This is a genomic window from Candidatus Dormiibacterota bacterium, from assembly GCA_036495095.1.
Taxonomy (GTDB): domain Bacteria; phylum Chloroflexota; class Dormibacteria; order Aeolococcales; family Aeolococcaceae; genus CF-96.
Genome location: DASXNK010000106.1, coordinates 1 through 54,916 on the forward strand (window position 1 = coordinate 1; position 54,916 = coordinate 54,916).

At 73.7% G+C, this 54,916-nt stretch carries 62 protein-coding genes and 1 pseudogene; 30 read left to right on the forward strand and 33 right to left on the reverse strand.

The window, feature by feature from the left end; all coding sequences use genetic code 11:
- The first annotated feature begins 107 nt into the window (after positions 1-107).
- Complete coding sequence (locus tag VGL20_10875; protein ID HEY2704182.1) at positions 108-473, forward strand: hypothetical protein; 366 nt, start codon at positions 108-110, stop codon at positions 471-473.
- 63 nt (positions 474-536) lie between these two features.
- Here the strand turns inward: VGL20_10875 and VGL20_10880 are convergent, their stop codons facing one another.
- Positions 537-1,571 carry an ATP-dependent 6-phosphofructokinase gene (locus VGL20_10880; protein ID HEY2704183.1) on the reverse strand — a complete coding sequence of 345 codons (1,035 nt, stop codon included), beginning with the start codon at positions 1,569-1,571 and terminating at the stop codon, positions 537-539.
- Between the two features lie 99 nt (positions 1,572-1,670).
- On the reverse strand, positions 1,671-2,906 hold the full coding sequence (locus VGL20_10885; protein HEY2704184.1) for a hypothetical protein: 1,236 nt from the start codon (positions 2,904-2,906) through the stop codon (positions 1,671-1,673).
- Positions 2,907-3,021: 115 nt separating this feature from the next.
- Here VGL20_10885 and VGL20_10890 point away from each other — a divergent pair, with 115 nt between their 5' ends.
- Entirely contained in the window at positions 3,022-4,053 is a 1,032-nt protein-coding gene (locus VGL20_10890) for a cation diffusion facilitator family transporter (GenBank protein ID HEY2704185.1), read from the forward strand.
- Here the strand turns inward: VGL20_10890 and VGL20_10895 are convergent.
- The 3 genes from VGL20_10895 to glpX all read right to left on the reverse strand — a co-directional run bounded on the left by VGL20_10895 (position 4,050) and on the right by glpX (position 6,940).
- Positions 4,050-4,388, reverse strand: coding sequence for an HU family DNA-binding protein (locus VGL20_10895; GenBank protein ID HEY2704186.1), 339 nt, complete (start codon positions 4,386-4,388; stop codon positions 4,050-4,052). The genes VGL20_10890 and VGL20_10895 overlap by 4 nt on opposite strands.
- Positions 4,389-4,481: 93 nt before the next feature.
- Positions 4,482-5,909, reverse strand: a complete 1,428-nt coding sequence (locus tag VGL20_10900; protein ID HEY2704187.1) for a gluconeogenesis factor YvcK family protein — start codon at positions 5,907-5,909, stop codon at positions 4,482-4,484.
- A 2-nt stretch (positions 5,910-5,911) separates the two neighbouring features.
- Positions 5,912-6,940 carry a class II fructose-bisphosphatase gene (glpX, locus tag VGL20_10905; protein HEY2704188.1) on the reverse strand — a complete coding sequence of 343 codons (1,029 nt, stop codon included), beginning with the start codon at positions 6,938-6,940 and terminating at the stop codon, positions 5,912-5,914.
- Positions 6,941-7,034: 94 nt separating this feature from the next.
- Here glpX and VGL20_10910 point away from each other — a divergent pair, with 94 nt between their 5' ends.
- The 5 genes from VGL20_10910 (at position 7,035) to VGL20_10930 (ending at position 11,949) form a co-directional block, all read left to right on the forward strand.
- Positions 7,035-7,652 (forward strand): hypothetical protein, encoded by a 618-nt coding sequence (locus VGL20_10910; GenBank protein ID HEY2704189.1) that lies wholly within the window; start codon positions 7,035-7,037, stop codon positions 7,650-7,652.
- 73 nt (positions 7,653-7,725) lie between these two features.
- Positions 7,726-8,571, forward strand: coding sequence for a hypothetical protein (locus VGL20_10915; protein HEY2704190.1), 846 nt, complete (start codon positions 7,726-7,728; stop codon positions 8,569-8,571).
- A gap of 13 nt (positions 8,572-8,584) precedes the next feature.
- Complete coding sequence (locus VGL20_10920) at positions 8,585-9,124, forward strand: hypothetical protein (GenBank protein HEY2704191.1); 540 nt, start codon at positions 8,585-8,587, stop codon at positions 9,122-9,124.
- A 162-nt stretch (positions 9,125-9,286) separates the two neighbouring features.
- Positions 9,287-10,534: a CBS domain-containing protein gene (locus VGL20_10925; protein ID HEY2704192.1), complete on the forward strand. Its 1,248-nt coding sequence runs from the start codon at positions 9,287-9,289 to the stop codon at positions 10,532-10,534.
- A gap of 71 nt (positions 10,535-10,605) precedes the next feature.
- Complete coding sequence (locus VGL20_10930; protein HEY2704193.1) at positions 10,606-11,949, forward strand: Nramp family divalent metal transporter; 1,344 nt, start codon at positions 10,606-10,608, stop codon at positions 11,947-11,949.
- Here the strand turns inward: VGL20_10930 and VGL20_10935 are convergent.
- The 7 genes from VGL20_10935 to VGL20_10965 are packed head-to-tail and all read right to left on the reverse strand — an operon-like array spanning position 11,936 to position 17,188.
- On the reverse strand, positions 11,936-12,829 hold the full coding sequence (locus VGL20_10935) for a PfkB family carbohydrate kinase (protein ID HEY2704194.1): 894 nt from the start codon (positions 12,827-12,829) through the stop codon (positions 11,936-11,938). The two genes, VGL20_10930 and VGL20_10935, sit on opposite strands and share 14 nt — an antisense overlap.
- 16 nt (positions 12,830-12,845) lie before the next feature.
- Complete coding sequence (locus VGL20_10940) at positions 12,846-13,271, reverse strand: hypothetical protein (protein HEY2704195.1); 426 nt, start codon at positions 13,269-13,271, stop codon at positions 12,846-12,848.
- 50 nt (positions 13,272-13,321) lie between these two features.
- On the reverse strand, positions 13,322-13,954 hold the full coding sequence (locus VGL20_10945) for a hypothetical protein (GenBank protein HEY2704196.1): 633 nt from the start codon (positions 13,952-13,954) through the stop codon (positions 13,322-13,324).
- Between the two features lie 55 nt (positions 13,955-14,009).
- Positions 14,010-14,327 carry a hypothetical protein gene (locus tag VGL20_10950; protein ID HEY2704197.1) on the reverse strand — a complete coding sequence of 106 codons (318 nt, stop codon included), beginning with the start codon at positions 14,325-14,327 and terminating at the stop codon, positions 14,010-14,012.
- A complete protein-coding gene (locus tag VGL20_10955) occupies positions 14,311-15,078 on the reverse strand; it encodes a ParA family protein (protein HEY2704198.1) in 768 nt (255 codons plus the stop codon). Before VGL20_10955 ends, VGL20_10950 begins: the two co-directional genes overlap by 17 nt.
- Before the next feature lie 3 nt (positions 15,079-15,081).
- On the reverse strand, positions 15,082-15,573 hold the full coding sequence (locus tag VGL20_10960) for a hypothetical protein (GenBank protein HEY2704199.1): 492 nt from the start codon (positions 15,571-15,573) through the stop codon (positions 15,082-15,084).
- On the reverse strand, positions 15,566-17,188 hold the full coding sequence (locus VGL20_10965; GenBank protein ID HEY2704200.1) for a glycerol-3-phosphate dehydrogenase/oxidase: 1,623 nt from the start codon (positions 17,186-17,188) through the stop codon (positions 15,566-15,568). The genes VGL20_10960 and VGL20_10965 overlap by 8 nt, the downstream gene beginning before the upstream one ends.
- A gap of 80 nt (positions 17,189-17,268) precedes the next feature.
- Here VGL20_10965 and VGL20_10970 point away from each other — a divergent pair, with 80 nt between their 5' ends.
- Positions 17,269-17,646: a response regulator gene (locus VGL20_10970; GenBank protein ID HEY2704201.1), complete on the forward strand. Its 378-nt coding sequence runs from the start codon at positions 17,269-17,271 to the stop codon at positions 17,644-17,646.
- Positions 17,647-17,654: 8 nt separating this feature from the next.
- Here the strand turns inward: VGL20_10970 and VGL20_10975 are convergent, their stop codons facing one another.
- On the reverse strand, positions 17,655-18,188 hold the full coding sequence (locus VGL20_10975; protein ID HEY2704202.1) for a hypothetical protein: 534 nt from the start codon (positions 18,186-18,188) through the stop codon (positions 17,655-17,657).
- Positions 18,189-18,208: 20 nt separating this feature from the next.
- Between VGL20_10975 and VGL20_10980 the strand changes: the two genes are divergently transcribed.
- The 11 genes from VGL20_10980 to VGL20_11030 all read left to right on the forward strand — a co-directional run bounded on the left by VGL20_10980 (position 18,209) and on the right by VGL20_11030 (position 27,465).
- A complete protein-coding gene (locus VGL20_10980; GenBank protein HEY2704203.1) occupies positions 18,209-19,291 on the forward strand; it encodes an isocitrate/isopropylmalate family dehydrogenase in 1,083 nt (360 codons plus the stop codon).
- Positions 19,292-19,367: 76 nt separating this feature from the next.
- Entirely contained in the window at positions 19,368-19,676 is a 309-nt protein-coding gene (locus VGL20_10985) for a hypothetical protein (GenBank protein ID HEY2704204.1), read from the forward strand.
- Between the two features lie 33 nt (positions 19,677-19,709).
- Positions 19,710-20,876, forward strand: coding sequence for a cysteine desulfurase family protein (locus tag VGL20_10990; GenBank protein HEY2704205.1), 1,167 nt, complete (start codon positions 19,710-19,712; stop codon positions 20,874-20,876).
- A 27-nt stretch (positions 20,877-20,903) separates the two neighbouring features.
- Positions 20,904-21,434, forward strand: a complete 531-nt coding sequence (locus tag VGL20_10995) for an RrF2 family transcriptional regulator (protein HEY2704206.1) — start codon at positions 20,904-20,906, stop codon at positions 21,432-21,434.
- Positions 21,427-22,215 carry a Fe-S cluster assembly ATPase SufC gene (gene sufC, locus VGL20_11000; protein ID HEY2704207.1) on the forward strand — a complete coding sequence of 263 codons (789 nt, stop codon included), beginning with the start codon at positions 21,427-21,429 and terminating at the stop codon, positions 22,213-22,215. Before VGL20_10995 ends, sufC begins: the two co-directional genes overlap by 8 nt.
- Positions 22,215-23,615, forward strand: a complete 1,401-nt coding sequence (sufB, locus tag VGL20_11005) for a Fe-S cluster assembly protein SufB (GenBank protein ID HEY2704208.1) — start codon at positions 22,215-22,217, stop codon at positions 23,613-23,615. Before sufC ends, sufB begins: the two co-directional genes overlap by 1 nt.
- A 49-nt stretch (positions 23,616-23,664) precedes the next feature.
- Positions 23,665-25,014 carry a Fe-S cluster assembly protein SufD gene (sufD, locus tag VGL20_11010; protein ID HEY2704209.1) on the forward strand — a complete coding sequence of 450 codons (1,350 nt, stop codon included), beginning with the start codon at positions 23,665-23,667 and terminating at the stop codon, positions 25,012-25,014.
- Positions 25,011-25,343: a bifunctional 3-phenylpropionate/cinnamic acid dioxygenase ferredoxin subunit gene (locus VGL20_11015; GenBank protein HEY2704210.1), complete on the forward strand. Its 333-nt coding sequence runs from the start codon at positions 25,011-25,013 to the stop codon at positions 25,341-25,343. Before sufD ends, VGL20_11015 begins: the two co-directional genes overlap by 4 nt.
- Positions 25,340-26,632 carry a cysteine desulfurase gene (locus VGL20_11020; GenBank protein HEY2704211.1) on the forward strand — a complete coding sequence of 431 codons (1,293 nt, stop codon included), beginning with the start codon at positions 25,340-25,342 and terminating at the stop codon, positions 26,630-26,632. Before VGL20_11015 ends, VGL20_11020 begins: the two co-directional genes overlap by 4 nt.
- A gap of 9 nt (positions 26,633-26,641) precedes the next feature.
- The gene (locus tag VGL20_11025; GenBank protein ID HEY2704212.1) at positions 26,642-27,112 is read left to right on the forward strand and encodes an SUF system NifU family Fe-S cluster assembly protein; all 471 of its coding nucleotides are present in this window, start codon (positions 26,642-26,644) and stop codon (positions 27,110-27,112) included.
- The gene (locus tag VGL20_11030; protein HEY2704213.1) at positions 27,109-27,465 is read left to right on the forward strand and encodes a metal-sulfur cluster assembly factor; all 357 of its coding nucleotides are present in this window, start codon (positions 27,109-27,111) and stop codon (positions 27,463-27,465) included. Before VGL20_11025 ends, VGL20_11030 begins: the two co-directional genes overlap by 4 nt.
- A gap of 4 nt (positions 27,466-27,469) precedes the next feature.
- On the opposite strand, the gene VGL20_11035 is transcribed toward VGL20_11030, so the two are convergent.
- Positions 27,470-28,006, reverse strand: a complete 537-nt coding sequence (locus VGL20_11035; GenBank protein HEY2704214.1) for a ferritin-like domain-containing protein — start codon at positions 28,004-28,006, stop codon at positions 27,470-27,472.
- Positions 28,003-28,554, reverse strand: coding sequence for a DUF4439 domain-containing protein (locus VGL20_11040; GenBank protein ID HEY2704215.1), 552 nt, complete (start codon positions 28,552-28,554; stop codon positions 28,003-28,005). Before VGL20_11040 ends, VGL20_11035 begins: the two co-directional genes overlap by 4 nt.
- Positions 28,555-28,708: 154 nt before the next feature.
- Here VGL20_11040 and VGL20_11045 point away from each other — a divergent pair, with 154 nt between their 5' ends.
- The 3 genes from VGL20_11045 to VGL20_11055 are packed head-to-tail and all read left to right on the forward strand — an operon-like array spanning position 28,709 to position 30,389.
- The gene (locus VGL20_11045; protein ID HEY2704216.1) at positions 28,709-29,212 is read left to right on the forward strand and encodes a sigma-70 family RNA polymerase sigma factor; all 504 of its coding nucleotides are present in this window, start codon (positions 28,709-28,711) and stop codon (positions 29,210-29,212) included.
- Positions 29,209-29,970, forward strand: coding sequence for an anti-sigma factor (locus VGL20_11050; GenBank protein ID HEY2704217.1), 762 nt, complete (start codon positions 29,209-29,211; stop codon positions 29,968-29,970). Before VGL20_11045 ends, VGL20_11050 begins: the two co-directional genes overlap by 4 nt.
- A 44-nt stretch (positions 29,971-30,014) precedes the next feature.
- Positions 30,015-30,389 (forward strand): DUF2203 domain-containing protein, encoded by a 375-nt coding sequence (locus VGL20_11055; GenBank protein ID HEY2704218.1) that lies wholly within the window; start codon positions 30,015-30,017, stop codon positions 30,387-30,389.
- 8 nt (positions 30,390-30,397) lie between these two features.
- On the opposite strand, the gene VGL20_11060 is transcribed toward VGL20_11055, so the two are convergent.
- From VGL20_11060 to VGL20_11075, 4 genes are all read right to left on the reverse strand, one after another.
- Positions 30,398-30,706, reverse strand: coding sequence for a hypothetical protein (locus VGL20_11060; protein ID HEY2704219.1), 309 nt, complete (start codon positions 30,704-30,706; stop codon positions 30,398-30,400).
- A gap of 27 nt (positions 30,707-30,733) precedes the next feature.
- Positions 30,734-32,044, reverse strand: a complete 1,311-nt coding sequence (gene lysA, locus VGL20_11065) for a diaminopimelate decarboxylase (protein HEY2704220.1) — start codon at positions 32,042-32,044, stop codon at positions 30,734-30,736.
- Positions 32,045-32,385: 341 nt separating this feature from the next.
- Entirely contained in the window at positions 32,386-33,018 is a 633-nt protein-coding gene (locus tag VGL20_11070; GenBank protein HEY2704221.1) for a hypothetical protein, read from the reverse strand.
- A 47-nt stretch (positions 33,019-33,065) separates the two neighbouring features.
- Positions 33,066-34,145: a peptidoglycan bridge formation glycyltransferase FemA/FemB family protein gene (locus tag VGL20_11075; protein HEY2704222.1), complete on the reverse strand. Its 1,080-nt coding sequence runs from the start codon at positions 34,143-34,145 to the stop codon at positions 33,066-33,068.
- A 69-nt stretch (positions 34,146-34,214) separates the two neighbouring features.
- Here VGL20_11075 and VGL20_11080 point away from each other — a divergent pair, with 69 nt between their 5' ends.
- Complete coding sequence (locus tag VGL20_11080) at positions 34,215-35,186, forward strand: CPBP family intramembrane glutamic endopeptidase (protein ID HEY2704223.1); 972 nt, start codon at positions 34,215-34,217, stop codon at positions 35,184-35,186.
- A 75-nt stretch (positions 35,187-35,261) separates the two neighbouring features.
- Here the strand turns inward: VGL20_11080 and VGL20_11085 are convergent.
- Positions 35,262-35,555, reverse strand: a pseudogene (locus VGL20_11085) (hypothetical protein).
- Between the two features lie 270 nt (positions 35,556-35,825).
- Between VGL20_11085 and VGL20_11090 the strand changes: the two are divergent.
- From VGL20_11090 to lepB, 3 genes are all read left to right on the forward strand, one after another.
- Positions 35,826-36,644 (forward strand): AAA family ATPase, encoded by an 819-nt coding sequence (locus VGL20_11090; protein ID HEY2704224.1) that lies wholly within the window; start codon positions 35,826-35,828, stop codon positions 36,642-36,644.
- Complete coding sequence (locus VGL20_11095) at positions 36,641-37,591, forward strand: ParB/RepB/Spo0J family partition protein (GenBank protein HEY2704225.1); 951 nt, start codon at positions 36,641-36,643, stop codon at positions 37,589-37,591. The genes VGL20_11090 and VGL20_11095 overlap by 4 nt, the downstream gene beginning before the upstream one ends.
- Positions 37,592-37,697: 106 nt before the next feature.
- Positions 37,698-38,465, forward strand: coding sequence for a signal peptidase I (lepB, locus tag VGL20_11100; GenBank protein ID HEY2704226.1), 768 nt, complete (start codon positions 37,698-37,700; stop codon positions 38,463-38,465).
- Here lepB and ndk read toward each other — a convergent pair.
- The 8 genes from ndk to rpmH form a co-directional block, all read right to left on the reverse strand.
- Positions 38,462-38,923: a nucleoside-diphosphate kinase gene (ndk, locus tag VGL20_11105; protein HEY2704227.1), complete on the reverse strand. Its 462-nt coding sequence runs from the start codon at positions 38,921-38,923 to the stop codon at positions 38,462-38,464. The genes lepB and ndk overlap by 4 nt on opposite strands.
- On the reverse strand, positions 38,920-40,203 hold the full coding sequence (locus VGL20_11110; GenBank protein HEY2704228.1) for a pitrilysin family protein: 1,284 nt from the start codon (positions 40,201-40,203) through the stop codon (positions 38,920-38,922). The genes ndk and VGL20_11110 overlap by 4 nt, the downstream gene beginning before the upstream one ends.
- 53 nt (positions 40,204-40,256) lie before the next feature.
- Positions 40,257-40,760: a hypothetical protein gene (locus VGL20_11115; protein HEY2704229.1), complete on the reverse strand. Its 504-nt coding sequence runs from the start codon at positions 40,758-40,760 to the stop codon at positions 40,257-40,259.
- 101 nt (positions 40,761-40,861) lie between these two features.
- Complete coding sequence (gene jag, locus VGL20_11120) at positions 40,862-41,740, reverse strand: RNA-binding cell elongation regulator Jag/EloR (protein HEY2704230.1); 879 nt, start codon at positions 41,738-41,740, stop codon at positions 40,862-40,864.
- Positions 41,741-41,783: 43 nt separating this feature from the next.
- A complete protein-coding gene (locus VGL20_11125) occupies positions 41,784-42,836 on the reverse strand; it encodes a YidC/Oxa1 family membrane protein insertase (protein ID HEY2704231.1) in 1,053 nt (350 codons plus the stop codon).
- Positions 42,833-43,102: a membrane protein insertion efficiency factor YidD gene (gene yidD, locus VGL20_11130; protein ID HEY2704232.1), complete on the reverse strand. Its 270-nt coding sequence runs from the start codon at positions 43,100-43,102 to the stop codon at positions 42,833-42,835. Before yidD ends, VGL20_11125 begins: the two co-directional genes overlap by 4 nt.
- A complete protein-coding gene (gene rnpA / locus VGL20_11135; GenBank protein HEY2704233.1) occupies positions 43,099-43,575 on the reverse strand; it encodes a ribonuclease P protein component in 477 nt (158 codons plus the stop codon). The genes yidD and rnpA overlap by 4 nt, the downstream gene beginning before the upstream one ends.
- A gap of 8 nt (positions 43,576-43,583) precedes the next feature.
- A complete protein-coding gene (gene rpmH / locus VGL20_11140; protein ID HEY2704234.1) occupies positions 43,584-43,730 on the reverse strand; it encodes a 50S ribosomal protein L34 in 147 nt (48 codons plus the stop codon).
- Between the two features lie 477 nt (positions 43,731-44,207).
- On the opposite strand from rpmH, the gene dnaA reads away from it, so the two are divergent.
- Positions 44,208-45,566 (forward strand): chromosomal replication initiator protein DnaA, encoded by a 1,359-nt coding sequence (gene dnaA / locus VGL20_11145; GenBank protein ID HEY2704235.1) that lies wholly within the window; start codon positions 44,208-44,210, stop codon positions 45,564-45,566.
- A 222-nt stretch (positions 45,567-45,788) separates the two neighbouring features.
- Positions 45,789-46,949 (forward strand): DNA polymerase III subunit beta, encoded by a 1,161-nt coding sequence (dnaN, locus tag VGL20_11150; protein HEY2704236.1) that lies wholly within the window; start codon positions 45,789-45,791, stop codon positions 46,947-46,949.
- 15 nt (positions 46,950-46,964) lie between these two features.
- On the opposite strand, the gene VGL20_11155 is transcribed toward dnaN, so the two are convergent.
- From VGL20_11155 to VGL20_11165, 3 genes are read right to left on the reverse strand one after another with little or no spacing between them, the layout of a single operon-like run.
- Positions 46,965-47,309 carry a DUF721 domain-containing protein gene (locus VGL20_11155; protein ID HEY2704237.1) on the reverse strand — a complete coding sequence of 115 codons (345 nt, stop codon included), beginning with the start codon at positions 47,307-47,309 and terminating at the stop codon, positions 46,965-46,967.
- Positions 47,306-48,490, reverse strand: coding sequence for a DNA replication and repair protein RecF (gene recF / locus VGL20_11160; GenBank protein HEY2704238.1), 1,185 nt, complete (start codon positions 48,488-48,490; stop codon positions 47,306-47,308). The genes VGL20_11155 and recF overlap by 4 nt, the downstream gene beginning before the upstream one ends.
- Entirely contained in the window at positions 48,487-49,716 is a 1,230-nt protein-coding gene (locus VGL20_11165; protein HEY2704239.1) for a glycosyltransferase, read from the reverse strand. Before VGL20_11165 ends, recF begins: the two co-directional genes overlap by 4 nt.
- A gap of 91 nt (positions 49,717-49,807) precedes the next feature.
- On the opposite strand from VGL20_11165, the gene VGL20_11170 reads away from it, so the two are divergent.
- Together VGL20_11170 and VGL20_11175 are read left to right on the forward strand one after the other, a co-directional pair.
- The gene (locus VGL20_11170; GenBank protein HEY2704240.1) at positions 49,808-51,049 is read left to right on the forward strand and encodes a glycosyltransferase; all 1,242 of its coding nucleotides are present in this window, start codon (positions 49,808-49,810) and stop codon (positions 51,047-51,049) included.
- Positions 51,046-51,828: an HAD-IA family hydrolase gene (locus VGL20_11175; GenBank protein HEY2704241.1), complete on the forward strand. Its 783-nt coding sequence runs from the start codon at positions 51,046-51,048 to the stop codon at positions 51,826-51,828. The genes VGL20_11170 and VGL20_11175 overlap by 4 nt, the downstream gene beginning before the upstream one ends.
- Here VGL20_11175 and VGL20_11180 read toward each other — a convergent pair.
- Positions 51,825-53,627: an Ig-like domain-containing protein gene (locus VGL20_11180; protein ID HEY2704242.1), complete on the reverse strand. Its 1,803-nt coding sequence runs from the start codon at positions 53,625-53,627 to the stop codon at positions 51,825-51,827. The genes VGL20_11175 and VGL20_11180 overlap by 4 nt on opposite strands.
- Positions 53,579-54,787 carry a DUF4388 domain-containing protein gene (locus VGL20_11185; GenBank protein HEY2704243.1) on the reverse strand — a complete coding sequence of 403 codons (1,209 nt, stop codon included), beginning with the start codon at positions 54,785-54,787 and terminating at the stop codon, positions 53,579-53,581. Before VGL20_11185 ends, VGL20_11180 begins: the two co-directional genes overlap by 49 nt.
- Between the last annotated feature and the right edge of the window lie 129 nt (positions 54,788-54,916).

Genomic DNA, 54,916 nt, shown 5'->3' on the forward strand with positions numbered 1-54,916 from the left:
CCCGTCCATCTGCTGCTGGGAGCGACACGACGTGCATCCCGGCTCGCCGGGGGCCGAGAGCGGCCGGGATCCGACGCTGCGGGAGTTCGGGCGCTATCCTCCGGCCTGTGTGCCGGGTGTGTCTGAAGCGGCCGGAGATTCCGGATGAGCGTCACGGGCGCTGTGAGCAGTGCGCCAAGGCGGGGCGGATCGCCTACCGCCTTCGTCTGGGTCCTGCCCGCGGCGGTGCCGGGCTCGCCGTCAAGGCCGGTGAGCTGGCGCCGCGGCTGCTGCGTCAGCGCTTCCGCGAGCAGCTGGAGACGTACTCGGGCAATCCCGCGGTGAAGCCGCACCTCGGCCTCCATGAGATCGAGCTGGTCGCCGCCAAGGACCGCCTCGAGACCCTCCGCATCGCCAGCGACCTCAAGGACCACTCCGCCGAGGCGGTCGCAGCCCTCCGCGCCGCCGCCGAGCGCACCGACTCCGCCTGGTAGACGGCCCCGTGGCCGGCGGCCGCACCCGGCCGTATCCCGACGAGGGACGACGGAGGGAGCCCCTCAGCGGAACGCCTGCGTCATCTCGTAGAGCTCGCGGGGCACCAGGCGCTGCTCGGCGACGACGTCCGCGATGGGGGCGGTGTCGACCCGGCCGCAGCGCACCACCGGCATCTGACCGAAGGCCTTCTTCTCGGCGAGGTCGTGGGAGACGGTGCCGCAGCGCGTGGCCCAGATGCGGTCGAACGCGGTGGGGGTGCCGCCGCGCTGGATGTAGCTGGGGGCGACCCAGCGGGTCTCCTTGCCGGTGCGCTCCTCGATGGCCTCGGCGAGGCGCTCGGCGACGCCGCGCTTGGCGAGGCGGACGTGGCCGAAGGCGTCGCGCTCGCCGCCGGTCTCCTCGCGGCCGCCCAGCTCGGGCATCTCGGTGCCCTCGGCCGCGATGATCAGGCTGTGGCGCTTCCCCGCGGCCCAGCGCGCCTGCACGTGCTCGACCAGCTCGTCAAGGTGGGGTGGGAACTCGGGGATGATGATGAAGTCGGCGCCGCCGGCGATGCCGCCGTCCAGGGCCACCCAGCCGGTGTCACGGCCCATCACCTCCATCACCACGGCGCGGTGGTGGGAGGTGGCGGTGGTCCGCACCCGGTCGAGCGCCTCGGCGACGATGCTCGTCGCGGTGTCGAAGCCGATGCAGTACTCGGTGACCGAGAGATCGTTGTCCATCGTCTTGGGGCAGCCGACCACCGGGCCGCCCTCGGCGGCGAGCCGCCGGGCGACGCTGAGGGTGTCGTCGCCGCCGATCGCGACCAGCGCGTCGAGGCCGGCGCGCTCGATGTTGCGCAGGCAGGCCTCGACCCCGCCCTCCATCTTCATCGGGTTGGTGCGGGAGCTGCCGAGGATGGTTCCGCCGATGTTGAGGATGCCGTCGAAGGCGCTCGGCTCCATCTCGACCAGGTCGCCGTCACCCACAAGTCCCCTCCAGCCGTCGCGCACCTGCACCACGCTTCCGCCATTCGCATAGGTCAGGATGGCCACGGCACGGATGGCGGCGTTGAGGCCGGGAGCGTCACCCCCGCCGGTGAGAATGCCGACGCGCATGTTCTGACCTCCCGCCTGGTCGTTCCGAGTTGCCGGTCGCGGCGCAACGGTACCCGAAGCCGCTCGCGGTTGCGGCGGAATCCCCCCTGCGATCCCCCGTCAGCGGTGCTCGAAGAGCCGCCACAGCACCGGCGGTGGACCGAGTGGCGCCGCCGTCATCACCCGCCACCGCGCCAGCACCGCGGTGCCGGAGCGCGCCTCCAGCCGGGCCACGGTGTCGCCGGCGGCGAGCCGGTCGCCGAGCGGGAACGTCACCGCCACCAGGTCGACGCTGGAGCCGGGCCGGAGCGCCAGCGTATCGCCGTCGCCGGGCGCGAGCAGCAGCGCCGCGCCGTCGCCCCAGGGGGCCGCCACCCTCCCCTGGACGGCAGGGTCGAGGTCGGCCAGGCGCACCGCACGATACCCGGCGTAGCCGCTCTCCACCGCGCTGCGGGCGGCGCTCAGCGCCTCCGCGAGGTGCGGCTGGCCGAGCACGGCGCCGACCACGGTGACCGGCTCGGCGGCGTCGCCGAGGCTGCGCCGGGCGGCGAACAGCAGGCAGCCCCCCGCAGAGGGGGTCTCGCCGGTCTTGACTCCGAGCCAGCCCGGGACCGAGGTGAGCAGGCTGTCGAGGTTGTGGAGGGTGATGCCGCCGTCGAAGGGCGCCTCGGTGGTGGCCACGATCCGTGCCAGGGCGGGGACGCCGAGCGCCGCCCGGCCCAGCCGCACCAGGTCGGCGGCGGTGGAGACGGTGCGCGGGCTGAAGCCGCTGGGGTCGTCGAAGTGGGTCGAGGCCATGCCCAGGGTGGCGGCGAGGGCGTTGAGCCGGGTGACGAAGGCGTCGTGGCTGCCCGAGACCCAGCGGCCCAGGGTCTCGGCGAGGTTGTTCGCCGAGGGCAGCATCAGCCCGAGCAGCAGCCGGCGCTCGCTGAGCCGCTGGCCCGCGGTCACCGGCAGCGACGAGCCGTCGACGGCGAGCGCGTCGCGGAAGAGGGCGACGTCGTCCGCGGTCATGGTGAGCACCGGCCCCTCCTCCTCGGCGCCGAGGGGATGGGCGGTGAGCACCGCCAGGGCGGTCATCGTCTTGGCCACCGAGCCGATCGGGCGCACCACCTCGGCGCCCTGGGCCGCGAGCCGGGCGGGGCTGGCGCCGCCGGCCGCCGCCTCCACCACCAGGCTGCCGCCGGATGGGAGGGTGACCGGCGCCGGCGGGTCGCCGGCGACGGTCAGCGCGGTGGCGGCGAGGCGCACCTCCGCGCGGAGCGGGGGCACCGCCGCGGACAGCCGCCAGGACCCGGCCGCGACGGCGGCGGCGAGGGCGGCGGTGCCGAGGACGGCGGCGAGCGCGGGCCTCACGCGGGCGTGGCGCAGGGGTGGGGCTGGCTCACGGGGCGGAGGTGATCATGCCAAGCGCGGCGCCCCTGCCACGCGCGGCCCGGGCGCGGCGGCGCCCGGAACGTACGATGGCACCGTGGAGCAGAGCGGGCACGGCCACGATCATCGGGATCACGACGAGCACGGCCACGAGGACGCGCACCCGGACGCGGGCGGTCACGGCCACGTCCACGGCCGGCCGGCGGCCACCACCCCGGGCGCGCTGCGCACCCTGGGGATCGCCTCGGTGGGCCTCGCCCTGGTGTCCGCCTCGGAGCTGGTGGTGTCGGCGCTGTCGGGCAGCGCGGCGGTGCTCGCCGACGGCCTCCACAACCTCGGCGACGTGTTCACCACGGTCGCCCTGGCCGGCGCCTTCCTGCTCAGCAACCGGGCCCCCACCCGCCGTTTCCCCTACGGCTACCACCGCGGTGAGGACCTCGCCGGCGTCGTCGTCCTGCTCCTCATCCTCGCCAGCGCGATCGCGTCGGGGGTGACCTCGATCGAGCACCTCCTCCACCGCTCGCCCCTGTCCCATCCCGGGCTCGCCCTCGCCGCCGCGCTGGTCGGCTTCGCCGGCAACGAGGCGGTGGCGCGCTACAAGACGGTGATGGGGCGGCGGCTGCGCAGCATGTCGCTGGTGGCCGACGGCCAGCACTCCAGGATCGACGGGCTGGCCTCGCTGGGGGCGGCGGTGGGCGTGGCCGGGGCCTGGGCGGGGATGCCCGTGCTCGACCCCGTCGCCGGCCTGGTGCTCACCGCGGTGATCGCGGTGGTGGCCGTCGACACCGCCCGCAACGTCACCGCCCGGCTGCTCGACGAGGCCGACGCCTCGCTGCTGGCGACCATCGAGGAGGTTGCCGCGGCCGCCCCGGGGGTGGTCTCGGTGTCGGACGTCAGGGCCCGCTGGACCGGCCGGAAGATGCGCGCCGAGCTGGTGCTCGCGGTGCCCCCGGACGAGACCGTGTCACGGGCGCACGCCCTCGGCGAGCAGGTCCGCCACGAGCTGTTCCACCGGATCGAGGGGCTGGCCGAGGTGGTGGTCCACCTCGACCCCGCCGGCGACGCGGAGGCGCACCAGGAGGTGCGCCACCACGAGGCCGGCTCGGGCTCGGGCTCGGGCGCCGGCTAGGCCTTCTTCGCCTTCTTCTTGGCGGGGGCCTTGGCGGTCTCCCTGAGCGACGCCGCCAGCGTGGTGCTGGGCGTGAACCGCGCCACCCGGCGCGCCGCCACCTGGACGGTCTCACCGGTGCGCGGGTTGCGGCCCACCCGGGCCGCGCGCTGCGCGGTCTTGAAGGTGCCGAACCCGTGGATGCGCACCTCGTCACCGGTCGCGAGCGAGGTGGCGAGGGTGTCGAAGAACCACTTGACCTCGTCCCGGGCCGCCACCATCGACATCTCGCCGTCGTTGGAGCGCACCCAGTCGGCCAGCCGCTCGGCAAGCACGTCGCGCGTGATGACACTCATGTCCGATGTCTCCGATACTGATGGCACGGCGCGGAATTGTAAGCACCGCAACGCATTTTGGACAACTGTACCCCTCTTGGACGAGGGCTGTCGCTAGCGCCACACCCGCTTCATGATCACGCGGGCGAGCTTCTCCGGGTCGTGGTGCGTCGAGATCCGCGGCGAGACGACGTCGGCGAGGATGAAGTGGACCGGACGCCGTGACGCCTTCTCACGATCGAACGCGACCCGGGTGATGCCCGCCTCGACCGCCGAGGGGGGCAGGGGAAGGCCGTGGTTGCTGTTGCAGATCACGTAGTCGAAGAGATTGCCGCCGACGTGCTTCTCGATGGCGTCGAGGTGCTCGCTCACGGTGAAACCGGTGGTCTCCCCCGGCTGGGTGGCGACGTTGCACACGTACACCTTGACCGCCGGGGAGGCCCGCAGCGCCTCCACCAGCCCGTCCACCAGCAGGTTGGGGAGGATCGAGGTGTAGAGCGAGCCGGGGCCGACCACGATCAGCTCGGCGTCGAGGATGGCGAGCTCGGCCTCGGGGTTGATCTGGGGCGACGGCGGGTCGAGGAAGACCCGGTCGATCGGCCCGGCGCCCTGGGGGATGCGCGACTCGCCGATGCGGATCTCGCCGCCCGCGTTGGCACACAGGACCACGTCCTGGAGGGTGCTCGGCATGATCTGGCCACGCACGCGCAGAACCCGTCCCGAGGCCTGGAGGGCGTGCTCGAAGTCGCCGGTGATCTCGGCCATCGCCATGATGAAGAGGTTGCCGAAGGAGTGGCCGCTCAGCGACCCCTCGCCGGTGAAGCGGTGGGAGAAGAGGCTGGTCATCAGCGGCTCGGTCTCCGCCAGGGCGGTGAGGCACTGGCGGAAGTCGCCCGGGGGCAGCACCTGGTACTCGGTGCGGAGCCGGCCGCTGGAGCCGCCGTCGTCGGCGACGGTGACGATCGCGGAGATGTTCCCGGTGTACTTCTTGATGCCGCGGAGCATCGAGCTCATCCCGGTGCCCCCGCCGATGGCCACCAGCCGCGGCCCCTTGGCGAGCAGGCGGTGGGTGTAGATCTGCTCGACCACGCCGCTGCCGCCCGACGACGCCAGCGGGAGGAAGGGGCCGAGGATCGACCGGCCCAGCCGGTAGAACGCGAAGCCGGCCACGCTGACGCCGAGCCCGAGGAAGAGCACCGCCCGTGCCCAGCGGGGCATGAACTGCAGGGTGAGCGGGCCGACGAAGCGGGGGAAGGCGAAGGTGGTGTAGGCGTCCTTGAGCGCGTAGCCGAAGGCCAGGCTGAGCAGCACGATGGCGGCGAAGAGCAGCAGCAGCCAGCGCTTGACGTTCAGCCCGGGGGTGAACCACCGCACCATCCCCTCGGGCCGGAGAGGAGGGGAGTCGGGCATCGGGGGTCGATTGTCCCACGACGCCGCCTCGGGCTCCGCGGCCGAGGGGGCGGGCTCGCCGGCCGGGGCGGCCCCGCTGACGGGCGGCTCCTCCGGGCGCTCCGGGGCGGGCACGGCGAGGCGCGCGCGCATGCTCAGAGGCCGGCCCCGGCGGGGGCGATGGGCGCGCGGGCCCGGAGGCGGGCGATGTCGTGGGTGGCCTCGATGTACCGCACCGTGCCCGAATACGAGCGCATCACCACGCTGTGGGTGCTGACCACGCCTCGACCGGCGAAGCGCACCCCCTGGAGGAGCTCGCCGTCGGTCACCCCGGTCGCCGCGAAGAACACGTTCTCGCCTCCGCACAGATCGTCGAGAGTCAGAACGCCGGTGTCCTTGCCCTCGGCACGCATCACCGCGCGCTCGCCCTCGTCACGCGGCGCCAGCCGGCCCTGCATGCCTCCGCCCACCGCCTTGACCGCGCAGGCGGCGAGCACCCCCTCGGGGGCGCCGCCGATGCCCCAGAGGACGTCGATGCCGGTGCGGTGCTCCATCGCCGCCCACAGCCCGGCGGCGATGTCGCCGTCGGGGATCAGCTTCACCCGCGCCCCGGCGGCGCGGATCTCGCGCAGCAGGCGCTGGTGGCGGGGGCGGTTGAGGACCACCACGGTCAGGTCCTCGACGTCGCGGCCCTCGGCCCGGGCGATCCGCTTCAGGTTGTTGGCCACGGTGTCGGTGATGTCGATGACCTTGTGCGCGCGGGGCCCGACGATCAGCTTCTCCATGTAGTAGCAGTGGGTGTGGAAGAGCGCGCCGCGCTCCGCCAGCGCCACCGTGGAGACCGCTCCGGGGAGGCCCCCGGCCACCAGCCGGGCACTGTCGATGGGGTCGACGGCGACGTCCACGGTGGGCGGGTTGCCGTTGCCCACGTTCTCCCCGATGTAGAGCATCGGGTTGTCGTCCTTCTCGCCCTCGCCGATCACCACCACCCCGTCCATGTCGACGTAGCCGAGGCTGCGTCGCATCGCGTCCACGGCGGCCTGCTCGGCCTCGTCGAGGAGGTCGCGGCCCATGAACCGCGAGGCGGCGATCGCCGCCCCCTCGGTGACCCGCACCAGCTCGAGCGCGAGGTTGCGGTCGATCGGGGTGCCGATGTCGCGGCGCTGGCGGGCTCTCGGCGGCATGGCAGCGGGATGATACGCGGAATCGGTGGCATCCCCGTCACGCCTCGGCTGCCCCCGGGCACTCCCCGCCGGGGAGCGCAGAATCACTCCGACGATGAGTCCCGATCTCTGCAGGCTCCACTATCGCGAGGCGGTCACCGGCTGCGCGGCCTGCGGGCGCGGGGTCTGCGCGAGCTGCCGGAGCGAGGCCGGCCTCTGCCCCCTCTGCGCCCGGCGGATCGAGGACGAGGCGGTGCTCGCCCGGGAGCGCCGCCGCTCGCGGATCGCGCTGCGCCGCGCCGGCATCGCCCTCCACGCCGAGCCGGGTGACCCGGTGGTCCTCCGCGAGGGACGGTTCCGGCTGCTGGTGCCGGTGCTCGGCGGGGGCGCCACCGCCGTCGTGGCCGCCGCCGTGTGCGCCGAGCTGGAGCGGCGCCTGGGGGTCGACGCCGCCCTCGCCGCGCTGCTCTGCGCCGCCGTGGTCGGGGTCAGCGTGCGCCTCGCCCTCGGCGGGGTCTCGCGCACCGCGGGGGTGATCGCCGCCGCGCTCTGCGTCACCGCGGCGCTGGCGGGGCGCTGGTGGGCGGGGGCGTACGTCGAGGGCGGCGGCGCCGGGGTGGGGCTGCGCAGCCTCTCCGACTGGGTGATCTCCCACGGTGCTCTGGTGCCGGCCCTCTACGCGGCCGCCGCGGTGCTCGCATACGGTGCCGCCGCGGGGCACCGGGCTGTCTGAGTTGGCTCCGGCTGCTAGCATGCCGGTTCCGGGGAGGGCAACCGCCCATCCCGCGACAACAGGGACACCTTCGATGGCCGACGACATCCTCGACCGGGTGCGCAGCTTCGCAACCCGCGGTGACGAGCAGCCGGCGGAGGAGGCCGCCGAGGAGCCGGCCGGCACCGAGACGCCCGAGACGGCAGCCGAGCAAGGAGCGCAGCAGGAGATGGCGATGAGCGATGCCCAGGCGGGCCCCGGGGTCCAGGAGGGCGGCGCCGCCCCCACCACCGGCCGCGGAGGCGGCGCGCTGGGCCCGGCGGGGATCATCCGGGCCTGCCCCATCCCGTCCGGAGCGGTGATCTTCGGCGAGCTCACCTCCGCCTTCGTCGACGGGAGCCGCCTGGTCCGCTTCCTCGCCGAGCGCCGCCACACCGGCGCGGTCGTCGACGCCGGCCGCACCCGGGTGCAGGTCGCCCTCCTCCACGAGGGCGCCGCGGTCGGGCTGGTGGCGGTCGGCGACGGGGCCACCCGCCGGGTCGACACCCTGTCCCTCTCCGCCCCGGGGTCGGCGGACGAGCATCAGCTCACCGTGCTCACCTACCGGCCGGAGATCACCCTGGCGCTGGCCCAGCTGATCAACATGCCGGAGCGCTTCGATCGGATGCACGGCTCCTTCGTCGACCTCCCCGCGCTGCTCTCGTTCCTGCGCCGGGAGCGGGCCAACGGCGCGGTGCGGGTCACCACCGGCGAGGACGCGGGGGTCATCCTGCTGCGCGCCGGCGAGGTGCTCGGTGGCTACACCCGGCACCTGCCCGAGCTGGACGACGAGGAGGTCGTGTTCCCGCTCGCCAAGGCCGCCGACGCCGAGGTCGACGTGTGTGTCGGTGCGCTGTCGCTGCCACCCCCCTCGATCCCGGTGGCGTCCATCCTCGGCTGATCCGGGAACCCGGGTGCCGCCGCTCCGGCTCCTCATCGCGCTGGCGACCGCGCTGCTGGCGCTGCTCGCCGCCTGCGGTGGCAGTCCCGCGGGCGGTCCCGGCAGTCACGACAGTCCCGAGGGCGCGGTGCGCGGCTTCCTCGGCGCGGTGGCGGCCAACGACGTCAACGAGGCGCTCAACTGGATCCCGCCGGCGCAGCGCACCCAGGCGTCGAACCTCCTCAACGGCAGGGAGGGGGTGAAGGTGTCCTTCCGGGTGGAGCACGTCGAGGTCGGCGCCGCCACCGTCGACCGCGACCATCCCGACCAGGCGATGGTCCCGGTCAAGGGCCAGGCGTCGGCCTGCGTCAACGGCGGCTCCGGCGACCTCGCCTCGCTGAACACCTGTTTCCCCTTCTCGAAGTTCGCCCAGACGGCGGGGTCCGACCAGGTCTCCTGCGTGCGCATCGGCGGCCAGTGGTACGTCGACATCGGCTCCGGCAGCGACGCCCCCGCCCCCGAGCCCTCGCCGTCCCCGACCCCCGCGGGCGGGTCCCCCAGCCCGCACGGCTGAGCGCGCCGCGACACCGGCGTCAGGGCGGCGCCGAGCGAACGTGACGCGTCCCGAAGTGGGCGAGGCGTACCATTGACCCTCCGGTCGCACCCCGCGGGGAGGCGCGGGTCGCTGTCGCGGAGGTTGTCGTGAGCCTGTCGGAGCCACCATGGCGTCGCTGCGTTGATCTTTCTCAGCGACTTCCTGCGCGCCGACGTGGTCGACGTCCATCAGAGGACCGTCGGCAAGGTCCGTGACCTGATCGTGCGCATGGGCGATCCGTACCCCACGGTCATCGCCCTCGCGGTGCGCGGTCACTCGGCCCCGGCGACCATCGACTGGAGCGTGGTCCGCGCCTGGGAGAACCGCGAGATCAGCCTCGGCGTCGGCGCCGCCGACCTCAGGGAGCACGAGCCCGTGCCCGAGGAGGTCTGGCTGAGCCGCGACATCCTCGACAAGCAGATCGTCGACACCGACGGCCGCCGGGTGGTGCGGGTCAACGACCTCCAGCTCCAGCAGAGCAACGGCTCGGTGCTGCTGGTGGGGGTGGACATCGGCACCCGCGGACTGCTCCGCCGGCTCAACGCCGAGCACGTGGGCCGGCGGCTGCGCCGACTCGCCGGCGGCGACCTCCCCCAGCGGCTGATCAGCTGGGACGCGGTCGACACGCTGCACAGCGACGAGCGCTCGGTGAAGCTGCGCATCAGCCACCGCAAGCTCTCGAAGATGCATCCCGCCGACATCGCCGAGATCGTCGGCCAGCTCGGCGGCCGCGACCGGGAGGCGATCTTCGCCAGCCTCGACGACGAGATCGCCGCCGACACCCTCGAGGAGTCGTCCGACGAGGTGCAGGCGCAGATCCTCGCCCGGCTCGACGACGAGCGCGCCGCCGACATCCTCGAGGCGATGTCGCCGGACGAGGCCGCCGACCTGCTCGCCGACCTCCCCGAGGAACGCCGCGAGCAGCTGATCGCCAAGATGGAGGCCGAGGAGGCCGAGGACGTCGAGGAGCTGCTCGCCTACGGTGAGGACACCGCCGGCGGCCTGATGACCACCGAGTACGTGGCCATCCCCGCCAGCCTCACCGCGGCCGAGGCGATCGACCGCCTCCGCGAGCTCGAACCCGACGCCGAGTCGATCTACTACGTGTACGTGATCGACGACGACGAGCGGCTGCTCGGGGTGCTGAGCCTCCGCGACCTCATCGTCGCCAAGCCGGCGACCCCGATCGCCGACCTGATGATCAAGCGGGTCATCGCCGTGCCCCTCGACGCCCGGCCTGAGGACGTGGCCGCGGTGATCGCCAAGTACAACCTCCTCGCCGTCCCGGTTGTGGACGACGACGACCGTATCCAGGGGATCGTCACCATCGACGACGCCCTCGACACGGTCATGCCCGCCGGGCTGAAGCGGAGGGCCAGGGCGCTGTGACCACCCCGCGGATTCCGCACCCGGCCACGGCGAATTCGCGGGGGCCCCGGTGGTGAGCCGGCGGCGGTGCGATGAAGACGCCCCCTCAGACCGCCGCCCTGCGCCGCAAGGCCGAGGAGGCGATCGCGGCGCGCCGTGAGCGCCGGTCCGCCCATCCCCGCCGCTTCGCCGGGGCGCGCAAGTACCTGGCGATCATCGGCCCCGGCCTGATCGTCGCCAATGCCGGCAACGACGCCGGCGGCATCTTCACCTACAGCAACACCGGGTCCAAGTACGGCCTCAACCTGCTCTGGACCTTCCTGCCCATCCTGCTCGCGCTGATCGTCACCCAGGAGATGGTGGCCCGGCTCGGCTGCGTGACCGGCAAGGGGCTGATGGACCTGATCCGCGAACGCTTCGGGGTGCGCTGGACGCTCTTCGCCTCGGTGGTGGTGATCGTCGCCAACGGCGGCACCGTGCTCGCCGAGTTCGCCGGCATCGGGGGCGCGCTGGGCCTGCTCGGCGTGCCCCTGCCCGTCGCCGTGCTGAGCGCGGCGCTGATGATCGGGGTGCTGGTGCTGCGCGCCAACCGCCGGCTGGTGGAACGGGTGTTCCTGGCGATGGGGCTGACCTTCGTCAGCTACATCGTCACCGCATTCATGGTGCCCCACAGCTGGGCCGAGGTCGCCCACGCACTGGTGGTCCCCACCCTCTCCCATCCGCCGATCCGCCCCGGCGCCACCTCCTACACCACCGACGTCATCACCCTGATCGGCACCACCATCACGCCCTACATGCAGCTCTTCCTGCAGTCGTCGATCGTCGACAAGGGCACCTCGGAGAAGGAGCTGGGCTACGCCCGCGCCGACGTGATCAGCGGGTCGGCGTTCGCGGTGATGGTGGCGATCTTCATCGTCATCACCACCGCCTACACGCTCAACAGGGCGGGTTTCGCCGGGCAGGACCTGAGCAGCGCCACCGACGCCGCCCGCGCGCTCCAGCCCCTGGCCGGCGCCCACGCCACCCAGCTCTTCGCCATCGGCCTGCTCGGCGCCTCGCTGCTGGCGGCGGCGGTGCTGCCGCTGAGCACCGCCTTCGTCGTCTGCGAGGCCTTCGGGGCCGAGCGCAGCGTCCAGAGCCGCTTCGGCGAGGCGCCGCTCTTCTTCGGCCTCTTCATCCTGCTGCTCGCGACCGGTGCGATCACCGTGGCGCTGCTCGGACCCTCGTCGATCGCCGCGGTGGCGATCGGCACCCAGACCCTCGACGGCGTGCTGCTGCCGGTGCTGCTGGTGTTCATCCTCATCCTCGCCAACGACCGGCGGCTGCTCGGCCGCTACCGCAACGGGCCGGTCAACAACGCGATCGCCGGGGCGCTCACGGTGGTGCTCTCGGCGCTGACCGCCTACCTGGTGCTGACCACGCTCACCGGGCTGTAGGGGCGCCGTCCCGGGACACCGGGGGGTCGAGCAGTCCCTCGGGTCCGAAGCGGGAGATCGCCTGGGCGGCGCGGGCCAGCCCGGCGTCGAGGGCCTCGACGAGGTGGTCGAGCGGGTCCAGCTCGGCGCGGGCGCAGGCGCCGAGGAAGCCGCCCGCGAGGGCGTCGCCGGCGCCGGTGGGATCGACCACCGCGCCCACCGGGTGGGCGGCGCGCTCCACCACCTCGGTGGCGGTCACGCAGGCTGCTCCCAGCGGGCCCGCCTTCACCACCACCACCCGCAGCCGGCTCCGGCCGCAGAGCGCCGCCGCCGACTCCCGCCACTCGGCGGCGGGCCTGTCGCTGAGCGCGGCGAGCTCGGTCCGGTTGAGGAAGAGGACGTCGGCGCTCTCCGCCACCTTCACGACGCGGTCGCGCTCAGGGCCGCCGATGTACACGGTCATGCTGTCGGCGCCGACCACCCGCGCCCCCGACTGGGCGAGCGCCTCGAGCTGAGAGGCCGGCGGCATGCTCCCCAGGAAGAGCACCTCGGCGGCGGCGGCGATGCCGTCCAGCCGCGGTCGCCAGGAGGCGTACGCGCCCGCCTCGGCGTGCTCGCAGGCGGTCACCCAGCGCTCGAAGTCGTGAATGGCGCGCCAGCGGAAGGTGGGCTCGCCACTGACCTCGAGGCCGTCGAGGTCGACCCCCGCGCCGCCGGCGATCTCGCGCAGCCGGGCCTCGCCGTCACGGCCCACCACCCCGACGATGCGCACCGGTGCGAAGGGGGCGGCGGCGAGCGAGAAGTAGACCGCCGAGCCGCCCTGCAGATCGGTGGCGCGGCCCGCCGGGGTGGTGACGTCGTCGATGGTCACCGTCCCGGTCGCCGTGATCGCCCAGGCCACCCCTCCCGGTTCCGGCTCAGCCGGCGTCGGCAGGGCTGCCCGCGACCGAGCGCGCGGGGGAGGCGGGGGCGAAGAGGGGGATGATCCGCGCCGTCCGCGGCCGCCGCTCGTCGAGGCGGTGGCGGCAGATCTCCGCCTGGGCCGCGAAGAGCGCGTCGCTGGCGTGGTCGGGGCGCCGGCTCGAGCCCAGCCCGTCGCGGAGCGCCGGGTCGATCTCGCCGACGAAGCGCACCACCGAGGCCCACACCTGGCCGGGAAGGAGGGCGTATCCGCGCACCCGGCACTCCTCGACGAGGTCGAGGATGAGGTCGGACTCGCGCAGCCGGCTGTGCCAGCGCAGCTCGCGCTCGCGCCGGAACGACGCCAGCCGGCGGAGGTTCTCGAGCTCGGCCGCGGTCCGCGCGAGCGGGCCTGCGAAGCGGGACGCCGCGTGCTGGAGCATCGCCGCATTGTAGTACCCGACCCGCGCGGATCCCCCCCTGCCCGAACGCCTCAGCGCGCGGCCGCGGAGCGGGGGTAGCAGATCGAACGCCAGCCGTCGGGGGCGGCGACGAGGTGGACAGTTCGTGACAGCGTGGCCGCCCGCGCGGTGGACAGGCGCACCCGGTAGTCGACCTCCAGCTCGGCGACGTCGCGGTGGACGCAGCCGCCGTCCTCGTCGACCCACTCGGCGAGGTAGCGCACCTCGCGGACCAGCAGGCCGAGCAGGTTCCCGGCGGACGCCGCCTGCTCGGCGGCGAAGGCCTCGGCGGAGCCCCAGCGGTCCTGGCAGGCGGAGGCGAGCAGCGTGAAGGCGCCGTCGAAGTGGCCCTCGCGGAGCAGCTCGACGAACCGCTCCTCGGAGCCGGCGGGCCCCGCGCCGGGGGCGGTGCCGGCGTCGCGGCATCCCGGCGGCGGTGGCGGCGCGTCCCGGGCGGCGAGCATTGCGGCGACCTTGCGCCCCACCGACTCGCCCTCGGCGGCGCCGCCGGAGGCCTCGACCAGGGTGCTCGCCGTGCCCGTGGTCCGCGACCAGAAGGTGCGGGTCTGGGGGTCGACGAGGACGGTGTCGGGATCGGCGACCGGATCGGCGTCGACGAGAACCGGAAACGCCTCTCGCCAGCGGCGCAGCAGATCGGTCAGCACGGAAGCCGGGGAACCCGCATGCGGGTCCTAGGGTACCCCGCCCCGGCCCGGAGCGTCACCCGCCTCCGATCGCCAGCACCCGCTGCAGCTCGGCGGAGTCGACGGTGCCCGCGGCGAGGAGCACCTCGAGCTCCTCGCGGAGCTCGATCAGGCGGTCGACGGGGAGGTCGCCGAGCAGCGCCTCGAGCTGGTCGAGGCGGCGCAGCACCCCCTCGTCGACGCGCACCGGGGCGGCGGGCCGCCGGCGCGCCGGCCGGGCCGCCGGCTTCGGGGTCGCCGCCGCGGCCCGCTCGCGGGGCGCCCGCCGGGGCGCGGGAGCCGGCGGCCCGCCGAAGAGCGCGTCCGCGCTCGGCACCTCAATCCGTCGGGGCACGCCGCAGCACCTCCTCCGCCAGCTGCCGGTAGGCCCGGGCGCCGGGGGAGCGCCCATCGTACTCGAGGATGCTCACGCCCCCGGCGCTGGCCTCGGGGAAGCGCACCGAGGTGCGGACCACGGTGTCGAAGACGAGCCCGCCGAAGCGCTCGCGCACCCGGCTGAGCACCTCCTCGCTGTGCACCGCCCGCCCCCGCTGCATGGTGCCGAGGATGCCGCCGACCCGCAGGCCGGGGTTGAGGGTGGAGCGCACCGAGGCGACGGTCCCGAGCAGCGCCCGCATGCCCCCCAGGGCGAGGAAGTCGAGCTGCAGGGGAACCAGCACCTCGCCGGCGGCGGCGAGCGCGTTGACGGTGAGCATCCCCAGGGTCGGAGGGCAGTCGACCACCATCGCGTCGAAGCGGTGGTGGAGGGGCTGGAGCGCGGTGCGCAGCCGCAGCCCCCCGGCGGGTGCCGAGGCCAGCCCGGGCTCGACCTCGCCGAGCCGCGCCGAGCCGGTGAGCAGCCACACCCGGGGGCGGGGGCGGCGCAGCACCTCCTCCGCGGCGGCGGCGCCCTCGAGGCACTCGCCCAGCCCGGGGCCGCCCTCGTCCGGGAACGCGCCGCACATCACCGTCAGCGCGGCCTGGGGGTCGAGGTCGACGAGCAGCACCCGCAAACCGGTCTCGGCGAGCGCGAATCCGAGGTTCTGGGTGGTGGTGCTCTTGCCCACGCCGCCCTTCTGATTGGCGATGGCGATCACCCGGGACACCGGCTAGAGCACCGGTGGCGGCGTGGTCGGGAGGGGGGCGGGACGGCGGGGCGCCGGCGGCTCGACGCCGTCCCGCTCCAGCCGGTCGCGGACGAAGCCGCGCATCGCCTCGAGCGGGACGCCCATCGGGCAGACCGCGGCGCCCCTGCCCCAGTCGACGGCGTCGAGCGGGAGGTCGCGGGTCGCCCACAGCTCGGGGAGGCTGCGGGTGAGCTGCGAGGCGAGCCGCTCGGGCCGGACGTAGCCGGCCCGCGGGGTGGCGAGGCCACAGAGCCCGCAGCCGACACAGCGCCCGTGGGCGGCGAGCTGCGCGCGCTCGCCCGGGGTGACCGCGGTGATCCGGTCGGGGCCGTAGAGGGCCTCGAACCGGGCCAGGCCGGCGCCCGCCGAGCGGTGGATCACGAGCTCGGCGCCGCGGCGGGCCAGGTGGCGGCCGTACAGGGCGCCGAGGCGGCCGAGGGCGGTGGCGCGGCGCAGCCGCGGACGCTCAGACATCGCCCATCGCGCAGAGCGCCCCCCGGTACAGCTCCTCCTGGGCGAGCGCGGGCCCGCGGAGCACCGCGGGCCGGTCGCGCCAGCGGCTGTCGAGGAAGTCGCGCACCTCCTCCTCGGTGCGCCGCTGGCTCCATCCCCGCTCCTGGGCCATCACCCGGGCCGCCGGCCACGCGCAGCGCATCCCCAGGCAGGCGCCGCCGGTGCAGCGGGTGCGCCGGTAGAGGTCCTGGAGCCGCTCCACCTGCTCGTGGCGGACGGAGTGGCGCACCTCGGCGACGGTCACCGGCTCGCACTCGCAGAGCAGCGCCCGCCGCTCGTCGACGGGGGCGGCGGCGAGCAGGGCCTCGGCGCCGTCGCCGTGGCGGCCGGCGAGCCGTGCGGCCACCACGAGCGGCAGCCCGAAGCGGCCGGCGAGGCCGGGCACGTCCACCGGCGAGCCGCCCCCGGGGAGGGGCAGCAGGTGGGTGCGGCAGGCCACGGCCGGGCGCCCCAGCACGCGCAGGATCACGTCGACGGTGTCCTCGGCCATCTTCCGGAACATCGACATCTTGCCGCCGACGACGGTCACCAGTCCGGCCGCCCCCTCGGCGCGGTGGTCGACCACCCGATAGTCGCGGGTGAGGTCGTCCTCGTAGCGGTGCCACTGGTGGAGGGTGGGGCGGAGCGCGGCGTTGGCGTGGGCGATGCGGTGCTCGCGGATGGTCGGGAGGATGCGCTCGGTGGCCTGCAGGATGTACTCGATCTCGTCGCCGGTGACCTCGAGCTGCTCGGGATCGGCGTAGCAGTCGTCGTCGGTGGTGCCGAGGATGGTGGCGTTGGCGTGGGGCACCAGGAGCAGGCCGCGGCCGTCGACCGCCTCGAGGGCGAGCGCGACGTTGGTGATCCGCCGGTCGTAGACGAGGTGCACGCCCTTGGCGGGCCGCAGCCGCAGCCGCACCCCCGCCATCGCGCAGAGCTCGGACGCCCACGGGCCGGTGGCGTTGCAGACCGCCCGCGCCGCCACCGTCTCCTCGGCACCGCCCAGCCGCGAGCGCAGCCGCACCCCCTGCACCGCGCCGCCCTCGCGGCTCACCCCCACCACCTCGGTCCAGGTGCGCAGCTCGGCGCCGGCGTCGCGCGCGGAGAGCGCGTTGAGGGTGACCAGCCGGGTGGGGTCGACGCCCCACTCGTCCATGGTCAGCGCCCCCACCAGGTCGGGGGTGAGCCCGGGCTCGAGCCGGAGCGCCTGGTCCCGGGTGAGGCGCACGTGGGGCCGGCCCGCCTTGTACGGCTGGTAGCGGTCGTAGGCCTCGAGCCCGACCTCGGTGGTCTCCATGCCTCGCTTCGCGCCGGGGAGGACGGGGATGAGGAAGACCACCGGAAAGAGGAGGTGGGGCGCGATCCGCTGGATGTGCCCGCCGTCGACGCAGGAGAGCCGGGTCGTCTCCCAGTCGCGCTCCAGGTAGCGGATGCCCCCGTGGATCATCCCGCTGCTGCCCCAGGTGGTCCCCGAGGCGAGGTCGCGCTGCTCGACCAGGAGCACTCGCAGACCCCGGAGGGCGGCGTCCCGGGCCACGCCGGCCCCGGTGATGCCGCCCCCGACGACGACCACGTCGTAGGGCTTGGTGCCGGGCATGGGCGCATTGTGCCCGCCGCCCCCGCTTCGGCGGCTTCTCGTCAGCGCCCCGAACCCAGCCGCCTGGGTAGGATGCTGTGATGGAGAGCGTGCGCGGGGTGATCATCGTGGCCGAGGACGAGGGACGGGTGGCCCAGGTGGTCACCAGCCGCCTGGGCTCGGACGGCCACGAGGTCCACTGGGTCCGCACCGCCCGCGACGTGCGCACCGAGCTGCTGGAGCGGCCCTGCGACCTGCTCCTCCTCGACGTCAGCCTCGAGACCGACGGCCTGGAGCTGCTCCAGGCGCTGCGCTTCTCGCCCCAGGCGCCGCGGGGCGGCATCGTGATGCTCGCCGACCGCGAGGACATCAGCAGCCAGGAGCGGGCCCAGCAGCTCGGCGCCGCCGCGGTGCTCAGCAAGCCGCTCGACCCCGCCGGGCTCTCGGCGACGGTCCGCGACCTGCTGGAGTGCATGTAGCCCGCTGACTAGGACAGGGCGCGGAGGGCCACGAAGGCGACGCTGGTGGCCGCCCAGAAGGCGATCAGGCCGCCCACGTGGAGCGGCACCGGTCCGGGCTCCCTGTACCACGCCGCGATCCGCGGCCCGGTCATCGCCGTCACCGCGCAGAGGTCGATGAGCGCGAAGAGCGCCACCCCGAGGAGCGGCGGCAGATCGAGGCCGGCGTGGGCGGTGATCTCGTCGACGGCGACCGACACCACCGCCAGGGCCACGTCCATCAGCAGCAGGACGATCTGGGCGCGGCGCACCCAGGCGCGGCGGCGGGTGAGCAGGGTGCCGACCACGAAGAGGGCGGCGGCGAGCGACGCCGAGGCGAGCGCGGCGAGGACCTGCGACAGCACGGAGACGTGGACGGTCCTGCCGTGGACGATGACGTCGGCGCCGAAGGCGGTGATCGCCCCGAAGAGGGCGAGGATGCCCCGCACCATGTCCCAGGTATAGACGAGCAGCAGCGCGGTGGGGCGGCGCGCCGTCTCCTCCCCGGCGCTGCTGGTGGGCATCACCCCGCTAGGCTACCGGGGTGCCGTACACGATCGCCGTCCTCGAGGGCGACCAGACCGGGCAGGAGCTCCTCGAGGAGGCGCTCCGGGTCCTCGACCCGGCGGTGATCGGCGTCCAGCTCGAGCTGCAGCGCTTCGACCTCTCCCTGGAGAACCGGCGCCTCACCGAGAACCGGGTGGTGCTCGAGGCCGCCGCGGCGATGGTCGGTTGCGGCTACGGCATCAAGGCGGCCACGGTCACCCCGGAGAACCGCGGCGACGTCGGCAGCCCCAACGCCATCCTCCGCGAGCAGGTGGGCGGCCGGGTGATCGTGCGCACCGGCCGGCGCATCCCCGGGGTGGCGCCGCTCGGCGGGGTCAGCGCCCCCATCAGCGTGGTGCGGATGGCGGTGGACGACGCCTACGGCGCCACCGAGTGGCGCGAAGGCAGCGGCGTCGACGAGATCGCCTACCGGACCGAGCGGGTGACCCGGTCGACCTGCAGGATCGTCGCCGAGTTCGCCTTCCAGCAGGCGGAGCGCACCCGCGCGCGGGTGTTCGGCGGCCCCAAGTTCACGGTCTCGCCGGTCTACGAGGGGATGCTGAAGGAGGAGATGGACGCCGCCGCGCTGCGCCACCCCGAGACCGGCTACGAGCCCCAGCTGATCGACGCCACCTACGCGCTGCTGCTGTCCCAGGACGGCGATCCGCTGGTGATCCCCGCCCTCAACCGCGACGGCGACTGCCTCAGCGACTTCGTGCTCCAGCTCTTCGGCAGCATCGCCGGCGCGGAGTCGATCCTGCTCGGCTTCGAGGGCGACGGCACCACCCCGAAGGTGGTGATGACCGAGGCGCCCCACGGCACCGCGCCGGGGCTGCAGGGCCGCAACGTCGCCAACCCGATGGCGATGATCCTCGCCGGCGCCTCGCTGCTCGGCTTCATCCCCGACCGCCAGTGCCGCACCGCGTCGCGGGCCATCTACGAGGCGGTGTTCGAGACCGTCCGCGCCGGGGTGCGCACCAGCGACCTCGGCGGCCACGCGCTGACCGACGAGTTCACCGCCGCGGTCATCGACCGGGTGCACGGGAAGCTGGAGGTGTGGGACAGCCTCGGCGTCGAGTAGCCCCGTTCGGGCGGGGAGCGCGGCGGGATCCGCGCCTATACTCGGCCGACCAGCCACGCGCCAGCAGGGACCGCCGGTGGATATCCTCGCCGTCATCCGCGAACGCGCCGGGGAGTACGACTGCCCGGTGTGCCACCGGACGCTCGACGGCTGCGGGCTCAGCCTCGTCAAGGACGAGTCCCCCGTGTACACCGTGCAGGTGTCCTGCGCCCACTGCAGGGTGACGTTCGTGGTGGTGCTCCACGTGCGCCACGAGCGGCGGCGGCGGCGACCGCAGGCCCCGTCCCCGCCCCCGGCGCCGCCGATCGGCGCCGACGAGGTCCTCGACGTCCGCGAGCTGCTCCGCGGCCACACCGGCCCGCTCACCGAGCTGCTCCGCCGCTGACTCGCGATCCGGCGCCGCTCCTACACTGGCACCATGAGCGCGCCGGTCTATCTGGACCATGCGGCGACCACCCCGGTCGCCCCCGAGGTGCGCGCGGCGATGCTGCCCTTCCTCGGCGAGGTCTTCGGCAACCCCTCCTCGGCCCACGCCGCCGGCAGGGTGGCGCGCGAGGCGGTCGACGACGCCCGCGCCCGGGTGGCGGCGGCGCTCGGCTGTGCCCCCGCGGAGATCGTCTTCACCTCCGGCGGCAGCGAGGCCGACAACCTCGCCCTCCGGGGCGCCCTCGACCGCCACTCGTCCCGGGGCCGTCACCTCGTGGTCACCGCCATCGAGCACGACGCGGTGCTGAAGACCGCCGAGGAGCTGGCCGGCTGGGGCAGGTGCGAGATCACCGTGGTGCCCTGCGACCGCCACGGGGTCGTCGACCCCGAGGCGGTGGGCGACGCGGTCCGGACCGACACCGTGCTGGTCTCGGTGATGCTCGCCAACAACGAGGTCGGCACGGTGCAGGACGTGGCCGCCGCGGCCGAGGCGGCGCGGCGGCGCAACCCCGCCGTGCTGGTGCACACCGACGCGGTGCAGGCGCTGGGTCGGCTGCCCGTCGACGTGCGCGCGCTCGGCGTCGACCTCGCCTCGATCACCGCCCACAAGGTGTACGGGCCGAAGGGGGCGGGCGCCCTGTACGTGCGCCGGGGCGTCCCCATCGCCGCCCAGGTGAGCGGCGGCGGCCAGGAGCGCGCCCGCCGCAGCGGCACCGAGAACGTCGCCGCCATCGCCGGGCTGGCGGCGGCGGTCGACCTCGTCGAGGCCGAGCGCGAGCGCGAGATGCCCCGGCTTGCCCGGCTCTCGGAGCGCCTCGTCGAGGGCGTCCTCGAGGGCGTGGCCGACGCCGTGCTCACCGGCCGCGGCGCCCCCCGGCTGCCGAGCTTCGCGACCTTCGCCTTCGCCGGCCTCGAGACCGAGATGCTGCTCACCCTCCTCGACCGCCACGGGATCGAGGCCTCGGGGGGCTCGGCCTGCTCCAGCGGCGCGCAGATGCCGTCCCACGTGCTCCTGGCCATGGGCCTCCCCCCCGGAGTGGCCGGCGGAGCGCTCCGCTGCACCCTCGGCCGCGCCACCACCGAGGAGGAGGTCGACCTCGCCGCCCGCGAGATCGTCGCCGCGGTCGTCCGCTTGCGCTCCGCCGCCTCTGTCGTCTAGCAACCCCGGCGAGCTATAATCCTGACCATGGCGGTCGGAAATTCGCGCAATGCCTCCTTCTCGATGCGAGTCTCCTCCAAGGCCCACTACGGGCTGCGGATGATGACCGAGTTCGCGAAGGCGTACGGACAGGGTCCGCTCAGCCTCGCCGAGGTGGCCCGGGTCGAGCACCTGCCCCTCGCGTACCTCGAGCAGCTCGCCGGCCCGCTGCGGCGGGGCGGCCTGATCGAGGCCACCCGGGGGGCTCACGGCGGCTACGTCCTGTGCCACCGCCCCGAGGACATCACCGTCCTCGACGTCATCGCCCTCGTCGAGGGTGAGGTGGCCCCGGTGGAGTGCGTCGCCCACGGCTACGAGGCGGGCTGCTGCGTGCGCGAGACCGACTGCGCCTCCCGGACCCTCTGGCAGCGGCTCAAGCAGAGCGTCGACGCGGTGCTCAGCGGCACCACCCTCGCCGAGCTGGTGTGCGAGCGCGCGCCGGTCACGATGTTCATCCCGCTCGAGGACGTGCGCGACCACTCCTCGAGCGCCCACCTCCACGAGGCAGCTCATGTCTGACACCGCCCGGCTCGTCGTCGAAGGCCTGCGCGCCACCGTCGAGGGGAAGGAGATCCTCAACGGGGTCGACCTCGTCGTCCCCGCCGGCGAGATCCACGCGCTCATGGGGCCGAACGGCTCCGGCAAGAGCACGCTCGCCTACACCCTCATGGGCCATCCCAACTACGCGGTGACGGGCGGATCGGCCACCTTCGGCGGCACCGACCTCCTCCCCCTGGCGGCGGACGAGCGGGCCCGGCTCGGCATCTTCCTCTGCTTCCAGTACCCCACCTCCATCCCCGGCGTCTCGGTGGTCAACTTCCTTCGCGCCGCGCTCAAGGCGCAGGGCAAGGAGATGCCCGCCCGTGAGTTCCTGCGCACCCTCTCCACGGTGATGCGCGACCTCAACATCGACGAGAGCTTCCGGAGCCGGTACATCAACGACGGCTTCAGCGGCGGCGAGAAGAAGCGCATGGAGATCCTCCAGCTGGCGCTGCTGCGACCCAGGCTGGCGATCCTCGACGAGACCGACTCCGGGCTCGACGTCGACGCGCTGCGCACCGTGGCCGAGGGGGTCGGCAAGGTGGCCGGACCGGACATGGGCCTGCTGGTGATCACCCACTACCCACGCATCCTCGAGTACCTGCGTCCCGACGTGGTTCACGTGCTCCACCGGGGGCGCGTCGTCGTCTCCGGCGGCCACGACCTGGCCAGGCGCATCGAGAGCGACGGCTACGACCCCATCCTGGGTGCCGGCACCGCCGGTACGGCAGCTCGGAACCAGACGAAGGGAGCCCTCTGATGGCAGTCGAAGCACACGAGCTGACCAAGGACTACAAGTTCGGGTTCCACGACATCGACGTCTCCGTCTTCCGCTGCGAGAAGGGGCTGTCGGCGGAGGTCGTGGCCGCGATCAGCGCGCACAAGAACGAGCCCGAGTGGATGCTGAAGTTCCGCCTCAAGGCGCTCGCCCACTTCTACAAGCGGTCGATGCCCAGCTGGGGCGCCGACCTGAGCGGCATCGACTTCGACAACATCTACTACTACGTCAAGCCGACCGAGGAGCAGAGCCGGAGCTGGGACGACGTCCCCGACTCGATCCGGCAGACCTTCGACAAGCTCGGCATCCCGGAGGCGGAGCGCAAGTTCCTCGCCGGCGTGAGCGCCCAGTACGACTCCGAGGTGGTGTACCACAGCATCCGTGAGGACCTCGACAAGCTCGGCGTCCTCTTCGGAGACTGCGACACCGGCCTCCGCGAGCACCCGGAGATCTTCCGCAAGTACTTCGGCACCGTGATCCCCGCCAACGACAACAAGTTCGCGGCGCTGAACAGCGCGGTGTGGTCGGGCGGCTCGTTCGTCTACGTGCCCAAGGGGGTGCGCGTCGACATCCCGCTGCAGGCCTACTTCCGGATCAACTCCGACAACATGGGCCAGTTCGAGCGGACGCTGATCATCGCCGACGAGGGGTCGTACGTCCACTACATCGAGGGCTGCACGGCGCCGACGTACTCGAGCGACTCGCTGCACTCCGCGGTGGTCGAGATCATCGCCCACAAGGACGCCCACGTCCGCTACACGACGATCCAGAACTGGTCGAACAACGTGTACAACCTGGTCACCAAGCGGGCCGTCGCCTACGAGGGTGCCCGGGTCGAGTGGATCGACGGCAACCTGGGCAGCAAGGTGACGATGAAGTACCCGGCGATCTACCTCATGGGCGAGCACGCCCACGGGGAGGTGCTGTCCGCCGCCTTCGCGGGCGAGGGTCAGCACCAGGACGCCGGCTCGAAGTGCGTCCACGTCGCCTCCAACACCACCAGCAACGTGGTCTCCCGCTCGATCTCCAAGGACGGCGGCCGCACCTCGTACCGCGGCCACATCAAGGTCCACGAGAAGGCCACCGGGGTGAAGAGCAGCGTCCGCTGCGACGCCCTGCTGCTCGACGAGAACTCGCAGAGCGACACCTACCCGTACATGGACATCGACAGCCCGGACGTCACCATCGGCCACGAGGCCACGGTGAGCAAGATCGGCGACGAGCAGATCTTCTACCTGATGTCGCGCGGCCTCAGCGAGGGCGACGCCACTGCGCTCATCGTCAACGGCTTCTTCGAGCCGTTCGTCAAGGAGCTGCCGATGGAGTACGCGCTCGAGCTCAACCGTCTGCTGGCGGTGCAGATGGAGGGTTCGGTGGGATGACCGGGTTCACCCCATCCGTCCGCCGGGCTCGGAGGCGGTCGAAGGCCTGATGGCGACCCAGCTGCAGACCCCCGGGGCGATCGGCCCGGAGGCGGTCACGACACGTGTGGAGGCGGCCGGCCGCTGGCTGGCCGAGCGGCGCCGTGCCGCCTGGGACGCATACACCGCGCTCCCCATGCCCGACCGCAACAACGAGGACTACCGGCGCACCGACGTGTCCGGCCTGCGCCCCGACGAGTTCATCGCCGACCCGGGCGAGACCGGTCACGGCGCCGGCCTGCTGGCGACCCTGCGGGAGATGCGGGCGCAGATCGCGCCCGAGGCCGCCTTCGTGGCCACCACCCGCAACGGGGTGCGCGCCTGCGAGGGCACCGACCCGCTGCTCGCCCAGGGGGTGCTGGTGAGCTCCCTCGAGGAGGCCGCCGAGCGCGACGACGAGGCGGTGCGCCGGGCGCTCAGCCATGTCCCCGTCGACGGCACCAAGTTCACCGCGCTCTGGAATGCGCTCTGGCGCGGCGGCGTGTTCGTTCACGTTCCTGCGGGGGTCGAGGCGCGGGTGCCGGTGATCGCCGCCCACAGCGCCGCCGGTGAGCAGGCGGCGGTCTTCCCCGCCACCGTGGTGGTGCTCGAGGCGAACGCGTCGCTCACCCTGGTGGAGCTGCAGGCCTCGCCCGCTGCCCAGGGCACGATGCTCTCCGACGCGGTCACGGTGCTCCACCTCGGCGAGGGCGCGCGGCTCGACTACTGCCTGCTCCAGCGCTGGAGCGCCGCCACCTGGCACCTGGCCACCCACCGCGCGGTGCTCGAGCGCGACTCCCGGCTCCGCTTCTTCGCCGCCACCTTCGGGTCGCGGCTGCAGAAGGCCTACTGGGACGCGCTGCTCGAGGGCCCCGGCGCCGACGCCACCCTGACCGGGGTGTGCTTCGGAGGCGGCGACCAGCACCTCGACCACCAGTCGCTCCAGGCCCACCAGGCGCCGTCGACGCACAGCGACCTGCTCCTCAAGGTGGCGGTCCGCGACCGTGCCCAGAGCGTCTACGGCGGCCTCATCAGCGTCGACCGGGTGGCCCAGAAGACCGACGGGTACGTGCAGAACCGCAACCTCATGCTCTCCCGCGGAGCCAGGGCGTCGGGCATCCCCATGCTCGAGATCCAGGCCAACGACGTGCGCTGCAGCCACGGCGTGACCGCCGGGCACATCGACGACGACCAGCGCTTCTACTCCCACTCGCGGGGCATCGAGCCCGAGGCGGCCGACCGGATGATCGTCCGGGGTTTCATGCAGGACGCCCTCGACCGCTGCCCCCACCAGGGCTTCGCCGAGTTCGTCGGCGGGGTGCTCGACGAGGTCGTCGCCGGCCACTCCGCGGCCGGCGTCGAGGCGGAGGCGCAGGCGTGAGCGACTGGGTGACGGTGGGCGCCGCCGCGGACATCCCCCCGGGGCACGCGGCGCTGGTGGACATCGACGGCAACCCGGTGGCGGTGTTCAACGTCAACGGGCAGTTCTACGCGGTCGACGACACCTGCTCGCACGCCGAGGCGTCGCTGAGCGAGGGCGAGCTCGACCCCGAGGCCTGCAGCATCGAGTGCCCGATGCACGGCTCGTGCTTCGACCTGCGCACCGGCGAGCCGCTGTCGCTGCCCGCCTACGACCCGGTGCGGGTGCACCGCGTCGAGGTGGTCGACGGCACCCTGCGGGTCGCGGTCGACGAGGGAGCGCTGCCGTGAGCATCTCCGTCCCGCCCCGGACCACCGCGCGGGGCACGCTCTCGCTGGCGCCCGACTACGACGTGGAGGCGGTGCGCGCCGACTTCCCGATCCTCCAGCGCCGGGTCGGCGACCGGCCCCTCGTCTACCTCGACTCGGCGGCCACGTCGCAGAAGCCGGTCCAGGTGCTCGACGCCATCCAGGCCTACTACCGCGAGAGCAACTCGAACGTGCACCGCGGCGCCCACACCCTGGGCAACGAGGCCACCGAGCTCTTCGAGGGGGCCCGCCGCCGGGTCTCGGCGTTCATCGACGCCGACCCCCGCGGCCTGGTCTTCACCCGCAACGCCAGCGAGTCGCTGAACCTGGTCGCCTCGTCGTACGCCCGCGAGCTGCTGCGTCCGGGCGACCGGATCGTGCTCACGCTGATGGAGCACCACAGCAACCTGGTGCCCTGGCAGCTCGCCGCCGAGCGCGCCGGTCTCGACCTCGCCTTCATCGGCCTCACCGCCGAGGGCCGCCTCGACATGGAGGTGGCGGCGCGGCTGCTGACCGAGCCCACCCGGCTGCTCGCGGTGACCCATCAGAGCAACGTGCTCGGCACCGTGAACCCGATCCGCGAGCTCGCCGAGCTCGCCCACCGCTGCGGCGCGCTGATCGCCGTCGACGCCTGCCAGAGCGTGCCCCACATGCCCGTCTCGGTGCGCGACCTCGACGTCGACTTCCTCGCCTTCAGCGGGCACAAGGCCTGCGGACCGATGGGCGCCGGAGTGCTCTGGGCACGGCCCGAGCTGCTCGAGCGCATGCCCCCGTTCCTCGGCGGCGGCAGCATGATCCAGCGCGTCGAGCTGGAGCGGTCGAGCTGGGCGGAGGTCCCCGCCAAGTTCGAGGCGGGCACCCCCGACGTGGCCAGCGCCCACGGGCTGGCGGCGGCCTGCGACTACCTCGACGCGATCGGGCGCGACCGCATCCACGCCCACGAGCAGGCGCTCACCGGCCACCTCCTCGAGGTGCTCGACGAGGCCGGGGTCGACATCCAGGGCCCCCGCGAGGTGGTGGAGCGCGGCGGCGCGGTCTCCTTCACCATGGGCGAGATCCACCCCCACGACATCGCCACCATCCTCGACCGCCAGGGGGTGGCGATCCGCGCCGGCCACCACTGCTGCCAGCCGCTGATGCGCCATCTCGGCACCCCGGCGACGGCCCGGGCCTCGGTCTACCTCTACACCACCCACAGCGAGATCGACGCGCTCGGCGCCGGCCTCCAGGAGGTCGGGCGCATCCTCGGCCCTCCGGGAGCGCGGGGGTAGGATCGGGACATGGCAGCAGGCGCGACGCCGATCGAGGACGAGCTGTACCGCGAGATCATCCTCGACCACTGGCGCAACCCCCGGTACAAGGGCCACGTCGACCCCGCCGACGTCACCGTGGAGGGCTACAACCCGCTCTGCGGTGACGAGGTGCTGCTCACCATGCGGATGCGCGACGGCAGCGTCGAGGAGATCGCCTTCGACGGCCACGGCTGCTCGATCAGCCGCGCCTCGGCGAGCATGATGTGCGAGGGGGTGGCGGGCCGCAGCGTCGGCGAGGCCACCGAGCTCGGCCACCGCTTCCGGGCGATGATGCTCGAGGGCGGCAGCGCCGACGACCTCGGCGACCTCGAGGCGCTGCAGGGCGTCGCCCGCATCCCGCTGCGCATCAAGTGCGCCGTGCTCCCCTGGAACGCCCTTCTCGAGGGCCTGCAGCGCGGCGGGGGCACGGTGACCACCGAGGAGGTACCCCTCTCGTGAGCGACACCGAGCAGACCACCCCGGCGACGTCGACGGCGGATGCCGAGCGGCCCACCGGCGAGCAGATCCTCGACGCCCTCACCGCGGTCTACGACCCCGAGATCGGCATCGACATCATCAATCTCGGCCTGGTCTACGACCACGCGATCGACGAGACCGGGCTGCTCACCATCGACATGACCCTGACCTCGCCCTACTGCCCCTTCGGCAGCATCATCCAGAGCCAGGCCGACGCCGTCTGCCGGGTGCTCCCGGGGATCAACGACGTCAAGGTCAACCTGGTCTGGACCCCGCCGTGGGATCCCCGCACGATGGCGAGCGAGGAGGCCAAGCTCGACCTGGGCATCTTCTGAGCTCCTAGGGCCCGGTGACGAAGCTGCTCGGGACCGGGTTCCGGGCGCTGGCGCTGCGCCAGACCGCCGCGTGGCGGGCGTCGACCCCGAAGATGCTCGCCACCTCGGCCCGGAGCGACTGCCGCTCCAGCGCCGCGAGCGCGGCGTACTGAGCGCCGAGCAGACGGCCCTCGATCTCCAGCAGCGCCGCCAGCGCCGCCGGCTCGCCGGGGGACGAGGGCACCGCGTCGGGACGGGGCCGGTCGGTGCCCGGCGGCGCCGCCCCCAGCCTGCGGATCGCCGAGATCAGCGCGGCGCGATGATCGCGGTGGTGGGTGAGGAACGACTGGGCCAGGCCGGGCAGCGGCGCCCGGGTGAGGCCCGGCCCCACCGTGGTGAGCACGTAGACGGCGGTGTCCTCGAGCATCGCCAGGGTGGTGAGGAGGGCGGCGTCGTCACCGGCGGCCAGCACCCGGTCGACGCCCTCGGCGAGGGGGGCCAGGGCGGCGGCGACGAGCGCGGTACCGCCCCCGATCAGCGCGGCCCGGCGGTCGAGGCTCACGCGGAGACGAAGGAGGCGGGGGCCGGATCCTGCTGGAGCACGGTGCGGAGCACCGCGGAGTGCTGCGCCTCGTCGCCCATGATCGAGGCGAGCAGCTGGACCACGACGGGGTCGGCAAGCTGCCGTAGCGCCGCGTAGTGGGCCCTGGCCGCCTGCTCCTCGAGGGTGGCGGCGAGGCTCGTCATCGCGCCCTCGTCGGCGGGCGGGGTGCCGATCTCGTAGCTGTCCCGGGCGGGGGTGGGGGTGCCGCCGAGCCCGGTGATCACCTCGGCCAGGCGGTCGCGGTGGTCGGCGTGGTTCTGACGGAAGGCGGTGGCGAGGGGGGCGGTCACCGACCCGAGCAGGGGCAGGCCGGCGGTGTACGCGTGGATGATCGTGTGCTCGGTGACCAGCATCTGGTTGAGGATCCGGACGGTGTCCCCGGGGCGGGGGGTCGAGCCCGTGCCGGTGCCCGACGGCGGGCCGCCGCAGGCGCCGAGGGTGGCGCCGGCCGCGGCCGCGCCGGAGGCCCGGAGGAGGGAACGGCGGGTGAGACGCGGTTGCTCCATCGCGAGCGGGGATGATGACAGGCGGCCCAGTGATCCGGCACCGTCTCGTTCACGTACACGCGAGGAGACGGCAGCCTTCACAGGGGAGACGGTGACACCTTCCGACGAAAGGGTCATCGACCTCATCGCTCAGGGATCTCCTGAGGGGATCGAGATGCTCTACGACCGCTACGGGCGCCTGGCCTACACCCTGGCGCTGCGCGTCCTCGGCGACACCGGGGCGGCCGAGGACGTGGTCCAGGAGGCGTTCCTGTCGGTCTGGCGGCGCGCCGCCTCGTACCGGCAGGAGCGGGGCAGCCTGCGCACCTGGGTCTGCTCGATCGTCCACCACCGTGCCATCGACCGCCTCCGTGGCCGCAGCGGCCGGGCGCGGCTCGACCTCTCGCTCGACAAGGCGCCGCCGGAGGCCGCCCTCTCCGACACCTGGGAGACGGTGGCGGCCGACCTCGAGCGCGGTCACCTCCGTCGGGCGCTCGACGGGCTGCCCGACGAGCAGCGCAAGACCATCGAGCTCGCCTACTACGCCGGCTACTCACAGAGTGAGATCAGCTCGCTGATGAGCGTTCCCCTCGGCACCGTGAAGGGCCGGACGCGGATGGCGCTGCGCAAGCTGCGCAGCTCGCTCGAGCACCAGGGCCTGGAGTGGAGCCTGCAATGACCTGTGACGACTGCGACCTGCTGCTCGCGGCACACGCCGTCGACGCCCTCGACCCCGGCGAGGACCGCCAGCTCCAGCTGCACCTGGCGGGCTGCGCCCAGTGCCAGGCGGCCGCGGCCACCTACCAGAGCACCGGCGACCTGCTCGCCCTCGCCCTCGACCCGGTGGCGCCGCCGCCGGCGCTGCGCAGCCGGCTGCTCGCGCAGGTGCACGCCGAGGCGGCGGGGGTGGCCGCCGCGGCCGCGCGGCCGCGGCGCGTGCCCTGGCGGGAGCGGCTGTGGCAGGCGCTGCCGGCCGGGCGCGGGCTCACCGTGATGGGCGGCCTCTCGGCCGCCGCCGCGGTGGCCCTGGCGGTGTGGTCGTTCGCCATCCCCCATCAGCAGGCGGCGGCGCCCACGGTGCTGGTCAGCCGCGCCTGCGGCCTCACCACGGGTTCCTCGGCCTGCGGCCAGCTCACCTACAGCCCGGCCACCCACCAGACGGTGCTCACCGTCCAGGGCCTGCCCGCGCTGCCGGTGGTGAACCAGCAGACCAGCGGCGCCTACGCGGTGTGGCTGATCCACGGAGACGGCAGCCCCGAGCTCGGCGCCTACCTCACCGCCGCCCCCGACGGGCGCACCTGGTCGGCGGTCCTCACCCAGGATGTCCGCGCGTACCAGGCGATCGCCACCACCCACGAGCCCCGGCCGGGCGGGACCGTCCCCACCGGGCCCGTGCTGCTCCAGATCTCCCGACCGGTGGCGCCCGCCAGCTCCTGACCCGGGCTCGGTGCGGGGGGGTGCGTCCGGCGTAGCATCGCCCGATGGCCGACCGGCTCTTCACCCGCGAGGAGGCGAATCTGCTGCTGCCCCGGCTGCAGCCCCTGCTGGAGCGGGCGCGGGAGGTGAGCGCGGTGCTCGGCGACCGTGCTCGTCAGCGCCGGCTGCGTTCGGTGACCATCGGCAACGGGGGCGGCGAGGCCGCCAGGGAGATGATGGCCGAGGGCGACGAGCTCAGCCGCGTGGTCGCCGAGATCGCCGAGATGGGGGTGGTGGTGCGCGATCCGACCACGGGGCTGGTGGACTTCCCCGCCGAGCGCGACGGCGAGCCCGTCTACCTGTGCTGGCGGCTGGGGGAGGAGGAGGTGGCCCACTGGCACGACCGCGACAGCGGTTTCGGCGGCCGCAGACCGCTGTAGCCGGGCGCCTATGCCCGGCGGTCGCGCGCCGTGGCGCGCACCGGTGCGACCGGGACGCCGCCGAGCTCGGTGACGACCGCACCCTCGCCGGTCTCCGAACGGTCGAGCGGGCCCAGGTCGAGGCGGCCGGTGAGCCGGTTGAAGGCGGAGAGCGCGGTGGGGACGGGTGGCGCCGCCGTCGCCACCGGCAGGCCCTCGCCGCGGCGCCCCAGCGGGCCGGGCAGCCGCACCGCCGCAACCGCGTCCGCGTCCGCGGGAGGGCGTGCGCCGACCAGAGGATCCATGTCGTCGGACGCCGGGGGGACTGGCTGGTTCATCACCGTGAGCTGGTGCCCGGGCGCGGCTCAGAGGTGAGGGACCGTCGCCCCGGTCTGCTCACCGCGCAGGAGGTCATCCACCGTCTCCCGCCGCCGCACCAATCGTGCGATCCCGTCGTGGACAAAGACGACTGCGGGTCGGAGGCCGGCATTGTAGTTCGATGCCATGGACAACGTGTACGCACCCGCCGCGGGTACGGCGAGAATGTCACCGGGCGACAGCTCGGGCAGTGGGCAGTCGCGCACCAGGATGTCGGTCGACTCGCAGTACCGTCCCGCGATGGTGACCGTCTCCACCGCGGCGCCCTCGGGATCGCGCGCCAGCAGCGGCTGATAGCGCGCCCCATAGAGCTCGGGGCGGATGTTGTCCGCCATCCCGCCGTCAACGCTCACATATGTGCGAACGCCCGGAATCGCCTTGCGCGCGCCGACGGTGTAGAGCGCCACCCCGGCGGGACCGACGACGCTCCGACCGGGCTCGACGTGCAGCCCGGGCAGCGGCAGGTCCCGTGCGCTGAAGCTGCGGCTCACAGAATCGGTCAGAATCGACATGAACTTGCTGACCGCGGGGGGACGGTCGGCGGTGGTGTGGGCGATGCCCAGACCGCCGCCGGCACTGAGGGTGCGGGTCTCGAATCCGAGCTGCTCGCGGGCGGCGGCGGCGAAGTCGGCAACGGCGTCGACCGCCGCGGCGTGACTCCTGAGCTCGAGGATCTGCGAACCGATGTGCATGTGCAGTCCGCGCACGTCGAGCGCGGCGACGTCGAGGGCGCGGCGCAGCGCGGCCATCGCCTGGCCGCTGGCGATGCCGAATCCGAACTTGCTGTCGACCTGCCCGGTGCTGATGTGGTCGTGGGTGTCGGGGCGAACCCCCGGCGACACCCGGAGCAATGCGCCCACCCGAGCCCCGCCGCCGCGGCGGGCGAGCAGCTCGAGCTCGTGCTCGGAGTCGACGACGAGGTGACCGATGCCGGCGGCGAGCGCGGCGTCCAGCTCCGCCGCGGACTTGTTGTTCCCCGGGAAGGCGATCCGCGCCGCCGGCAGGCCACCGCGGAGCACGATCTCCAGCTCGCCGCCGCTGACCACGTCGGCGCCGCAGTCCTCCTCCACGAGGAGGCGCACCATCGCCAGCGAGAGGTAGGCCTTGGCGCTGTAGAGCACGTCGCCGCCCCCGGGCCAGCCGCGCAGGCCGTCGCGGTAGGCGCGCAGCCGGGTGCGGATGGTGGCCTCGTCGAAGACGTACAGCGGAGTGCCGAACTCCTCCGCCAGCTCGACGAGATCGCAGCCGCCGACGCTGAGATTGCCGGCGGCCGACCGTCCCGCGGTGTCGGGCAGCATGCCGACATCATCATGGTTCGGGTGCTGCGGGCGCAGATCTCCGGGTACACTCTTGGTGCGTCTCCGGCCACGGTGCGCCCCGCCTAGTTGACCGGCGCAGTGGGAGCGGCCGCGGCACTCTTGGAAAAGGAGGGACCTGCCCTATGCCCGATTCGAGTACAACCTCCGTCCCGACCAGCGCCATGGTGAGCAGCTGACCGCCGGGAGTTCTTAGAACCAGGAGGCGCAGACCGCAGCTCTGTGGCGGTCACTCATCATCGCGCCCGAACGGGGTGCCGGCATCGCCGGCACCCCGTTTTCTGTTGAGGGGTACCGGCCGTTGCCCCGCGGGGCGAAGGCCGTCAGCCGTAGAGCGCGGTCGTGACCTGGGCCTCCCGGGTCGCCACCGGCGGGGCGGGGACGAGCTGGTCGCGCTCGATCCAGCCGGTGGCGCCGGTCTCGGTGCGCACCTGGACGAAGGCGCCATGGTGGCCGAGGGAGAACAGGCGGGTGGCGGTGAGCACCGCCTCGCCGCGGGGGGCGTCGAAGCGCGGCTCGGTGTACATGCGATACCGCATGCCCGCCCACGAGGCCACCAGGGTGACCGGGCCGTTGGGGAAGTGGCGGTCGCGGTAGATGGTGCGGCGGTCGCGGTTGCCGCGGCTGAGCAGCACCACCAGCTGGAGGCCCCGGGGCACCGCTCCCTTCCCCTTGCTGGCCTCCACCGCCACCTCGGTGCCGGTCTCGATCAGCCGCGCGGTGCAGGTCACCCAGCGGGGGCGGCGCACCCGCTTCGACCACTGCCCGAAGAAGCCCTTGCGCTCGGCCTCGATGGCGCGGGCGCTGTCGGGGCCGGTGACCTCGTAGCGGAACGGCGGGATGCCGACCATCTGCTCCATCACCGCGAAGACCTCGCGCGGCGGCGCGGCGGCGACGAACTTCCAGCTCTGCCGGCTGGGGGCGAGACGGGCGGGCTCGCCGGAGTCGGGGGCCATGGGCCGGGATTGTACGGATTGGCCCCCTGGACGGCGCTCGGAGGCCGTCAGCTGAGCAGGGGACGGCCCCGGAGGGCCCGGCGCTCGAGGAGGCGGGGGAGCCCGGCCAGGCGCGGCCACAGCGGCGCGTCCTGGCAGCGCAGGTGCCGCAGCACCTCGCCGTTCCAGCGGCGCTTGAACTCGAAGTACCCGGCCCCGGGAGCGGTGGGGTCCTCGTGGTTGGGCACCCCCCACATGTCGTAGACCCCGCAGCCCTGGTCCAGGCCCCACTCGATCGCCCGCCAGTGGAGGAGGTAGGTGGGCTGGAGGGCGGCGTGCTCGAGGGTGCTGCCGCCGAACAGGTAGATCAGCCGCGGCCCGGCGGCGACCGCGACCATCCCCGAGACCGGCGTTCCCTCCACCCGGGCGATCAGGGTCGCCACCGGGCAGCTGCCGGGGAGGTGGCGGAGGACGGCGCGGTGATAGGCGAGGTCGCGGGCGACGAAGCCGTTGCGGCGCACCGTGGCCTCGAGCAGGGGATGGAAGAGGGCGGCGGCGGCGGGATCGCGGTGGATCTCGACGCTCACCCCTCCCGCCTGGGCCCGCCGGATGTGCCGCCGGGTGCTCGCCTTCACCCGCTCCAGCACCGCGGCCGCCCCGCCGCCGAGATCGACGGCGTAGGTGAGGCGGTGCTGGACGTCGTAGGCGCTGTCGCGCAGCCCGGTGGCGGCCCGGATCGCGGCGGCGTGGGGATCGTCCACCCCCCACTCCGGGTCGAGCTTCAGCACCAGGGCGCGGCGGCGGCGGGCGGTCCGTGCGGCCGCCTCGATCAGCGCCACCGCCGGTGCCACCCCGGCCGCGCCGCCGGCGACCGCGGGCCCCCGCGGCGCGTAGGCGAAGCTGAGGACCCCGCCCGGTCCAGGCCGGTTGAGCAGGTGCAGCGCGCCGTCGAGCTCGCCGGCCGGGCCCTCGGCCACCAGCCGGTCCACCGCCCAGCCGTGCTCGCGTTTCAGCTCCGCCCACGCCCAGGTCTGGAGCAGGTTGCCGCCGGCGGCGCCGAGCACGAACGCGTCCCAGCGCTCGCGGTCGGCGGGGGTGGCGGCGCGGACGCGCGGGGCCGCCGGCGCGGTGGTGATCAGGCGGGGCATCGGGCCATTAAACGGGGGTGGAGGGGGGCGGGCACGGGGCCGGTCACGGCGGCCTGTATCGTCCCCCGGGTGGACCCCAGCACCCTGCTCACCTACGGCTTCATCGCCGTGGTCGCCCTGGTGGCCCAGGCCGCCGAGCGGCGCGGCGCCGGGCGCGAGGTGCCGGCGGCCCGGGGGACGCTGGCGATCCTCGACCTCGCCCGTGTGCTGGTGCTGTTCGTGGTGGTCTACGCGATGCTGCTGGGGGCCGTCGAGATCCTCGATCACGGCCGCAGCGGCGGCAGCGTGGTCGACGGGGTCCTGACCATCGTCGCCGGCGCCGGCTCGCTGCTGCTGATGCTCAGCGGGTGGAGCCGCATCCCCGGCCTCCGTGGGCTGCGGCCGCGCGCCCCGATCTCCTGGCTCGCCCTCTCGCTGTTCCTGCTCGCCCTGGCCCACAACCTGGCTCCCACCTCCGGCTCCTCGTCGGTGGCGGCCACGGTCTCGAAACCGCAGACCACGAGCGACCTCGTCGCCGGGCAGGTGCCCTTCGTGATGCTCGCCATCGCCTCGGTGGGACCGGGGGTGCGCCGCAACCTCCGCGAGACCCTCGAGCGGCTCGGCCTGCTGCCCCTGCGACCGTGGTGGTGGCTGCTCGGGATCGCCACCGGGATCGCCGTGGTCAAGGGCGGGAGCCACGTCTACGACCTGGTGAACTCGTTCACGCCCGCCGACTGCCGCCTCCAGCAGGAGCGCGTCTTCCAGCATCTCGCCGGCCCGGCGCGGCACTGGTACGGCCAGGTCGCCGTCGGGGTCGCCGCCGGGACGGGGGAGGAGCTGCTCTTCCGCGGCGCGCTGCAGCCGCGCGTGGGCATCCTCCTGGCCTCACTCCTGTGGGCCAGCTTCCACCTCCAGTACACCTGCCACGGGCTCCCGTCGGCGTCGAATCTCTACATCCTGGTGCTCGGGCTGCTCTTCGGTGCGCTGCGGAAGTGGTTCGGCCTCGGCACCGCGATGGCCGCGCACATCGCCTACGACACCACCATCCTGCTCGGGTTCTGACCTGGGGATGCGGTAGGTCCGGCACATCGCGTCGAAGCGGCCCAGGGTGTGCTCGTCGAGGAGCCGGCGGTGGCGGTCGACGAGCGGCGCGAGCTCATCGCGCAGGAAGCGCCCCCGCGCCATCCACTGGAAGTAGCTGCGGCCGCCGTGGTGATAGGGGCCGTAGAGGACGCCGCCGGGGAAGGTGCGCTCCAGCCAGCGGAACAGGCCCTCGTGGCGGGTGTGCATCCGCAGGGTCACCTGTGGCTGGCGGCCGTCGCCGCCGAAGTGGCCCTCACCCGCGAGCACGCCGAGGAGGTAGCCCACCTCCAGATCGGGGACGTCGGCGATGGCGGAGGTGTCGTCGGTCTGAGCGTGTTTCACCGTCATGTTTCCCGTGAAACGCAGCTCTCGGGGAAAAGGTGTTGTTTCACCGTCATGTTTCCCGTGGAACGTGACCCCCAGGCGCCCAACACCATCTTGTTTCACCGTCATGTTTCCCGTGAAACCCCGGCTCCCTCCCTGTCCACAGCGCCCCATCCTGCTCTCCCCGGCACCCATTGGCGCCGCCCGGGGGGCGGTGGAGGGACGGTGGACGGGGCGGGCTCCCCGAACATGTGCGCTCGCCTCGTTCCCCGCGGCGCGCATAATCGGGACGTCGTGCCGACCAGGATCATCGCCGTCGCCAATCAGAAGGGTGGGGTCGGAAAGACGACCACGACGATCAACCTGGGCGTCGCCCTCGCCGACCTCGGTCACACGGTCCTGATCGTCGACTGCGATCCGCAGGCGAACGCCACCTCCGGCCTGGGGGTGACCAAGGACGAGATCAACGCCAGCATCTACGACGTCGTCGTGCTCGGGCGGCCCCTGGCCGACGCGCGGATCCCCACCATGGTCCCCAACCTCGACCTCATCCCCTCGACGATCGCGCTCGCCGGCGCCGAGATCGAGCTGGTCGGGCTGGCGCGCCGGGAGATGCGTCTGCGCTACGCCCTGGAGGCCCTGGACGGTCACAGCGACGAGTACCTGCTCATCGACTGCCCGCCCAGCCTCGGCCTGCTCACCGTGAACGCCGTCGTCGCCGCCCACTCGCTGCTGGTCCCGATCCAGTGCGAGTACTACGCGCTCGAGGGCCTCGGGCTCATCACCCACACCCTCGAGCTGCTCCGCCGCGAGCTGAACCCGACCCTGCTCATCGAGGGCATCGTCCTCACCCTGCACGACCCCCGCCTCACCCTCTCCACCCAGGTGGTGCAGGAGGTGCGCCGGCGGTTCCCCGCCGAGACCATGGACACGGTGGTGCCGCGCAACGTCCGGCTCAGCGAGGCGCCCAGCCACGGCCTGCCGATCAGCCGGTACGACCCCACCTGCAAGGGGGCGGCGGCCTACGCGCACCTCGCCACCGAGCTCCACGAGCGCGTCCAGGGGCACACCCTGCCGCTGCCGGGCAGGGCCGCCATCCAGGCGACGTGGTGAGCGTCGACGGGGGCGGCTCGGGACCACGCCGCCGGGGGCTGGGACGTGGCCTCGACGCCCTGCTCAGCAGTTCGGCGCCTCCGATGCCCGACGGCACCGGTCTCCCCGCGAGCGACGACCAGGCGCGGCTCCTCGAGGTGGAGGTCGCCGCCATCCGGCCCAACCCGGAGCAGCCCCGCCGCGACTTCGACGCCGACGCCCTCTCCAGCCTCGCCGACTCCATCCGCGCCCACGGCCTGCTCCAGCCGATCGTGGTCGAGCGCGACGGCGCCGGCCTGCGGCTGGTGGCGGGCGAGCGCCGGCTCCGCGCCGCCGCCCTCGCCGGTCTCTCCCGCATCCCCGCGCTGCTGCGCCCGGCCACCCAGTCCGGCCGCGAGGCGCTCGAGCTCGCCCTGGTCGAGAACCTGCAGCGCGCCGACCTCTCGGCGCTCGACGAGGCGGCCGCCTACGCCCGGCTCGCCGACGCCTTCGGCCTCTCCCACGAGGCGATCGCGCTCCGGGTCGGCCGCAGCCGGGCGGCGGTCACCAACACCGTCCGGCTGCTCGCCCTCCCCGCCGCGGTCCAGACCGCGCTCCGCGAGGGCCGGCTCACCCCCGGCCACGCCCGCGCCCTCCTCGGCGCCCCCAGCGACACCGACCGCGTCGAGCTCGCCGAGGCGGTGGCGGCGCACGGGCTGTCGGTGCGGCAGGTCGAGTTCGAGGTGGGGCGCCGCGCCGCGATCGCCGCCGCGCTCCCCCCCGCACCGGCCACGGGTGGCCGCCGGCCGCCCCCGCCCCCGGCGCCACTCGGCCCCGACGACAGCCTGCTCGAGCGCAGCCTCGAGGAGGCGCTGGGCACCCAGGTGCGCCTCCGCCGCCGACGACGCGGCGGCCAGGTGCTCATCGAGTTCTACGACGACGAGCAGCTCGACGGTCTCTACACCCGCCTCGGCGGGGCGCCGCTCTGACCGCTCCACCCCGCGACCCCTCGACACGAACCGATGTTCGGCGACCACGGGGCGCGCCGATCCCCCGTCCGGGTCGACGACCCGGCACCCATATAATCGGCGCGACGTGTCTCAGGTAACCACCGACCCCCCGGAGGTGGAGGTGCCCTCCGCACCGCAGCATCCCCGGCGCCGGTGGGAGAGCCGCAACCTCCTGCGCGACATCCTCGAGGTGCTCGCGCTGGCGTTCGCCCTCTACATCGTGATCGCGCTCGCCCTCCAGACCGTCCGCGTCGAGGGCGACAGCATGATCCCGACGCTGAGGAACAACGATCTCCTCTTCGCCGACAAGCTCTCCTACCACCTCCACGCGCCGGACCGTGGCGACATCATCGTGCTGAAACCGCCCGACGAGCCCAACCGCGACTTCATCAAGCGGGTGGTCGGCCTCCCCGGTGACACCATCGAGATCGACGGGCACTACTCGGAGAACGGGCGCCAGCACGCGGCGGTGCTCATCCGGCCCGCCGGCGCCAGCGGCTTCCAGGTGCTCAAGGAGCCCTACCTCCCCGACCAGAGCAAGGACCCGTGGGACGAGATGACGTTCTGCTGCGACTCCGGCGGCCGCGCCACCACCGAGCCGCAGCCGCTGGTCATCCCCAAGGACGACTACTTCGTGATGGGCGACAACCGCAACCGCTCCCGCGACTCGCGCTTCATCGGGCTGATCCCACGGAACAACGTCCTCGGACGGGCCTGGATCCGCATCTGGCCGCTCGGCCACCTCGGCTTCCTCGGCCAGGGCCCATCGCTCGCCGCCGCACTGCTGCCCCTGCCCCTGTTCGGCCTCCGCCGGAGCCGGCGCCTGCTCGCCGCGCTGCGGCGGCGGGGTTAGGAGCCCTCGACCACCCACCTCGACTGGGTCCGGTCCCAGTCGACGAGCTCGGACGGCTCGAAGAACAGCGCCACCTCCTCGGCGGCGCGCTCCGGCGAGTCGCTGCCGTGGATCACGTTCATCCCGAGGTCGACGGCGAGGTCGCCGCGGATGGTCCCGGGCGGCGCCACCGCCGGGTTGGTGGGGCCCATCATCGCCCGCACCATGGACACCGCGTTGGGCCCCTCCCAGACCATCGCCACCACCGGTGAGGAGGTGATGAACTCGACGAGGCCGGGGAAGAACCTCTTCTCGCGGTGCTCCCCGTAGTGGCGCCCGGCCAGGGCCTCGTCGATCCTCATCAGCTTCAGCGCCACCGGCTTGAGGCCGCGCCGTTCCAGGCGGCAGATCACCTCTCCGACCAGGCCGCGCTGCACCCCGTCGGGCTTGACCAGCACAAGGGTTCGCTCGACCGTCATGATCCTGCCACGATTGTCATGAACTTCTCCGCGTCTCGGAAGGGGCCGATCACGGCGCCGCGGAGACCACCCTCGAGGATGCTCCCCGCCAGCCGCCGGACGTCCTCGGCGGTCACCGCCTCGATGCGCTCCACGACCGTCTCGGGAAGCAGGATCTCGCCGCCGAGCAGCTCCTGCTGACCCAGGTAGCTGCACATCGAGTTGGTGCCCTCGAGGTGGAGCACCAGCCGGCCGCGGGCGTACTCGCGGGCGCGGCCCAGCTCCTCCTCGTCGACGAGCTCCTCGGCGAGGCGGCGCAGCTCGGCCACCGCCGCGGCCAGGGCGGCGCGGGCCTGGCGCGGCTCGCACCCGAGGTAGATGCCCAGCGCGCCGCTGTCGCTCAGCTTCACGGTGAAGGAGTGGACGTCGTAGGCGAGGCCGCGATTCTCGCGCAGCTCGAGGAAGAGCCGGCTCGACATCCCCTCGCCGAGGATGATGTTGAGCACGTCGAGGGCGAAGCGGTCGGCGTCCCGATAGCCGGGGGCGCGGCTGCCGATGATCAGGTTCGCCTGCTCGGTCCGCCGGTTGACCAGGCGCACCTCGCCGCCGGCGGGCACGGGCTCGGCGGCCAGCATCGGCGGGCGCGCACCCGTGCCCCAGCCGCCCACCACGCCGGCGACCAGCTCGAGGGCGGACTCGTGCTCGATCGCGCCGGCGACGCTCACCACCACGCTGTCCGGGTGGTAGTGCTCGGCCAGGTAGCGCAGGCAGTCGTCGCGCCCGAAGCTCCGCACCGTCTCCTCGGTGCCGGCGACGTCCCGCCCCAGGGGATGGTCGGGCCACATCACCTCGTCGAAGAGGGTGCCCACGTACTCCTGGGGGTTGTCCAGGTACATGCGCAGCTCCTCGATCACCACCAGCCGCTCCTTGGCGAGCTCGGTGGCGTCGAAGGTCGACTGGAAGGCCATGTCGCCGAGCACCTCGACGGCGAGCGGGAACCGCTCCGCGGGCACCTTCGCCCAGAGCATCGTCAGCTCGCGGTCGGTGGCGGCGTTCAGCACCCCGCCCACGCCCTCGATCGCCTCGGAGAGCGACTTCGCGGTGGGGTAGCGCCGGGCACCCTTGAAGAGCATGTGCTCGATGAAGTGGGAGAGCCCGCCCCGCTCCGGCTCCTCGTAGCGGGAGCCGACTCCGAACATCACCGAGAGCGACACCGAGGCGCGCTCACGCATCGGCGCGGTGATGACACGCACGCCGCTGGGCAGACGGGTGAGGCGATACGCGCTCCCGGCACCGGGCACGGGGCGGGAGTGTACTCGACCGTGGCCCCCGGCACCGTTCGGCGCGCCCGTCATCAGTGCTCGCCCTCCGACTGACGCCGGGCGATAGCGATCGCGTCGCCCAGCCCGGTTCCGCCGAGGCGGCCGCGCACCGCCATCTCGTTGACCAGGTTGGCCACCCGCCAGAGCACCGTCACCTGCACCACCCGGGTGCCGTCGGGAGCGAGCGCGTTCTCGGTGACCGCGTGGGACTCGTCGCCGAGGTCACCCGCCGAGATCGCGCCGGCGCCGGGCCGGGCGTCGACCTCGGCGGCCAGCCGGCGCATCACATCGTGCGCGCCGCTCCCGGCACCGAAGGCGGCGACGGTGGCGACCACGTCCAGCGGCCCGTTGGCGGTCGCCAGCTCGGGCACCTGGCGCACGTAGTGGGCGCTGGCGACCCCGCGGAGGCCGGCGGCGCGCAGGGCGCTCTGCACCGCGGCCTGGGTCGACAGCGCGGCGGCGTCGACCCGCTGCGGCCCCGGCGCGGCGATGAACCCCGCCGCCGGCAGGCGGTCGAGGGGTAGCACGTAGCTCACCGGCGCGCCGGGGAGCACCGCCGGCGCAGGCGCCGCCGCACCGCCGCCGCATCCCGCCAGCGCGCAGGCCGCCGCACCGATGAGGCGAGCGCAGCGCCGCGCTACCGCGGCGGCGGCCCTCCCGGGCGGCTGGGGAACGGGCGCCCGGGGCCTCCACGCGGCGGGCCGCCGTAGCCACCACCACCACCACCGCCACCACCGCCGCCCCTGCGGTCGCCGAAGCCACCGCGCATCGGCGGCCGCGGACCCCGGGGGATGCCGTGGAAGGTCGACTCGGGCGGCCCTCCCTGGGCGGGACCGGTGGGATGGATGGTCACCCGCCGGGCCGGCTCCTGGCCGGCCGACTCGGTGCGCACCCCCTCGTCGCCCTCCAGGCTGATGTGGATCACCCGGCGCTCGTACGCCTGCATGGGATCGAGGGTGTAGCGCTGGCCGGTGCGCTTCACCCGGTGGGCGATGCGGAGGGCGAGCTCGCGGACGTGCTCCTCGCGGCGGGCCCGGTAGCGCTCGACGTCGAGGATGAGGCGCCGGCCATCGGCCTCGCCGTCTCCGGTCATCAGGTTCAGCACGGTCTGGAGCGCGCGCAGGTTCTCGCCGCGCCAGCCGATCAGCATGCCGAGGTCGTCACCGCTGATGTCGAGGATCACCGGCTCGCGGCCGGCGTCGCTCTCGCGGACGGCGACGGCGCGCCGCACCGACACCCGGGCGGGGATCTCCATGCGGGTCAGCAGCTCCTCGAGGAGCCCCTTGGCACGGGCCGCGTAGGGATCGGCGGGCCGCACCCGCACCTTCGCCAGCGCCGACGAGATCCGCTCTCCGGCGACCGCCTTCGTCCCCTCGCTGAGCACCTCGACCTCGGCCGCCTCGCGGCCGATCCCGAGCTCGGCGAGCGCCGTGGCCACCGCCTCCTCGACGGTGTCGGCACTGGCCTCGACCATTCTCGTCGTGGACGCCGGCGCGTCCGTTCGCGTCTCGCTCACGCTCTCTCCACCACCAACCATCCCTCCGCCCGCCGGGGCCGCCTCAGCGACCGCGTCCCCGTCGGCGCACCGATCCCTGAGAAGCCCGCCCCGCTCCGCCCGGCGTCCGGCTGGTCACCGATCGCGGTGCTCGTCCATTGGTCGTCCGGGGAGCCGTCGACGGCTGGGGCGGGGTCGCCGACCCGGCGCGCGGCTTGACCGGACGCCTGGCCGCATCCTTGGCCGGCGTCGATCCCCCCGCCAGCGCCCGGCGCACCGGTGCGCCGGCTCCGCCGGAGCCGGCGCCGCCGTCGGTCCGGTAGCTGAGCGAGGTCACCCGCCCGGCCCCCGGGAACCACGGCGGCACCTTCAGCCCGCCCCACCCGATCACCAGCCACTGCTGGACGATCATCACCAGGCTCTGGGTCAGCCAGTAGATCCCCAGGCCGACGGGCAGCTGGTACCCGAACAGCAGGACCATGCCCGGCGCCAGGAAGAGCATGTTCTTGCTCAGGCTGTACATCTTCAGCTCCTGCTCGGACATGTCCGCGCGAGGAGGCTGCATCATCATCTTGGCCTGCACGAAGCTGGCCAGGCCGGCGAGGACCGGGAGGATCATCACCGTCCAGTGGGTGCCGATCCCCTGGGCGAGGAGGTCCTTCGGGCTCTTGCTCACGTTGCCGATCCAGAGGAAGCCGAGGCCCTGGTGCAGGTCCTTGGTGGCCGAGGTGATGCCCCGGTAGAGCCCGTAGAGGATCGGCATCTGGACCAGCAGGGGGAGGCAGCCGGTGAGGTTGCTGAAGGGGGAGATGCCGTGCTCTTTGTAGAGCTTCATCATCTCCTCGTTCAGCTTCTGGGGCTCCTTCTTGTACTTCTTGCGGAGCTCGGCCAGCTGCGGGGCCACCAGCCGCTGCTCCGCCTGGATGCGGCGCTGAGTGCGCACCTGCCACCCGAAGACGGGGAAGAGCCCCATCCGGAGGCACAGGGTCACCACCACGATGGCGAACCCGAACGCGCTGCCCTGGATCAGGCTGATGCCACCGAAGAAGTGGGTGAGGTGGGTCAGCGCCCACTCGATCGGCGGGCCCAGCGCGCTGAGGATGTCGAAGGGGTTCACCGGGTGCCTCCCGCCTCGGCGTGGCGGCGGCTCCGCCGGCTCACGTACTCGTCGGGCACGGGGTCGTAGCCGCACCCGCCCCAGGGGTTGCACCGGCCGATCCGCCGCACCGCCATCCACCAGCCCCGCCGCCAGCCGAACCGCTCGATGGCCGCGTAGCCGTACTCGGAGCAGGTGGGCGTGAAGCGGCAGCCGCTCATCAGCGCGAAGAGCGGGCCGAGGGTCACTCGGTAGAGGCGGATGAGAAGGAGGCTCAGTCTGGTCATGGCGATGCGGGGCGGCTCCCCCCAGGATCGACCCGGTCGGGCCGGGTGCTGCCGCCGCCACCGCGATTGTCCCTCAGGGGGCGCTCAGATGCGGCGCGATCACCCCCGGCGTTCCGAGCCGTCGCCCGGGCGTCACCGCGTCGCAGCCGCGCCCGGGCGCCGGCGAGGCAGGAGTCGAGGTCGGCGCCGAGCGCCTCCCACGGGCACGAGGCCGCGGCGACGCCCGCGGACACGACCACGTCGACGCCGGCGAGGGCCTCGATCCGGGGTCGCATCAGGGCGCGCAGCCGGCGGCGCACCCGGTTGCGCACCACCGCGCCGCCCACCGCCCGGGGCACCACGAAGCCCACCCGCGCGACGCCGGCGAGGTTGGCGGCGACCTGCACCCGCAGCGGACCGGCGGACGACGAGGCCCGCCGCTCGCGGACGGCGGCGAAGGCACCGCCGCCGCGGAGGCGATGGCGCCGGTTCACCGCGAGGCTCACCGAACGGGCGCGGGCGTCAGCAGCTTGCGGCCCTTGCGGCGCCGCGCCTTGAGCACCTGTCGCCCCCCGGGCGAGGACATCCTGATGCGGAAGCCGTGGGTCTTCCGGCGGTAGCGCTTCTTCGGCTGGTACGTGCGCTTGATGGGAGTGCTCTCCGTCGATCGATGCCGCCCAGGACGGGGGCGCGTACAGCGCCGCTTCCGCACCGGGGGTGGGGCCCCGGGAGTATAGCAGCGACCCGCCGCGACGGGCCGCCCAGCGCCACGAGCGCACCCTCCGCAGCAGGCTCGCTTAACGCGCCGGAAAGCGCTGATCCGGGGCCGGACCGAAACGTTCTGACCCCCCCTGCCCGTTGTTAGACTTCGCGTTCACTCCACCGGGTTGCCGTCTCCCGAGGTGCACAACAGTTCGATATGCACCCGGTGGAACAACGCGTTTTATCCACGGATGTGGACAGATTGTGGGAAACACCCACAAGGGTGATGGAGCACTCACCCGCGCCCTTCTCGACACGCGCGACGGACCGTTCGTCGCCACACACCCGGGGATCAAGGGGACGTTCCGTGGACATCAAGTTCCGGTCTGGGGGAGAGGCGACGGTCCCCGCCGATGCGCAGCAGATCTGGCTGGCCGCGCTCGAGGAGCTGCGCTTCCAGCTCACCCGTCCGGGGTACGAGACCTGGCTGCGCAACGCGGTCCTGCTCGACTGCCCGGACGGGCGCACCTTCACCATCGGCGTCCCCACCCGCCTGGCCCGTGACTGGTTGATCGAGCGCTACTCGCCGGTGATCCGCGAGACCCTCTCGGAGCTCACCACCCGCGACTGCGAGGTGATCATCACCGTCGACCCGGCGTCGACGCCGCCGCCCGACGAGCCCTCCCCTCTCCCCGACGAGATGCCGGGCACCATCTCCGACAGCCTCGACGCCCAGACCACCGGGTCGAGCGTGGCCCGGCTCAACCCCAGCTTCACCTTCTCCGCGTTCGTGGTCGGCAACTCCAGCCGCTTCGCGCACGCCGCCTGCCGCGCCGTGGCCGCGGCGCCGGGCAAGGCATACAACCCCCTCTTCCTCTATGGAGGGGTCGGGCTGGGCAAGACCCACCTGATGCACGCGATCGGGCACGCGGTGCGCGAGGGTCACGTGCGCCGCCCTCCGAAGGTCGCCTACGTGACCTCGGAGAAGTTCATGAACGAGATGATCGCGTCGATCCAGGAGAACCGGACCCACGACTTCCGGACGCGCTACCGCACCGTGGACGTCCTGCTCATCGACGACATCCAGTTTCTGGCAGGAAAGGACAGAACTCAGGAGGAGTTCTTCCACACCTTCAACGCCCTGCACGAGGTGCAGAAGCAGATCGTGATCAGCAGCGACCGTCCTCCCAAGGACATCCCCACCCTCGAGGAGCGACTGAAGAGCCGGTTCGAGTGGGGTCTGATCGCCGACATCCAGCCCCCCGACTTCGAGACCCGGCTCGCCATCCTCAACAGCAAGCTCGGCGCCAACGGCCGGCTGGTGCCCGACGAGGTCTGCTCGTTCATCGCGCACCGCATCCAGAAGAACATCCGCGAGCTCGAGGGCGCGCTGATCCGGGTGCTCGCCCACGCCTCGCTGGCGGGGCAGCCGGTGACCCTCGAGAGCGCCACCAGGATCCTCCGCGACATCCTCCCCGACGACGCCGGCGCACCCCCCAGCGTCGACCTGATCCAGGAGACGGTGGCCGCCTATTACAGCATCCCGCTCGAGGAGATGAAGGGACGGCGCCGCGACAAGCACATCGTCTTCCCGCGCCAGGTGGCGATGTTCCTCATCCGCGAGGAGACCGCCTCCTCGCTGCCCGCCATCGGCCAGGCGTTCGGCGGGAAGGACCACACCACCGTCCTCCACGCCTACGAGAAGATCCTCGAGCTGAGCCGGGAGGACGCCCGGCTGCAGAGCGACCTGCGCCAGATCCGGGACCGCCTGCATGCGCGCTGAGCACCGCGAGGACGAGGCTGTGGACTCCGGCGGGAACCAGCGGTGGGAAACCCCGCGCGACCTCCGCGCTGTGGGCGGCCACCGGCATCCCGCCCCGCCATCCCCAGCGTCTCCCGCCCCCCGGACCGGCGTTCGATCGGGCGGCAGGGGGTTATCCCCGCGGTGCACCGCCCTACTGGGACGACTGAATACATACACCATTCCTGAGAAGGAACCGCCCTGGTGACAACCGCCTCGCCCATCACCGAGAGCACCCTCATGAAGTGCACCGTCTCCCCGACCGCCGTGGCCGCCGCCCTCAGCCTGGTCTCGCGCGCCGTCTCACCCCGGTCGACGCTGCCGATCCTCAGCAACGTCCTGCTGGAGACCACCGGCGAGGGCCTGCGGCTCACCGCCACCAACCTCGACCTCACGATCACCACCACGGTGCCCGCCGAGGTGGTGCGCGAGGGACGGGTCACCGTGCCCGCCCGGCTGGTGACGGAGTACGTCTCCTCCCTCGCCGAGGCGCCCTGCACCCTGGAGCTCGACCCCGCCACCCAGGTGCTCCGGATCACCTGCGGCATCCACCGCACCAACATCCACGGCATCGACGCGGTCGAGTTCCCGCCGCTGCCCGCGCGGGACGCCGAGGCGGCGGTGATCCTCGACGCCCAGACCCTGGATGCGGCGATCGGCCAGACGGCGGTGGCGGCGAGCACCGACGAGGCGCGCCCGGTGCTCACCGGGGTGCTGCTGCAGCTCGAGGGCGACGGGGTGACCCTCGCCGCCACCGACGGTCACCGGCTGGCGGTGCGGAAGCTGCCGCGGCAGGGCGAGGGCGACGGCGAGGCGCCGGCCACCAGCGTGATCGTGCCGGCACGGCACCTCGGCGAGGTGGCCCGGGCGATCACCGCGGCCCGGCCCTCGGTGGAGGTGACGCTGTCGGCGTCGCGCAACCACATCTTCTTCACGATGCGCGACGTGGAGGTGTCCTCGCGACTGATCGAGGGCGCGTATCCCAACTACGCCCAGGTCATCCCCGCCTCCCAGAGCACCACCGTGACCCTGTCGTCGGCGACCCTGCTGCGTGAGACCCGAACCGCCTCGATCCTCGCCAAGGACGCGGCCAACGTGGTGCGCCTGGCCACCGGCGAGGGCACCCTCACCCTTCATGCCCAGACCGCCGAGGTGGGCGACGACGAGGCCCCGCTGGTGGCCACGGTGGTCGGCGAGGGGGTGCAGATCGCCTTCAACGCCCGCTACGTCCTCGACGCCCTCGCGGTGATCGACAGCGAGGAGGTGGCGCTCGGGTTCAACGGACCGCTGTCACCGGGCGTGATCCGGCCGGTGGGGCGCGACGACTACCTGTACATCGTGATGCCCGTCCGCGTCCCCATGTAGGGCGGTCCCCGCGGCTCAGCGGGTTCCGCCGGTCGGGCCGCCGTCGAGGGCGCGGAAGCGCAGCCGCTTGACGACCTCGCCGCCGAGGTGCTCGTTGAGCGAGGCGATCAGCCGGGGTGAGTCGAGCTGGAGCTGGTGGGCGAGGGCGCCGTGGGCGGTGGCGATGGTGAGCACCCCGCGGTCGAGGCCGGCGGGGCGGCAGAGCGGGGCCAGGTGGGGTCCCACCACCACGGCGAGGACGTCGTCGAGCTGGGCGTCGCGGACCTTCCGGCTGATCCCCATCCGGCGCAGTGCCGGCCACACGATGGCGTCGAGGCGCTGCTCCGCGGGAAGCCGGCCGGGCTCGGCCTCGGAGCTCATGCTGCCGACCCTCCCTCGACGACCACCGCGGGGACGCGGTCGACCCGGCCCGCCGCCACGGTGAGGTGGCGCACCCGATCGCTGCCGAGGGCGAGGCCGGCGGGGTCGGTGGTGGTGAGCACGGTCTGCAGAGAGGTGCCGGCGCCGAGGGCGCGGAGCAGCCGCTCGCGGCGCAGCGAGTCGAGCTCGCTGAGCACGTCGTCGAGGAGCAGCACCGGCGCGGTGCCGAGCAGGGCGGTGAGGTGGCGCACCTCGGCGAGCTTGCAGGCGAGCACCAGGCTGCGCTGCTGGCCCTGGCTCGCCGCCGCCCTCGCCGGCCGTCCGTCGAGGAGCACCTCGACGTCGTCGCGGTGGGGGCCGGCCACGGTGACCCCCCGGGCCAGCTCCTCGGCGCGGCGTGCCTCCAGCGACCCGGCCAGCCAGGCCGAGGCGTCCTCCGCGGTCGCCGGCGGGTCGCCGTCCAGCCCCTCGGCGCGGTAGCGCAGGTCGACCTGCTCGCGGCCGTCGCTGATCTCTCCCAGGGCGGCGGCGGCGAGCGGGGCGAGGGCCTCGACGAGCCGCAGGCGGGCGACCAGCACCGTCCCGGCGGAGCGGGTCAGCTCGGCGGTGAAGCCGCGCAGCGGCGCGGCGCTCGCCTGGCCGAGGCGCACCTGGCGGAGGAGCGCGTTGCGCTGCTCGAGCACCCGCCGGTATCGGACCATCTCGGCGGCGGCGCGCGGATCGGTCTGGGCGACGACCATGTCGAGGAGCCGCCGCCGTCCCTCCGGGGCGCCCTTCACCAGGAGCAGGTCCTCGGGCCAGAAGAGCACCACCGGACAGACGCCGAGCACCGCCCGGGCGGCCCGGGGCACGCCGTCGACGGTGACGGTGCGCACCATCGCGCCCTGGCCGGCCGGCCGCTGCAGCCGGAGGTCGATGACGGTGGGGCCGTCGGGCCGCTGCACCAGGGCGCGCACCCGGGCGGCGTCGCTGCCCCAGCGGACCAGCTCGGCGGCCGAGGCGGCACGCGGTGAGCGGGTGAGCGCGGCGGTGGCGAGGGCCTCGAGCAGGTTGGTCTTGCCCTGGGCGTTGGGACCGGAGACGACGTTCAGCCCGGGGCCGAGCTCGACGGTCTGGTCGGTGTAGTTGCGGAAGCAGAACAGGCGGAGCTCGTCGACGCGGCAGGCGGGGGCTGCGCTCACCGCACTCCGCTGGTGGACCGGGCCGACAGCAGCGCGATCAGCCGGGCGGTGGCGGCGGCGGCGTGGGGACGGGCGATGCCCGAGAGCGCCTCGCGCATCGCCAGCAGCCCCGTCGACCCGGGACGCACCAGCTCGGCGACGGCGTCGACCAGGGCACCGTCACCGGGCACGTGCCGGCCGGCGCCGACGGTGACGACGAGGTCGACGTTGCCGCGCTCCTGCCCGGGCAGGTGGGAGGTGATCAGCAGCGGCACCCCCGCGCAGAGCGCCTCGGTGATCGTCGCCGGACCCGCCTTGCTCACCAGCAGGTCGCTGGCGCGCAGCCACTCCGCCATGTTGGGCACGAAGCCCTCGACGTGGAGGCTGGTCGGCGGCCGCGGCTCGAGCGCGAGCAGCCGCTCTCGCACCGCCGTGTTGCGACCGCAGATCACCACCAGCTGCAGGTCGACGCCGGCGGCGCAGATCGCCCGGGCGCGGCGGAGCAGTCCGCCCGAGCCCTCGCCGCCGCCGGCGAGCAGCACCGTGCGCCGGCCCGGGTCGAGCCCCAGCCGGCGGCGCAGCTCGCGCCGTTCGACCGGGGTCGGTGGCCGCACCGTGAAGCTCTCGTCGACCGGCATCCCGAGGTCGAAGCAACGGTCTGCGTCGATGCCCGCCGCACGGATGCGGTTGAGCGCGGCCGCCGAGGGGGTGACGATGGCGTCGATGTCGTCGCAGATCCAGGCGGAGTGCACGTCGACGAGGTCGGTGATCACCGTGATCAGCGGGATCGCCGGCCCGGTGCGGCGCTGCAGCACCCGGGCGGCGGCATGGTTCACCAGCGGGTGGAACGACACCACCGCGCTCGGGGCGTGGGCGTCGACCAGCTCGGTGAGGCCGGGCTCGAGCAGCCGCAGCACGGTGGCGCGGAGCGCGGCCACCGCGGGGCGCGAGTTGCTGGCGTGGAAGAGCGCGCCCCAGAGCGGGGGGAGGTGGCGGATGAGCGGCGAGTAGAGACCGACGGTCCAGCCCACCGGCCGCGGTGCCGCGTGCACGAAGGGGTCGAGGAGGTGGGGGGCGGGTGCGTCGGGGAGGCGCACCAGCTCGCGGGCCACCGCCTGGGCGCTGGCGCGGTGGCCGCCACCGGTGTCGGCGAGCAGGAGGAGGACGGTGCGCGGAGGGCTCGGCGGCCGCGGCGGCGCGCTCGGGGCGGACTCCGAGGAGGCGGCGGTCACGGGGGCGTCGGGCATGTGCGATACCCTACCTCCGAGGCACATGACCTTCGAGAGCAGGCGTCCCGACGGACCGAACAGCGCCCGCCGGGCAATCGCTGTGCTGTCGATGCACGCCTCCCCGGTCGGGCGGCTGGGCAAGGGCGAGAACGGGGGAATGAACCTCACCGTCCACCAGCTCTGCGCCGGCCTCAGCGCGCGCGGCGTCCCCAGCGACGTGTTCGTGCGTCGCGACGATCCCCACGCCCCGGCCGAGGAGCTGATCGCCCCGGGCAGCCGCCTGGTGCGGCTCGACGCCGGCGCCCCCGAGCCGCTGCCGAAGAGCCGCCTGGTCGCCGAGCTGCCGCTCTTCACCCGCGCCCTGCTCGAGCACGTCGCCTCGGAGCGGCGCCCCTACCGCCTGGTGCACTCCCACTACTGGCTCAGCGGATGGGTGGCGCGCCGGGCCGCCCTGCAGTGGGCGGTGCCGTGGGTGCACTCGTTCCACACCCTGGCGCGGATGAAGGCAGCCGCGGGCATGCCCGACGAGCCCACCCGCGGCGAGGCCGAGCAGGTGATCGCCCGCGCCGCCGGCCGGCTGGTGGCGATGAGCCCGGCCGAGGAGCGCGCGCTCATCGAGCTCTACGGCGTCGACCCCGACACCGTGTGCGTGGTGCCGCCGGGGGTGGACATGGAGCACTACCAGCCCCGCCCCACCGGGCGCACCCGCGCCCGGCTCGGCCTGCTCGGCCGCCGGGTGGTGGTGTACGCCGGCCGCCTCGAGCGCCTGAAGGGGGCCGACCTCTTCATCGACGCGGTGGCCGAGCTGCTCCGGAGCCCCGGCACCGAGGACGTGGTGGCGCTGGTCTGCGGTGACGACAGCGGCGACGGCCGCCGCCAGTCGCGCCACGCCGGCGGCGAGCGCGGCCGCCTCGAGGCGCTGGTGCGCGAGCGCGGGCTCGAGGGCCGGGTGCGCTTTCTCGGAGCGGTGCCGCCGAGCCGGCTCGCCGAGCTGTACGCCCTCGCCGAGGTCTGCGTGGTGCCCTCCCACACCGAGTCCTTCGGGCTGGTGGCGCTCGAGGCCCAGGCCTCGGGCACCCCGGTGGTGGCCACCGCGGTCGGCGGCCTCGTCGAGGTGGTCGAGAACGGCGTCACCGGGTTCCTGCTCGAGGGTCGCGACCCCGCCGCGTTCGCCGGCCGGATCGGCGAGCTGCTCGGCGACACCGCGCTCCGCGAGCGCATGGGCGCGGCGGCGCGGGAGCGGGCCGGCCGCTACACCTGGGACCGCTCGGTGGAGCGGCTGCTCGCCCTCTACGACTGCGTCGAGTACCCGGAGGCGGCCGGGACGCTCGAGACCTGCGGCTGCCTGTGACCGGGCTGCGTCCCGCCGGAGCACCGCCGCTCCGCACCGTCTTCCTCGACCTCGGCGACACCCTGATGTACGTCCATCCCGACGTGCCCACGGTGTACCTGGAGACCTGCCGCGAGCTGGGCCTCGAGGTCGAGCCGGCGGGGGTGGCGGCGGCCCTCCACGCCGGCGAGCGCCACTACCGCGAGGCGCTGCGCACCGGCCGCTCCTTCGAATCGTCGATGGTCGACGCCCGCGCCTTCTGGCAGGAGTACAACCAGCTCATCCTCGGCGAGCTCGGCGCCGCCGGCGACACCGCGACGATGGCCCGGACCCTCTCCGAGCGGTTCTGGTCGCCGCCCTCCTGGCGGGCGTTCCCCGAGGTCCACGAGGTGCTCGGTGCGCTCCGCACCGCGGGGGTGCAGCTCGCGGTGATCTCCAACTTCACCGACGCGCTCGTCGCCGTCTGCCGCACCCACGAGCTCGACGGGTATTTCGACTGCCTGGTGGCCTCCACCGTGACCGGGTCGCAGAAGCCGGACGTCAGCATCTTCCGCGAGGCGCTCCGCCGCACCGGCGCCGACCCCGAGACCAGCCTGCACGTCGGCGACAACTACATCGCCGACGTGCTCGGCGCCCGCGCCGCCGGCATCGACGGGGTGCTCGTCGACCGCACCCGCGGCGGCGGCCGGGGGATGTTCGACTTCGCCCTGCGCGACGGCCTCGGCGGCAGCCGCGGCGCGGTGCTCGACTGCCCGGTGGTCGCCGACCTCCGCGAGCTGCTGGCGCTGATCGAGACCTAGGCGAAGCTCACCGCGAAGGCCTCGAGACCCTCGCTGACGAAGCTGGTCAGGGGCGCCGGGTTGCTGCCGTCGGCGTTCTCGATGTAGGCCTGGGTGGTGCCGGACGGGTCGGCGAGCAGGTAGGCGATCTCGCCGCCGGAGATCGCCGCCGCGATGGTGTCGAGGTCGGAGGCCGCCGGGCCGGTGGCGAGGCGGGTGACGTCGCCGCCGCGCACCCCGATGCGCACCAGTCCGGGGGTGTCGCCGGCGGGCCGGTCGACGGCGAGCAGGGTGCTGGCGTCGGCGTAGGCCACCGGGGTCAGGCCGGGGCCGAGACGGCGTGGGGTGGGGTCGCCGCCGCGCAGCCGGACCAGCCAGCCGCCCTCGACCTCGGCACGGCCCTCGCGGTGCACGGCGAGCTCGCTGCCGTCACTGTTGAGCGCCGGGGCGGTGGCCTCGCCGTTGATGCCGGGGACCGGGTAGCGGATGCCCAGCGCGGGATCCGCGAGGTCGACGTGGAGGAGCCCGTCGGGGGCGCGGACGGGGAGCGCGAGGACGCTGCCGTCGCCGCTCCAGGTGGGCTGGCCGGCGAGCGGGTCGCCGGGTGGGAGGAGCCGGTCGGAGTCGGCGACGGGGTCGTAGAGGTGCACCGTCTGGGCGGTGCCGTAGGCGAGCAGCCGGCCCGCCGGAGACCAGGACGGGTGGCTGGCGCCGCTGTGGATGTCGGTGTCGAGCCCGGTGGCGAGGTCGATGAGGTGGAGCTCGGGTGGTGCCCCGGCGACGGTGAGGTCGTGCTCGACCACCGCGATCCGGCGGCCGTCCGGCGACGCGGTGGCCTCCAGGTAGGCGGCCTGGGCTCCGCCTCGGGGCACCGCGCCGCAGCTCGCCTGGGCGCAGCGGGCGGCCTGGAGCACGGTCGCCGCGGGCGCGGGCTCGCCGTCGGAGAGGGCGCCGAGTCCGGTGAGGAGCACCTCGGAGGCGGCCTCGCCGCGGCGGCCGGCGAGCACCAGGGCATGCTCGGCGCGGCCCAGCCCCCCGGTCCGGAAGTGCAGCGCCACCGCCCTCTGGACCGGCTGGAGGTGCTCGTTGCGGGCGCCATTGCCGATGGTCACGGTGTAGCTCGTCGCCGGGTCGAGGAGCCGGCCGGGGAGCAGGAGGAAGCGGCCGTGGTCGCGGCGGTTGGCCACCACCCGGGTGCCCGCCACCGCCGGGGAGAGGTGGATCGCGGCGGCGGTGGCGGGGCCGTCCATGAGGTCGTTGAAGGAGACCACCACCGGGCTGTCCATGGGGACGTCGGTGGCGCCGTCGGAGGGGCTGCCGCTCAGCAGCTGCGGGGCCGGCGCGGTGGTGAGCTCCCAGTGGTGGTCGAGGGAGTTGGCCGCGCCGCCGGTGTCGCGCACCCCCGAGTCGATATGGAAGGTGTACTTGGTGGAGGGGAGGAAGATGGCGCCGCGGTGCTCGAGCACGAGGGTCGCCGACGCGGGCAGCCAGGTGACCCGGCAGGGGGCGCCGGCGGCGGCGCCGAAGGCGTGCCCGAGGTCACAGCCGGCGAGCGGTGGCTCCACCCGGAAGCGCCGCGCCACCGAGGCGTGGTCGACGGGGTGGTCGAACACGACCTTGATCGGGGCGTCGGCGGTGATGCTGGTGGAGCCGCCGGCGGGGCTGAGCGCGATGATCTGCGGAGGCGCCCCTGCGCAGCCGGGCAGCAGCGCGGCCGCCAGGCCGAGGACGATCCCTCCGGCGGCGGCTCGCCGCCCGATCCGGGTCCCGGTCAGAGAGGCTTGCGCAGCGCCGACTCGACGTCGATGCCGGGAGGCGATCCCGCGCCGGCCTTGACCTCGATGCGCGCCGGGCGCTCCGCCGCCAGCCGGTTCACCGCCAGCGGCGACTCCTGGAGATCCCGCTGGGAGTGGGTGTAGGCGCCGTGGAGCGCCCCCTTGCGGAGCAGGATGACCCCGGTCTCGGTGCCGCCGGCGACCACGACGGAGCCGTCGACCTTCTCCTCCGACAGGTACTCGAGGAGCTGCTCGAAGTTGACGAAGCGTCCCAGCAGGCCGGTGAACAGCGGCCGGGCGGTGAGCAGCTGGGCGAGCGCCACCACCGTCTCTCCGCTCAGCTCGATGACGTCGAGCAGGCCCTCGCCGCGCTCCATGCGCCGGCGGAGGTGCTGGAACGCGATCTCGGCCTGGGTGAGGGTGCCGTCGCTGAACAGCGCCTCGAGCACGTGGCCGTCGTGGAGCAGGAGCACGCCGCTGAAGCCGGGGCCCTCGAGCCGCACGTAGCCGGTGAGCTTGTCGGTGTCGAGGGTGCGCAGCAGCTTGGGGAAGTCGACGAAGGCGCTCTTCAGGCCCTCGTAGATCGGCTTGCCCGCGGGCAGCGGGTAGAGCTCGCCGAGCGGCTTCGCGTTGGGGTTGCCGTAGACCTGGCCTGCGTCCGGCGACGTGGTGGGCGGCTGGGCGATGCCCATGGTGGGGATTGCGGTCTCGGTCACCATGGTGTCTCCCGTCGTGATCGGCGTCGGTGGGGGTGGCGGCGAACCCCAGGAGGTGGCGGCGGAGGCGACCGGCTTCGCCGGCTCCGCGACCGCGGTGGCCACGCCCGTGCCCCGGCTGTCGGCGACGCCGCCCACGGCCTGGACCTCGAGGGGGCGGCCGCTGCCGTTGCTCGGGGCGGCCACCGGCTGCCGGCGCTCGGCCTCGGCGAGGAGCTCGGTGGTGGCGGCCTTGATGGTCTCCTCGGCGGGCAGCTTCGCCCGCGGGTCGAAGGTGAACTGCCCGTCCTTCCAGGAGAGGGCGGAGATCACCGCCTCCTCTCCCTGGCCGAGATCACCCGCGGCGTGGAAAAGGTGTCCGAAGAGAAAATAGAGCGAGCAGCTGGCATCCCCGGACGCCACCGAGAGCGTGCCGGTGGCACGCTCCGACTGCATGGCCTCGAGCAACGAGGCGAGGCTGTTCTGCGCGAGCGAGCCCTGCGTCTGCACCCGGGTCTCCTCCTAGCATGCTGGTCGAGCGGTTACTCCGGGGGGCATCCGCGCGGCTCAGCCGACCGCGTTGCACCGCGGGCATAGGTCCGGCGACCTGACCTGTGGCAGTGGGCGGCCTATAGTAGC

Excerpts from the sequence above, each read along its gene's own strand:
- VGL20_10880 (HEY2704183.1), bottom strand. The coding sequence starts at position 1,571 with ATGCGCGTCGGCATTCTCACCGGCGGGGGTGACGCTCCCGGCCTCAAC.
- VGL20_10895 (HEY2704186.1), bottom strand. The coding sequence starts at position 4,388 with ATGAGTGTCATCACGCGCGACGTGCTTGCCGAGCGGCTGGCCGACTGG.
- VGL20_10900 (HEY2704187.1), bottom strand. The coding sequence starts at position 5,909 with ATGCGCGCGCGCCTCGCCGTGCCCGCCCCGGAGCGCCCGGAGGAGCCG.
- glpX (HEY2704188.1), bottom strand. The coding sequence starts at position 6,940 with ATGCCGCCGAGAGCCCGCCAGCGCCGCGACATCGGCACCCCGATCGAC.
- VGL20_10910 (HEY2704189.1), top strand. The coding sequence starts at position 7,035 with ATGAGTCCCGATCTCTGCAGGCTCCACTATCGCGAGGCGGTCACCGGC.
- VGL20_10915 (HEY2704190.1), top strand. The coding sequence starts at position 7,726 with ATGGCCGACGACATCCTCGACCGGGTGCGCAGCTTCGCAACCCGCGGT.
- VGL20_10930 (HEY2704193.1), top strand. The coding sequence starts at position 10,606 with ATGAAGACGCCCCCTCAGACCGCCGCCCTGCGCCGCAAGGCCGAGGAG.
- VGL20_10940 (HEY2704195.1), bottom strand. The coding sequence starts at position 13,271 with ATGCTCCAGCACGCGGCGTCCCGCTTCGCAGGCCCGCTCGCGCGGACC.
- VGL20_10960 (HEY2704199.1), bottom strand. The coding sequence starts at position 15,573 with ATGTCTGAGCGTCCGCGGCTGCGCCGCGCCACCGCCCTCGGCCGCCTC.
- VGL20_10965 (HEY2704200.1), bottom strand. The coding sequence starts at position 17,188 with ATGCCCGGCACCAAGCCCTACGACGTGGTCGTCGTCGGGGGCGGCATC.
- VGL20_10970 (HEY2704201.1), top strand. The coding sequence starts at position 17,269 with ATGGAGAGCGTGCGCGGGGTGATCATCGTGGCCGAGGACGAGGGACGG.
- VGL20_10975 (HEY2704202.1), bottom strand. The coding sequence starts at position 18,188 with ATGCCCACCAGCAGCGCCGGGGAGGAGACGGCGCGCCGCCCCACCGCG.
- VGL20_10990 (HEY2704205.1), top strand. The coding sequence starts at position 19,710 with ATGAGCGCGCCGGTCTATCTGGACCATGCGGCGACCACCCCGGTCGCC.
- VGL20_10995 (HEY2704206.1), top strand. The coding sequence starts at position 20,904 with ATGGCGGTCGGAAATTCGCGCAATGCCTCCTTCTCGATGCGAGTCTCC.
- sufC (HEY2704207.1), top strand. The coding sequence starts at position 21,427 with ATGTCTGACACCGCCCGGCTCGTCGTCGAAGGCCTGCGCGCCACCGTC.
- sufB (HEY2704208.1), top strand. The coding sequence starts at position 22,215 with ATGGCAGTCGAAGCACACGAGCTGACCAAGGACTACAAGTTCGGGTTC.
- sufD (HEY2704209.1), top strand. The coding sequence starts at position 23,665 with ATGGCGACCCAGCTGCAGACCCCCGGGGCGATCGGCCCGGAGGCGGTC.
- VGL20_11025 (HEY2704212.1), top strand. The coding sequence starts at position 26,642 with ATGGCAGCAGGCGCGACGCCGATCGAGGACGAGCTGTACCGCGAGATC.
- VGL20_11040 (HEY2704215.1), bottom strand. The coding sequence starts at position 28,554 with ATGGAGCAACCGCGTCTCACCCGCCGTTCCCTCCTCCGGGCCTCCGGC.
- VGL20_11045 (HEY2704216.1), top strand. The coding sequence starts at position 28,709 with ATGCTCTACGACCGCTACGGGCGCCTGGCCTACACCCTGGCGCTGCGC.
- VGL20_11050 (HEY2704217.1), top strand. The coding sequence starts at position 29,209 with ATGACCTGTGACGACTGCGACCTGCTGCTCGCGGCACACGCCGTCGAC.
- VGL20_11055 (HEY2704218.1), top strand. The coding sequence starts at position 30,015 with ATGGCCGACCGGCTCTTCACCCGCGAGGAGGCGAATCTGCTGCTGCCC.
- VGL20_11060 (HEY2704219.1), bottom strand. The coding sequence starts at position 30,706 with ATGAACCAGCCAGTCCCCCCGGCGTCCGACGACATGGATCCTCTGGTC.
- lysA (HEY2704220.1), bottom strand. The coding sequence starts at position 32,044 with ATGCTGCCCGACACCGCGGGACGGTCGGCCGCCGGCAATCTCAGCGTC.
- VGL20_11070 (HEY2704221.1), bottom strand. The coding sequence starts at position 33,018 with ATGGCCCCCGACTCCGGCGAGCCCGCCCGTCTCGCCCCCAGCCGGCAG.
- VGL20_11075 (HEY2704222.1), bottom strand. The coding sequence starts at position 34,145 with ATGCCCCGCCTGATCACCACCGCGCCGGCGGCCCCGCGCGTCCGCGCC.
- ndk (HEY2704227.1), bottom strand. The coding sequence starts at position 38,923 with ATGACGGTCGAGCGAACCCTTGTGCTGGTCAAGCCCGACGGGGTGCAG.
- yidD (HEY2704232.1), bottom strand. The coding sequence starts at position 43,102 with ATGACCAGACTGAGCCTCCTTCTCATCCGCCTCTACCGAGTGACCCTC.
- VGL20_11155 (HEY2704237.1), bottom strand. The coding sequence starts at position 47,309 with ATGAGCTCCGAGGCCGAGCCCGGCCGGCTTCCCGCGGAGCAGCGCCTC.
- VGL20_11165 (HEY2704239.1), bottom strand. The coding sequence starts at position 49,716 with ATGCCCGACGCCCCCGTGACCGCCGCCTCCTCGGAGTCCGCCCCGAGC.
- VGL20_11170 (HEY2704240.1), top strand. The coding sequence starts at position 49,808 with ATGCACGCCTCCCCGGTCGGGCGGCTGGGCAAGGGCGAGAACGGGGGA.